This is a genomic window from Enterobacter cloacae complex sp. IR5384 (genome assembly GCF_049237265.1).
GTDB lineage: Bacteria > Pseudomonadota > Gammaproteobacteria > Enterobacterales > Enterobacteriaceae > Enterobacter > Enterobacter cloacae.
Genome location: NZ_JBMKHJ010000011.1, coordinates 1 through 57,671, shown reverse-complemented (window position 1 = coordinate 57,671; position 57,671 = coordinate 1). Strand labels below are relative to the sequence as shown.

50 protein-coding genes (1 of these 50 running past the window's edge) are annotated in these 57,671 nt (G+C 54.6%); 31 read left to right on the top strand and 19 right to left on the bottom strand.

All coding sequences use genetic code 11. The features are described from left to right. The 20 genes from cra to mutT form a co-directional block, all read left to right on the top strand. A protein-coding gene (gene cra, locus ACOTX3_RS11490; RefSeq protein WP_013095565.1) for a catabolite repressor/activator crosses the window boundary here: on the top strand, positions 1–816 show its 3' portion. 189 nt of this gene lie to the left of the window's left edge; the window shows 816 of its 1,005 coding nt (coding positions 190–1,005); the start codon falls outside the window, past its left edge; the stop codon is at positions 814–816. A gap of 603 nt (positions 817–1,419) precedes the next feature. After that, positions 1,420–1,878: a division/cell wall cluster transcriptional repressor MraZ gene (gene mraZ, locus ACOTX3_RS11485; protein ID WP_014830641.1), complete on the top strand. Its 459-nt coding sequence runs from the start codon at positions 1,420–1,422 to the stop codon at positions 1,876–1,878. A gap of 2 nt (positions 1,879–1,880) precedes the next feature. Further along, positions 1,881–2,822, top strand: a complete 942-nt coding sequence (gene rsmH / locus ACOTX3_RS11480) for a 16S rRNA (cytosine(1402)-N(4))-methyltransferase RsmH (protein ID WP_013095568.1) — start codon at positions 1,881–1,883, stop codon at positions 2,820–2,822. After that, positions 2,819–3,184, top strand: coding sequence for a cell division protein FtsL (gene ftsL / locus ACOTX3_RS11475; RefSeq protein WP_008501989.1), 366 nt, complete (start codon positions 2,819–2,821; stop codon positions 3,182–3,184). The genes rsmH and ftsL overlap by 4 nt, the downstream gene beginning before the upstream one ends. A gap of 15 nt (positions 3,185–3,199) precedes the next feature. After that, positions 3,200–4,966, top strand: coding sequence for a peptidoglycan glycosyltransferase FtsI (locus ACOTX3_RS11470; RefSeq protein WP_023620014.1), 1,767 nt, complete (start codon positions 3,200–3,202; stop codon positions 4,964–4,966). After that, on the top strand, positions 4,953–6,440 hold the full coding sequence (gene murE / locus ACOTX3_RS11465) for a UDP-N-acetylmuramoyl-L-alanyl-D-glutamate--2,6-diaminopimelate ligase (RefSeq protein ID WP_013095570.1): 1,488 nt from the start codon (positions 4,953–4,955) through the stop codon (positions 6,438–6,440). The genes ACOTX3_RS11470 and murE overlap by 14 nt, the downstream gene beginning before the upstream one ends. Further along, a complete protein-coding gene (murF, locus tag ACOTX3_RS11460) occupies positions 6,437–7,795 on the top strand; it encodes a UDP-N-acetylmuramoyl-tripeptide--D-alanyl-D-alanine ligase (RefSeq protein WP_421631612.1) in 1,359 nt (452 codons plus the stop codon). Before murE ends, murF begins: the two co-directional genes overlap by 4 nt. Further along, the gene (gene mraY / locus ACOTX3_RS11455) at positions 7,789–8,871 is read left to right on the top strand and encodes a phospho-N-acetylmuramoyl-pentapeptide-transferase (protein ID WP_008501985.1); all 1,083 of its coding nucleotides are present in this window, start codon (positions 7,789–7,791) and stop codon (positions 8,869–8,871) included. The genes murF and mraY overlap by 7 nt, the downstream gene beginning before the upstream one ends. Positions 8,872–8,873: 2 nt before the next feature. Then, a complete protein-coding gene (gene murD, locus ACOTX3_RS11450; protein ID WP_023620010.1) occupies positions 8,874–10,190 on the top strand; it encodes a UDP-N-acetylmuramoyl-L-alanine--D-glutamate ligase in 1,317 nt (438 codons plus the stop codon). Then, a complete protein-coding gene (gene ftsW / locus ACOTX3_RS11445; protein WP_013095573.1) occupies positions 10,190–11,434 on the top strand; it encodes a cell division protein FtsW in 1,245 nt (414 codons plus the stop codon). Before murD ends, ftsW begins: the two co-directional genes overlap by 1 nt. Next, positions 11,431–12,495 carry an undecaprenyldiphospho-muramoylpentapeptide beta-N-acetylglucosaminyltransferase gene (gene murG / locus ACOTX3_RS11440; RefSeq protein ID WP_013095574.1) on the top strand — a complete coding sequence of 355 codons (1,065 nt, stop codon included), beginning with the start codon at positions 11,431–11,433 and terminating at the stop codon, positions 12,493–12,495. The genes ftsW and murG overlap by 4 nt, the downstream gene beginning before the upstream one ends. A 58-nt stretch (positions 12,496–12,553) precedes the next feature. After that, complete coding sequence (gene murC / locus ACOTX3_RS11435) at positions 12,554–14,029, top strand: UDP-N-acetylmuramate--L-alanine ligase (RefSeq protein ID WP_013095575.1); 1,476 nt, start codon at positions 12,554–12,556, stop codon at positions 14,027–14,029. Next, complete coding sequence (locus ACOTX3_RS11430) at positions 14,022–14,942, top strand: D-alanine--D-alanine ligase (protein ID WP_020688498.1); 921 nt, start codon at positions 14,022–14,024, stop codon at positions 14,940–14,942. The genes murC and ACOTX3_RS11430 overlap by 8 nt, the downstream gene beginning before the upstream one ends. Position 14,943: 1 nt before the next feature. Then, a complete protein-coding gene (gene ftsQ / locus ACOTX3_RS11425; protein WP_013095577.1) occupies positions 14,944–15,786 on the top strand; it encodes a cell division protein FtsQ in 843 nt (280 codons plus the stop codon). Further along, positions 15,783–17,039 (top strand): cell division protein FtsA, encoded by a 1,257-nt coding sequence (gene ftsA / locus ACOTX3_RS11420; RefSeq protein ID WP_006173845.1) that lies wholly within the window; start codon positions 15,783–15,785, stop codon positions 17,037–17,039. The genes ftsQ and ftsA overlap by 4 nt, the downstream gene beginning before the upstream one ends. Positions 17,040–17,102: 63 nt before the next feature. Continuing rightward, a complete protein-coding gene (gene ftsZ, locus ACOTX3_RS11415; RefSeq protein ID WP_008501978.1) occupies positions 17,103–18,254 on the top strand; it encodes a cell division protein FtsZ in 1,152 nt (383 codons plus the stop codon). A gap of 101 nt (positions 18,255–18,355) precedes the next feature. Beyond that, complete coding sequence (gene lpxC, locus ACOTX3_RS11410; RefSeq protein WP_013095578.1) at positions 18,356–19,273, top strand: UDP-3-O-acyl-N-acetylglucosamine deacetylase; 918 nt, start codon at positions 18,356–18,358, stop codon at positions 19,271–19,273. Positions 19,274–19,553: 280 nt separating this feature from the next. Further along, positions 19,554–20,057, top strand: a complete 504-nt coding sequence (gene secM / locus ACOTX3_RS11405; RefSeq protein WP_013095579.1) for a secA translation cis-regulator SecM — start codon at positions 19,554–19,556, stop codon at positions 20,055–20,057. A 59-nt stretch (positions 20,058–20,116) separates the two neighbouring features. Next, complete coding sequence (secA, locus tag ACOTX3_RS11400; RefSeq protein ID WP_013095581.1) at positions 20,117–22,822, top strand: preprotein translocase subunit SecA; 2,706 nt, start codon at positions 20,117–20,119, stop codon at positions 22,820–22,822. Between the two features lie 56 nt (positions 22,823–22,878). Then, positions 22,879–23,271 (top strand): 8-oxo-dGTP diphosphatase MutT, encoded by a 393-nt coding sequence (gene mutT / locus ACOTX3_RS11395; protein WP_013095582.1) that lies wholly within the window; start codon positions 22,879–22,881, stop codon positions 23,269–23,271. A gap of 34 nt (positions 23,272–23,305) precedes the next feature. On the opposite strand, the gene yacG is transcribed toward mutT, so the two are convergent. Genes yacG through coaE form a run of 3 tightly spaced genes read right to left on the bottom strand, consistent with a single transcriptional unit; the run spans position 23,306 to position 24,873 of the window. After that, the gene (gene yacG / locus ACOTX3_RS11390; RefSeq protein ID WP_003856332.1) at positions 23,306–23,500 is read right to left on the bottom strand and encodes a DNA gyrase inhibitor YacG; all 195 of its coding nucleotides are present in this window, start codon (positions 23,498–23,500) and stop codon (positions 23,306–23,308) included. A gap of 9 nt (positions 23,501–23,509) precedes the next feature. Then, positions 23,510–24,253, bottom strand: coding sequence for a cell division protein ZapD (gene zapD / locus ACOTX3_RS11385; RefSeq protein WP_013095583.1), 744 nt, complete (start codon positions 24,251–24,253; stop codon positions 23,510–23,512). After that, positions 24,253–24,873, bottom strand: a complete 621-nt coding sequence (coaE, locus tag ACOTX3_RS11380; protein ID WP_014830656.1) for a dephospho-CoA kinase — start codon at positions 24,871–24,873, stop codon at positions 24,253–24,255. The genes zapD and coaE overlap by 1 nt, the downstream gene beginning before the upstream one ends. A gap of 228 nt (positions 24,874–25,101) precedes the next feature. On the opposite strand from coaE, the gene ACOTX3_RS11375 reads away from it, so the two are divergent. Then, positions 25,102–26,145 carry a GMP reductase gene (locus tag ACOTX3_RS11375; protein ID WP_020688503.1) on the top strand — a complete coding sequence of 348 codons (1,044 nt, stop codon included), beginning with the start codon at positions 25,102–25,104 and terminating at the stop codon, positions 26,143–26,145. 32 nt (positions 26,146–26,177) lie between these two features. Here ACOTX3_RS11375 and hofC read toward each other — a convergent pair whose 3' ends face one another. The 4 genes from hofC to nadC all read right to left on the bottom strand — a co-directional run bounded on the left by hofC (position 26,178) and on the right by nadC (position 30,254). Continuing rightward, positions 26,178–27,362, bottom strand: a complete 1,185-nt coding sequence (hofC, locus tag ACOTX3_RS11370; RefSeq protein WP_038981214.1) for a protein transport protein HofC — start codon at positions 27,360–27,362, stop codon at positions 26,178–26,180. After that, positions 27,352–28,734, bottom strand: a complete 1,383-nt coding sequence (gene gspE / locus ACOTX3_RS11365) for a type II secretion system protein GspE (protein WP_038981216.1) — start codon at positions 28,732–28,734, stop codon at positions 27,352–27,354. The genes hofC and gspE overlap by 11 nt, the downstream gene beginning before the upstream one ends. A gap of 12 nt (positions 28,735–28,746) precedes the next feature. Next, positions 28,747–29,184 (bottom strand): prepilin peptidase-dependent pilin, encoded by a 438-nt coding sequence (gene ppdD / locus ACOTX3_RS11360; RefSeq protein WP_023620000.1) that lies wholly within the window; start codon positions 29,182–29,184, stop codon positions 28,747–28,749. A gap of 176 nt (positions 29,185–29,360) precedes the next feature. Then, positions 29,361–30,254 carry a carboxylating nicotinate-nucleotide diphosphorylase gene (gene nadC / locus ACOTX3_RS11355; RefSeq protein WP_013095589.1) on the bottom strand — a complete coding sequence of 298 codons (894 nt, stop codon included), beginning with the start codon at positions 30,252–30,254 and terminating at the stop codon, positions 29,361–29,363. Between the two features lie 87 nt (positions 30,255–30,341). Between nadC and ampD the strand changes: the two genes are divergently transcribed. Together ampD and ampE are read left to right on the top strand one after the other, a co-directional pair. Beyond that, positions 30,342–30,893 (top strand): 1,6-anhydro-N-acetylmuramyl-L-alanine amidase AmpD, encoded by a 552-nt coding sequence (ampD, locus tag ACOTX3_RS11350; RefSeq protein WP_058651097.1) that lies wholly within the window; start codon positions 30,342–30,344, stop codon positions 30,891–30,893. Positions 30,894–30,902: 9 nt separating this feature from the next. Further along, the gene (ampE, locus tag ACOTX3_RS11345) at positions 30,903–31,757 is read left to right on the top strand and encodes a beta-lactamase regulator AmpE (protein WP_020688508.1); all 855 of its coding nucleotides are present in this window, start codon (positions 30,903–30,905) and stop codon (positions 31,755–31,757) included. A gap of 18 nt (positions 31,758–31,775) precedes the next feature. Here ampE and ACOTX3_RS11340 read toward each other — a convergent pair whose 3' ends face one another. The 3 genes from ACOTX3_RS11340 to aroP form a co-directional block, all read right to left on the bottom strand. Continuing rightward, entirely contained in the window at positions 31,776–32,726 is a 951-nt protein-coding gene (locus ACOTX3_RS11340; protein ID WP_038418687.1) for a family 43 glycosylhydrolase, read from the bottom strand. Continuing rightward, on the bottom strand, positions 32,719–34,131 hold the full coding sequence (locus tag ACOTX3_RS11335) for a glycoside-pentoside-hexuronide (GPH):cation symporter (protein ID WP_020688510.1): 1,413 nt from the start codon (positions 34,129–34,131) through the stop codon (positions 32,719–32,721). The genes ACOTX3_RS11340 and ACOTX3_RS11335 overlap by 8 nt, the downstream gene beginning before the upstream one ends. A 166-nt stretch (positions 34,132–34,297) precedes the next feature. After that, entirely contained in the window at positions 34,298–35,668 is a 1,371-nt protein-coding gene (gene aroP / locus ACOTX3_RS11330) for an aromatic amino acid transporter AroP (protein ID WP_013095594.1), read from the bottom strand. Positions 35,669–36,205: 537 nt separating this feature from the next. On the opposite strand from aroP, the gene pdhR reads away from it, so the two are divergent. From pdhR to lpdA, 4 genes are all read left to right on the top strand, one after another. After that, a complete protein-coding gene (pdhR, locus tag ACOTX3_RS11325; protein WP_013095596.1) occupies positions 36,206–36,970 on the top strand; it encodes a pyruvate dehydrogenase complex transcriptional repressor PdhR in 765 nt (254 codons plus the stop codon). A gap of 123 nt (positions 36,971–37,093) precedes the next feature. Further along, on the top strand, positions 37,094–39,757 hold the full coding sequence (gene aceE, locus ACOTX3_RS11320) for a pyruvate dehydrogenase (acetyl-transferring), homodimeric type (protein WP_013095597.1): 2,664 nt from the start codon (positions 37,094–37,096) through the stop codon (positions 39,755–39,757). Positions 39,758–39,771: 14 nt separating this feature from the next. Beyond that, positions 39,772–41,664 carry a pyruvate dehydrogenase complex dihydrolipoyllysine-residue acetyltransferase gene (gene aceF / locus ACOTX3_RS11315; protein WP_023620930.1) on the top strand — a complete coding sequence of 631 codons (1,893 nt, stop codon included), beginning with the start codon at positions 39,772–39,774 and terminating at the stop codon, positions 41,662–41,664. A 197-nt stretch (positions 41,665–41,861) separates the two neighbouring features. Further along, on the top strand, positions 41,862–43,286 hold the full coding sequence (lpdA, locus tag ACOTX3_RS11310; RefSeq protein ID WP_014830669.1) for a dihydrolipoyl dehydrogenase: 1,425 nt from the start codon (positions 41,862–41,864) through the stop codon (positions 43,284–43,286). A 52-nt stretch (positions 43,287–43,338) separates the two neighbouring features. Here lpdA and ACOTX3_RS11305 read toward each other — a convergent pair whose 3' ends face one another. Beyond that, entirely contained in the window at positions 43,339–44,130 is a 792-nt protein-coding gene (locus ACOTX3_RS11305; protein WP_038418689.1) for a DUF2950 family protein, read from the bottom strand. A gap of 10 nt (positions 44,131–44,140) precedes the next feature. Then, positions 44,141–45,685 carry a DUF3300 domain-containing protein gene (locus tag ACOTX3_RS11300; protein ID WP_058678995.1) on the bottom strand — a complete coding sequence of 515 codons (1,545 nt, stop codon included), beginning with the start codon at positions 45,683–45,685 and terminating at the stop codon, positions 44,141–44,143. Between the two features lie 891 nt (positions 45,686–46,576). Here ACOTX3_RS11300 and acnB point away from each other — a divergent pair. Together acnB and yacL are read left to right on the top strand one after the other, a co-directional pair. Continuing rightward, a complete protein-coding gene (gene acnB, locus ACOTX3_RS11295) occupies positions 46,577–49,174 on the top strand; it encodes a bifunctional aconitate hydratase 2/2-methylisocitrate dehydratase (RefSeq protein WP_013095602.1) in 2,598 nt (865 codons plus the stop codon). 189 nt (positions 49,175–49,363) lie between these two features. Beyond that, positions 49,364–49,726, top strand: a complete 363-nt coding sequence (yacL, locus tag ACOTX3_RS11290; protein ID WP_058678996.1) for a protein YacL — start codon at positions 49,364–49,366, stop codon at positions 49,724–49,726. Between the two features lie 47 nt (positions 49,727–49,773). On the opposite strand, the gene ACOTX3_RS11285 is transcribed toward yacL, so the two are convergent. The 4 genes from ACOTX3_RS11285 to ACOTX3_RS11270 all read right to left on the bottom strand — a co-directional run bounded on the left by ACOTX3_RS11285 (position 49,774) and on the right by ACOTX3_RS11270 (position 52,658). Beyond that, positions 49,774–50,745 (bottom strand): hypothetical protein, encoded by a 972-nt coding sequence (locus ACOTX3_RS11285; RefSeq protein WP_058678997.1) that lies wholly within the window; start codon positions 50,743–50,745, stop codon positions 49,774–49,776. 18 nt (positions 50,746–50,763) lie between these two features. Further along, the gene (locus ACOTX3_RS11280) at positions 50,764–51,213 is read right to left on the bottom strand and encodes a lysozyme (RefSeq protein ID WP_023620924.1); all 450 of its coding nucleotides are present in this window, start codon (positions 51,211–51,213) and stop codon (positions 50,764–50,766) included. Next, entirely contained in the window at positions 51,206–51,913 is a 708-nt protein-coding gene (locus ACOTX3_RS11275) for a DUF2589 domain-containing protein (RefSeq protein WP_058678998.1), read from the bottom strand. Before ACOTX3_RS11275 ends, ACOTX3_RS11280 begins: the two co-directional genes overlap by 8 nt. A 79-nt stretch (positions 51,914–51,992) precedes the next feature. Beyond that, a complete protein-coding gene (locus ACOTX3_RS11270; RefSeq protein ID WP_040022115.1) occupies positions 51,993–52,658 on the bottom strand; it encodes a DUF2589 domain-containing protein in 666 nt (221 codons plus the stop codon). 310 nt (positions 52,659–52,968) lie between these two features. Between ACOTX3_RS11270 and ACOTX3_RS11265 the strand changes: the two genes are divergently transcribed. Next, positions 52,969–53,589, top strand: a complete 621-nt coding sequence (locus ACOTX3_RS11265) for a LuxR C-terminal-related transcriptional regulator (protein WP_013095608.1) — start codon at positions 52,969–52,971, stop codon at positions 53,587–53,589. A gap of 67 nt (positions 53,590–53,656) precedes the next feature. On the opposite strand, the gene speD is transcribed toward ACOTX3_RS11265, so the two are convergent. From speD to ACOTX3_RS11250, 3 genes are all read right to left on the bottom strand, one after another. Then, positions 53,657–54,451, bottom strand: a complete 795-nt coding sequence (gene speD, locus ACOTX3_RS11260) for an adenosylmethionine decarboxylase (RefSeq protein ID WP_013095609.1) — start codon at positions 54,449–54,451, stop codon at positions 53,657–53,659. Further along, positions 54,452–55,321, bottom strand: coding sequence for a polyamine aminopropyltransferase (gene speE, locus ACOTX3_RS11255; RefSeq protein WP_020688518.1), 870 nt, complete (start codon positions 55,319–55,321; stop codon positions 54,452–54,454). 114 nt (positions 55,322–55,435) lie between these two features. Then, positions 55,436–55,783, bottom strand: a complete 348-nt coding sequence (locus ACOTX3_RS11250) for a YacC family pilotin-like protein (RefSeq protein WP_014830675.1) — start codon at positions 55,781–55,783, stop codon at positions 55,436–55,438. Positions 55,784–55,928: 145 nt separating this feature from the next. Here ACOTX3_RS11250 and cueO point away from each other — a divergent pair, with 145 nt between their 5' ends. Further along, complete coding sequence (gene cueO, locus ACOTX3_RS11245) at positions 55,929–57,488, top strand: multicopper oxidase CueO (protein ID WP_058678999.1); 1,560 nt, start codon at positions 55,929–55,931, stop codon at positions 57,486–57,488. Positions 57,489–57,671 lie beyond the last annotated feature (183 nt).

Sequence of the window (57,671 nt, the reverse complement as noted above, 5' to 3'; positions counted from 1 at the left end):
ATTGGTCTGGTGATCCCCGATCTGGAAAACACCAGCTACACCCGCATCGCTAACTATCTTGAACGTCAGGCTCGCCAGCGTGGCTATCAGCTCCTGATTGCCTGCTCTGAAGATCAGCCTGATAACGAAATGCGCTGTATTGAGCATCTGCTCCAGCGTCAGGTTGATGCGATCATCGTTTCGACCTCCTTGCCACCCGAGCATCCCTTCTATCAACGCTGGGCGAACGATCCGTTCCCAATCGTTGCACTGGATCGCGCCCTGGACAGAGAGCATTTTACCAGTGTCGTTGGTGCCGATCAGGATGACGCGGAAATGCTGGCCGCAGAGCTGAGAACCTTCCCGGCTGAAACCGTGCTCTATCTTGGGGCGTTGCCTGAGCTCTCTGTGAGTTTCCTGCGTGAGCAAGGCTTCAGAACGGCTTGGAAAGACGACCCGCGCGAGGTTCACTACCTTTATGCCAACAGTTATGAACGCGAAGCCGCTGCGCAGCTGTTCGAGAAATGGCTGGAGACGCACCCGATGCCTCAGGCGCTGTTCACCACTTCATTTGCGTTGCTGCAGGGGGTGATGGATGTCACTTTGCGTCGGGATGGTAAGCTGCCTTCCGATCTCGCTATCGCCACCTTCGGTGATAACGAACTGCTCGACTTCCTGCAATGTCCGGTCCTGGCCGTCGCGCAGCGCCATCGTGATGTGGCGGAGCGCGTGCTGGAGATCGTTCTCGCGAGCCTTGATGAACCACGTAAACCGAAGCCGGGGCTGACGCGCATCAAACGTAATCTCTACCGTCGCGGAATTTTAAGCCGCCATTAATGAAATGAGACGGGGCAGCGAAAACTGTCCCCTCTTTTTACTGGATAATTCGGTCAAATAATTCCCGGAGAAAATTAGGACGATTCCTTAGGAATCAGAACCTGCTATTTTTTTTATTCTTTCAGGCGTTTTAAAATGCCTTTGAAAGAACATTTATACGATTTATAAAGCCTGTCTTTGTATTGTTTTGTTACAAAGCTGCCCGGTCGATGAATATTCAGACGTTTTTCCCCTGCTCCAGCGTGCTTGCCTGCCAGTCGGTTCGTTCATTGCGCATTGTGGTGAATGTGGCGCTGTTATCCCCTGTGAATATGTCTTAAAATGCTGCCCGCGTCGCAAACTGACACTTTATATTTCGATGCGATGATATTGAGTGAGCCTTAACGCTAGTGTGCATATTCGGTTTTTTTCTTACAAATATTCATAACGTTAATTTTGCCTCGCCAGTTGTGCAGTTATTAACCAGGACTGTTTATCTCTGTAAATAGAGCCCTTTCGGGTTCGTATAGAGAGAGTCCTGGCTTGACAAGCTTTTCCCTCGCTCCGTAAACTCCTTTAGGTGGGAATTTGTGGGTTAAAGTGGTGAGGAGGGGTGAGACTGGCATGTTCCGTGGAGCAACGTTAGTCAATCTCGACAGTAAGGGGCGTTTATCGGTACCAACCCGATACCGCGACCAGCTGATCGAGAACGCTTCGGGTCAACTGGTTTGCACCATTGACATCAACTCCCCCTGCCTGCTGCTTTACCCTTTACCTGAATGGGAAATTATTGAGCAAAAGCTGTCGCGACTGTCGAGCATGAACCCACAGGAACGCCGCGTGCAGCGGTTGTTATTGGGGCATGCCAGTGAGTGTCAGATGGATAGTGCTGGGCGATTACTGATTGCGCCTGTGCTGCGGCAGCATGCCGGTCTGACCAAAGAAGTGATGCTGGTCGGTCAGTTCAACAAGTTTGAACTGTGGGACGAAACGACCTGGTATCAACAGGTCAAGGAAGATATCGACGCTGAGCAGTCTGATTCCGCTACCTTGTCGGAACGGCTGCAGGACTTGTCTCTATAAATATGATGGAAAATTATAAACATACAACGGTGTTGCTGGATGAGGCCGTCAACGGCCTGAATATTCGTCCGGACGGCATCTACATTGATGGCACTTTTGGTCGCGGTGGCCACTCGCGTTTGATCCTCTCCCAGCTTGGAGCGGAAGGACGTCTGCTGGCAATTGATCGCGATCCGCAGGCGATTGCTGTTGCGCAAACCATCGATGACCCACGCTTTTCCATCGTGCATGGACCTTTCTCTGCGCTGGCGGATTACGTAGCTGAGCGCGGCCTGACGGGCAAGATCGACGGGATTCTTCTCGATCTTGGCGTCTCTTCACCCCAACTTGATGATGCTGAACGCGGCTTCTCCTTTATGCGCGACGGCCCGCTGGACATGCGCATGGATCCCACGCGCGGTCAGTCTGCCGCCGAGTGGTTACAGACCGCAGATGAAGCAGATATCGCCTGGGTGATTAAAACCTTTGGCGAAGAACGTTTTGGCAAGCGCATCGCGCGCGCCATTGTTGAGCGCAATCGTATTGAGCCGATGACCCGCACGAAAGAGCTGGCTGAGGTGATTGCGGCGGCAACACCGGTGAAGGATAAACACAAACACCCCGCGACCCGTACCTTCCAGGCGGTTCGCATCTGGGTAAACAGTGAACTGGAGGAAATAGAGCTGGCGCTAAAAAGCTCGCTCGACGTGCTGGCCCCGGGAGGGCGGTTGTCCATCATCAGCTTCCATTCGCTGGAGGACCGTATTGTGAAACGCTTTATGCGTGAACAAAGCCGCGGTCCACAGGTGCCAGCAGGGCTGCCGATGACGGAAGAACAACTCAGGAAGCTGGGTGGCCGTCAGTTGCGAGCATTAGGCAAGTTGATGCCGGGCGAAGAAGAGGTGGCAGAGAATCCACGCGCCCGTAGTTCAGTGCTGCGTATTGCAGAGAGGACGAACGCATGATCGGCAGAGTGACAGAGACCCTAAGCAAAGTTAAGGATTCGTTAGGAAGCAACGAGCGCCATGCCTTGCCTGGCGTGATCGGCGACGATCTTTTGCGGTTTGGGAAGCTGCCACTCTGCTTGTTCATTTGCATCATTGTGACGGCAGTAACGGTGGTGACGACAGCCCACCACACACGTTTATTGACTGCGCAACGCGAGCAGATGGTACTGGAACGCGATGCGCTGGATATTGAATGGCGAAACCTGATCCTTGAAGAAAACGCCCTCGGCGATCACAGCCGGGTCGAGCGGATCGCAACAGAAAAGCTGCAATTGCAGCATGTTGATCCTTCCCAGGAAAATATCGTAGTACAAAAATAAGGGAAAACGCGACGCATGAGAGCAGCGGCAAAAACGCTAAAACCAAAACGTCAGGAAGAACAGGCCAACTTTATCAGTTGGCGTTTTGCGTTGCTTTGCGGCTGCATTTTACTCGCGCTGGGCTTCCTGCTGGGACGTGTGGCGTGGCTACAAATCATCGCGCCTGACATGCTGGTGCGCCAGGGCGATATGCGCTCTCTGCGCGTACAGGAAGTCTCCACATCTCGCGGGATGATCACCGATCGTTCCGGTCGTCCGCTGGCGGTGAGCGTACCGGTGAAGGCGATCTGGGCCGATCCGAAAGAGCTGCACGATGCCGGTGGTATCACGCTAGACAACCGCTGGAAAGCGCTGTCTGACGCCCTGAAAATGCCGCTGGATCAGCTTGCCTCCCGCGTTAATGCCAACCCGAAAGGGCGCTTTATCTATCTGGCGCGTCAGGTTAACCCTGACATGGCCGATTACATCAGAAAACTGAAGCTCCCGGGTATCCATCTTCGCGAAGAGTCTCGCCGTTACTACCCTTCCGGCGAAGTAACCGCTCACCTCATTGGCTTTACCAACGTCGACAGCCAGGGGATTGAAGGGGTTGAAAAAAGCTTCGATAAGTGGCTTACCGGTCAGCCGGGTGAGCGAATCGTGCGTAAAGACCGCTATGGTCGCGTGATTGAAGATATCTCTTCCACAGACAGCCAGGCCGCGCATAACCTGGCGTTGAGCATTGATGAACGCCTGCAGGCGCTGGTGTATCGCGAGCTGAACAATGCCGTGGCCTTTAACAAGGCGGAGTCGGGCAGCGCCGTGCTGGTGGATGTCAGCACTGGCGAAGTGCTGGCGATGGCCAACAGCCCGTCCTACAACCCGAACAACTTTACCGGTACCGCCAAAGATGCAATGCGTAACCGGGCCATTACCGACGTGTTCGAACCTGGCTCCACGGTGAAGCCGATGGTGGTGATGACGGCGCTGCAACGCGGCATCGTCAATGAGAACACGGTTCTGAACACGATCCCTTACCGAATCAACGGCCACGAGATTAAAGACGTGGCGCGCTACAGCGAATTGACCCTGACCGGGGTATTACAGAAGTCGAGTAACGTCGGTGTTTCAAAGCTGGCGTTAGCGATGCCGTCCTCAGCGTTAGTAGAGACTTACTCACGTTTTGGGCTAGGAAAGGCGACCAATTTGGGGTTGGTCGGAGAACGCAGTGGCTTATATCCTCAAAAACAACGGTGGTCTGACATAGAGAGGGCCACCTTCTCTTTCGGCTACGGGCTAATGGTAACCCCGTTACAGTTAGCGCGAGTCTACGCAACGATTGGCAGCTATGGCGTCTATCGCCCACTGTCGATTACCAAAGTTGATCCACCGGTTCCGGGCGAGCGTATCTTCCCGGAATCTATCGTTCGTACCGTTGTGCATATGATGGAAAGTGTGGCGCTACCTGGCGGTGGCGGCGTGAAGGCGGCGATCAAAGGCTATCGCATCGCCATTAAAACCGGTACGGCGAAAAAAGTGGGGCCAGATGGCCGCTACATCAACAAATACATTGCCTATACCGCAGGCGTTGCGCCTGCAAGCAATCCGCGTTTTGCGCTGGTGGTCGTCATTAACGATCCACAGGCGGGTAAATACTACGGCGGCGCCGTTTCAGCGCCTGTGTTCGGCGCCATTATGGGCGGCGTATTACGCACCATGAACGTTGAACCGGACGCGCTGGCAACGGGCGAAAAAAGTGAATTTGTAATTAATCAAGGCGAGGGTACAGGTGGCAGATCGTAATTTGCGCGACCTTCTCGCTCCGTGGGTGCCAAACGCACCTGAGCGAGCGCTACGGGAGATGGTACTGGACAGCCGTGTGGCTGCTTCCGGCGATCTTTTTGTGGCTGTAGTTGGTCATCAGGCGGACGGGCGTCGATATATCCCGCAGGCGATTGCGCAAGGTGTAGCTGCCATTATTGCTGAGGCTAAAGATGAGGCAACCGACGGTGAAATCCGTGAAATGCACGGTGTGCCGGTTATCTACCTTAGCCAGTTGAATGAGCGACTCTCCGCACTGGCGGGACGTTTTTATAACGAGCCTTCAGACCAGCTGCGTCTGGTGGGCGTGACGGGCACTAACGGTAAAACGACGACCACCCAATTGATGGCGCAATGGGCGCAACTGCTGGGAGAAACCGGCGCCGTAATGGGCACCGTGGGGAATGGGCTGCTGGGTAAAGTGAGCCCGACGGAAAACACCACCGGCTCCGCGGTTGACGTACAACATGTGATTGCCGGTCTGGCAGGGCAGGGTGCGACCTTTGCCGCGATGGAAGTCTCCTCTCATGGTCTGGTACAGCATCGTGTGGCGGCGTTGAAATTTGCCGCCTCCGTGTTCACGAACCTGAGTCGCGATCATCTTGATTATCATGGTGATATGGAGCATTACGAGGCCGCGAAATGGCTGCTCTTCTCCACGCATCACTATGGACAGGCCATCATCAACGCTGATGACGAAGTGGGGCGCCGCTGGCTTGCGAAGCTGCCGGATGCGGTTGCGGTGTCGATGGAAGACCATATCAATCCGAACTGCCATGGCCGCTGGCTGAAGGCGGTTGAGGTTAATTATCACGACAGCGGCGCGACGATTCGCTTTGCCTCTTCCTGGGGTGAAGGCGAAATTGAAAGCCGCCTGATGGGGGCGTTTAACGTCAGCAACCTCCTGCTGGCGCTGGCAACGCTGCTGGCGTTGGGCTATCCGATGGCCGAACTGCTCAACACCGCAGAGCGTCTGCAGCCCGTCTGTGGCCGTATGGAAGTGTTCAGTGCACCAGGTAAACCGACCGTTGTTGTCGATTATGCCCACACGCCGGATGCGCTGGAAAAAGCGCTTGAAGCGGCACGTCTGCACTGCGCCGGTAAGCTCTGGTGTGTGTTTGGCTGTGGGGGCGATCGCGACAAGGGCAAGCGTCCGTTGATGGGTGCCATCGCCGAACAGTTCGCGGATATTCCGGTTGTGACCGATGACAACCCGCGTACTGAAGAGCCGCGCGCCATTATCAACGATATCCTGGCCGGTATGCTGGACGCAGGACGTGCCCGCGTGGTGGAAGGCCGTGCGGAAGCCGTGACCAACGCCATCATGCAGGCGCAAGAGAACGACGTCGTGCTCCTGGCGGGTAAAGGCCATGAAGATTATCAGATTGTTGGCAATCGTCGACTGGACTATTCGGACCGTGTAACGGCAGCGCGTCTGTTGGGAGTGGTGGCATGATCAGCTTAACGCTCGGCAAGGCGGCAACCCTCCTGCAGGGTACGCTGCATGGTCAGGATCTGACCATCGACGCCGTGACGACAGATACCCGCAAAGTGACCGCCGGGTGCCTGTTTGTGGCGCTGAAGGGCGAACGTTTTGACGCCCACGATTTTGCTGAACAGGCGAAAGAGAATGGTGCGGGTGCGCTGCTGGTGAACCGCAAACTCGATATCGATTTACCGCAGATTGTGGTGAAGGATACGCGCCTTGCCTTCGGTGAGCTGGCAGCATGGGTTCGTCAGCAGGTGCCAGCTCGCGTTGTTGCTCTGACGGGGTCTTCGGGCAAAACGTCACTAAAAGAGATGACGGCGGCGATCCTCAGTCAGTGCGGTAACACGCTTTACACCGCAGGCAATCTAAATAATGACATCGGCGTGCCGATGACATTGCTTCGCCTCACCAAAGAGCATGACTTTGCGGTGATTGAATTAGGGGCAAACCACCAGGGTGAAATTGCCTGGACGGTCAGCCTGACGCGTCCGGAGGCTGCGCTGGTGAACAACCTGGCCGCCGCGCATCTGGAAGGTTTCGGTTCACTTGAAGGCGTGGCGAAAGCCAAAGGTGAGATCTATACCGGCCTGCCGGATAACGGTATCGCCATTATGAATGCCGATAATAACGACTGGTTGAACTGGCAGAGCATCATCGGTTCACGTAAGACGTGGCGCTTCTCGCCTAATGCGGCAGACAGTGATTTTACCGCGACCCATATCCATGTGACCTCGCATGGTACGGAATTCACGCTCAATACCCCAACGGGAGGCATTGAGGTTCTGCTGCCGCTGCCGGGTCGCCATAACATCGCCAATGCGCTTGCTGCCGCGGCGCTGTCGATGGCCGTCGGCGCGACACATGACGCGATCAAAACTGGCCTTGCGAATTTAAAAGCCGTACCGGGACGTCTGTTCCCAGTCCAGCTTGCAGAAAACAAACTGCTGCTGGATGACTCCTACAACGCGAACGTCGGTTCGATGACGGCAGCCGTACAGGTGTTGTCCGAAATGCCAGGCTATCGCGTGATGGTGGTTGGCGATATGGCCGAGCTGGGCGATGAGAGCGAAGCCTGTCATACCCAGGTGGGTGAAGCCGCGAAAGCGGCCGGGCTGGATTGCGTACTGAGCGCAGGAAAACTGAGCCAGGCGATTAGCCATGCCAGCGGTGTTGGCGAACATTTTGCCGATAAAGCCGCACTGATTGAACGTCTGAAGACGTTGATTGCTGAAAAACAAATTGTGACTGTGTTAGTGAAAGGTTCACGTAGTGCCGCCATGGAAGAGGTAGTGCACGCATTACAGGAGAACGGGACATGTTAGTTTGGCTGGCCGAACATTTGGTCAAATATTACTCAGGCTTTAACGTCTTTTCCTATCTGACGTTTCGCGCCATCGTCAGCCTGCTGACTGCGCTGTTCATCTCGTTGTGGATGGGCCCGCGCATGATTGCCCGTCTGCAAAAACTCTCTTTCGGCCAGGTTGTGCGTAACGATGGTCCGGAATCGCACTTCAGCAAGCGCGGTACGCCAACCATGGGCGGGATTATGATCCTGACCGCGATCGTGGTTTCCGTGCTGCTGTGGGCCTATCCATCCAACCCGTACGTCTGGTGTGTGCTGACTGTGCTGGTGGGCTACGGAATCATTGGATTTGTTGATGATTACCGCAAAGTGGTACGTAAAGACACGAAAGGTCTGATCGCCCGCTGGAAATATTTCTGGATGTCGGTAATTGCGCTGGGCGTGGCCTTCGCGCTGTATCTGGCCGGAAAAGATACTCCCGCTACCGAGCTGGTGGTGCCGTTCTTTAAAGACGTCATGCCGCAACTGGGGCTGTTCTACATTCTGCTGGCGTACTTCGTGATTGTGGGCACCGGTAACGCGGTGAACCTGACCGATGGTCTGGATGGCCTGGCCATTATGCCAACGGTCTTCGTGGCCGCAGGTTTCGCGCTGGTGGCGTGGGCGACCGGCAACATGAACTTTGCCAACTATCTGCACATTCCTTATCTGCGTCACGCGGGCGAGCTGGTGATCGTCTGTACGGCCATTGTCGGGGCGGGGCTGGGCTTCCTGTGGTTCAACACCTATCCGGCCCAGGTCTTTATGGGTGACGTCGGTTCACTGGCTCTGGGCGGCGCGCTGGGCATTATTGCCGTGCTGCTGCGCCAGGAGTTCCTGCTGGTGATCATGGGCGGGGTATTTGTGGTTGAGACCCTGTCGGTGATCCTGCAGGTCGGTTCCTTTAAGCTGCGCGGCCAGCGCATCTTCCGTATGGCACCGATTCACCATCACTATGAACTGAAAGGCTGGCCAGAGCCGCGCGTCATCGTGCGCTTCTGGATTATTTCGCTGATGCTGGTGCTGATTGGCCTGGCAACGCTGAAGGTACGTTAATCATGGCAGATTACCAGGGCAAAAAAGTCGTTATCATCGGGTTGGGCCTTACTGGCCTGTCCTGCGTGGACTTTTTCCTTGCGCGCGGCGTGACGCCGCGGGTGATGGATACGCGTGTTTCTCCGCCGGGTCTGGACAAACTGCCGGAACAGGTTGAACGCCACCTTGGTGGTCTGAATGATGACTGGCTGCTGGCAGCCGATCTGATTGTGGCCAGCCCCGGTATGGCGCTGGCGCACCCTTCACTGAGCGCCGCAGCCGATGCGGGCGTTGAGATTGTCGGTGATATCGAGCTGTTCTGCCGCGAAGCGCAGGCGCCTGTTATCGCCATTACCGGCTCTAACGGAAAAAGCACCGTCACTACCCTGGTGGGTGAGATGGCGAAAGCGGCGGGCAAAAATGTCGGCGTTGGCGGCAACATTGGCTTGCCGGCGCTGATGCTGCTGGACAAAGGCTGTGAGCTGTACGTGCTGGAACTCTCCAGCTTCCAGCTGGAAACCACCTCCAGCCTGCATGCGGCCGCGGCCACAATCCTGAACGTGACCGAAGATCATATGGACAGGTATCCATTTGGTCTACAGCAGTATCGCGCAGCCAAACTGCGTATTTATGAAAATGCCAAAGTCTGCGTCGTTAACGCAGATGATGCCCTGACCATGCCGGTACGCGGTGCCGATGACCGCTGCATCAGCTTTGGTATCACCATGGGGGATTATCATCTGAACCGTCAGCTGGGTGAAACCTGGCTGCGGGTGAAAGGTGAGAAAGTGCTGAACGTGAAGGAGATGAAGCTTTCCGGTCAGCATAACTACACCAATGCGCTGGCGGCGCTGGCGCTGGCGGATGCCGTCGGTTTGCCACGCTCCTCCAGCCTGCAGGCGCTAACCACCTTTACCGGACTGGCGCACCGTTTCCAGCTGGCGCTGGAGCATAACGGCGTACGCTGGATCAATGATTCCAAAGCCACCAACGTAGGCAGTACAGAGGCCGCGCTGAATGGTTTGCAGGTGGAAGGTACTCTGCATCTGCTGCTGGGTGGCGACGGTAAGTCCGCCGATTTCACCTCCCTGAAGCAGTATCTTTCCGGCGATAACATCCGTCTCTACTGCTTTGGTCGTGATGGCAGGGAACTGGCGGAATTGCGTCCTGAGATCGCCGAGCAGACCGAAACCATGGAACAGGCAATGCGCCTGATTGCTCCTCGCGTGAAGCCGGGCGATATGGTGCTGCTCTCTCCGGCATGCGCCAGCCTCGATCAATTCAAGAATTTCGAACAGCGTGGTGATCTCTTTACCCGCCTGGCGAAGGAGTTAGGCTGATGCGTTTATCTCTCCCTCGCCTGAAAATGCCGCGCTTCCCAGGATTTGGTGTCCTGGTGTGGTTGTTTGCGGCACTGAAAGGCTGGGTGATGGGCTCTCGTCAGAAAGATAACGACAGCCTGATCATGTACGATCGCACGCTCTTCTGGCTCACCCTGGGGCTGGCGGCGGTCGGCTTTATTATGGTGACGTCAGCATCAATGCCCGTCGGGCAGCGACTGGCGAACGATCCTTTCCTGTTTGCCAAGCGTGATGGTCTGTACATCATCCTGGCGTTCTGTCTTGCGCTGATAACCTTACGTCTGCCAATGGCGTTCTGGCAGCGACACAGTACCGCGATGCTGATCGCCTCGATCATCATGCTGCTGATCGTGCTGGTGGTGGGGAGTTCCGTAAACGGGGCATCGCGCTGGATCGCCTTTGGTCCGCTGCGTATTCAGCCTGCCGAATTTACCAAACTGTCCCTGTTCTGCTACCTGGCGAACTACCTGGTGCGCAAAGTAGATGAAGTGCGTAACAACCTTCGCGGCTTCCTGAAACCGATGGGCGTGATTCTGGTGCTGGCGGTGTTACTGCTGGCGCAGCCTGACCTCGGTACCGTGGTGGTTCTGTTTGTGACGACGCTGGCGATGCTGTTCCTGGCGGGGGCGAAACTGTGGCAGTTCATCGCCATTATCGGGATGGGTATTTCAGCAGTTGTCCTGCTGATCCTTGCTGAACCATACCGTATCCGCCGTGTGACCTCGTTCTGGAACCCGTGGGAAGACCCGTTTGGCAGTGGCTATCAGCTGACGCAGTCACTCATGGCGTTTGGCCGCGGTGAAGTCTGGGGACAAGGCCTGGGCAACTCGGTTCAGAAACTGGAGTATTTACCCGAAGCGCATACTGACTTCATCTTCTCCATTATTGCGGAAGAACTGGGTTATATCGGTGTGGTATTAGCGCTATTAATGGTATTCTTCGTCGCTTTCCGCGCCATGTCGATTGGGCGGAAAGCGCTGGAGATCGATCACCGCTTCTCAGGTTTCTTAGCCTGTTCAATTGGTATCTGGTTTAGCTTCCAGGCATTGGTTAACGTCGGGGCCGCAGCGGGTATGCTGCCGACCAAGGGCCTGACGTTGCCGTTGATCAGTTATGGTGGTTCCAGTCTGTTGATCATGTCGACGGCCATCATGATGTTGTTACGTATAGATTATGAAACGCGTCTGGAAAAAGCCCAGGCGTTTACACGAGGTTCACGATGAATCAACCGAAGCGGTTAATGGTGATGGCAGGCGGTACCGGTGGACATGTGTTCCCGGGGCTGGCGGTTGCGCACCATTTAATGGATCAGGGCTGGCAGGTACGCTGGCTGGGAACCGCAGACCGCATGGAGGCCGACCTGGTACCGAAGCACGGTATTGAGATCGACTTTATTCGTATTTCTGGCCTTCGTGGCAAAGGCATTAAGGCCCAGCTTCTGGCGCCGGTGCGTATTTTCAACGCATGGCGTCAGGCACGCAGCATCATGAAGCGCTTTCAGCCGGATGTGGTGCTGGGCATGGGCGGTTATGTTTCCGGTCCGGGTGGTCTTGCCGCGTGGTCGTTGGGCATTCCCGTTGTACTGCATGAGCAGAATGGTATTGCCGGACTGACCAATAAGTGGCTGGCGAAAATCGCCACCAAAGTGATGCAGGCATTTCCTGGTGCGTTCCCGAAAGCGGACGTCGTCGGGAACCCGGTGCGTGTGGATGTGCTGGCGCTGCCGTTGCCGGATACCCGCATGGCTGGCCGTGAAGGCCCTGTTCGCGTGCTGGTCGTCGGTGGATCGCAGGGCGCACGCATCCTGAACCAGACGATGCCGCAGGTTGCCGCAAAGCTGGGTGATGCCGTGACCATCTGGCATCAAAGCGGAAAAGGCGCTCAGCAGACCGTTGAGCAGGCTTATGCGGCAGAAGGTCAGCCGCAGCACAAAGTGACGGAATTTATCGACGATATGGCGGCAGCGTACGCCTGGGCCGATGTCGTGGTCTGTCGCTCCGGTGCATTAACGGTGAGTGAAATTGCCGCCGCGGGTTTACCGGCTCTGTTTGTGCCGTTCCAGCACAAAGATCGTCAGCAGTACTGGAATGCGCTGCCGCTTGAAAAAGCCGGTGCCGCGAAAATATTCGAGCAGCCACAATTTACCGCCGATGCGGTCGCCACCACCCTGGCGGGCTGGAACCGGGAAACATTAATGGAGATGGCGCAACGTGCACGTGCGGCGGCCATTCCTGATGCAACGGAACGGGTGGCAAAAGAAGTGAGCCTGGCAGCCCAGGCTTAACCCTCGCAGCGCGTGTTGCGCGGCACGAATTTTTTAAGTAGTCGATGGCGTTTAGAGAATGAATACACAACAACTGGCAAAACTGCGTTCAATCGTGCCCGAGATGCGTCGCGTCCGGCACATTCACTTTGTTGGCATCGGTGGTGCTGGCATGGGCGGTATTGCCGAAGTGTTAGCTAACGAAGGCTATCAGATCAGCGGGTCTGACCTGGCGCCAAACCCTGTTACGCAGCAACTGGCGTCGCTTGGGGCGACTATCTATTTCAACCATCGCCCGGAAAACGTGCGCGATGCGAGTGTGGTGGTGGTATCCAGCGCCATCTCCTCTGATAACCCGGAAATCGTGGCCGCGCATGAAGCGCGTATTCCGGTGATCCGCCGCGCGGAAATGCTGGCAGAGCTGATGCGTTTTCGTCACGGGATTGCGATTGCCGGGACGCACGGTAAAACCACGACCACGGCGATGGTTTCCAGTATTTATGCCGAAGCGGGTCTCGACCCGACGTTCGTCAACGGCGGTCTGGTAAAAGCAGCAGGTGTGCATGCGCGTCTGGGCCACAGCCGTTATCTGATTGCGGAAGCGGATGAGAGCGATGCGTCGTTCCTGCATCTGCAGCCGATGGTGGCGATTGTCACTAACATCGAAGCTGACCACATGGATACCTACCAGGGCGACTTCGAGAACTTAAAGCAGACCTTTATCAACTTCCTGCATAACCTGCCGTTCTATGGACGCGCGGTAATGTGTGTGGACGATCCGGTCATTCGCGAGTTGCTGCCGCGGGTTGGTCGTCAGATCACCACCTATGGCTTCAGCGAAGACGCGGATGTTCGTGTGGAAGAGTACAAACAAATTGGTGCGCAGGGGCATTTCACCCTGGCGCGTCAGGACAAAGAGCTGCTGCACGTGACGCTGAACGCACCAGGCCGTCATAACGCCCTGAACGCAGCCGCGGCGGTGGCCGTCGCAACAGAAGAAGGCATTGATGACGATGCGATCCTGCGTGCTCTGGAAAGCTTCCAGGGAACCGGGCGTCGTTTCGACTTCCTTGGCGAATTCCCGCTGGATGCGGTAAACGGTAAACCGGGTACTGCCATGCTGGTAGACGACTATGGCCACCATCCAACCGAAGTAGACGCGACCATCAAGGCCGCACGTGCGGGATGGCCAGAGAAGAACCTGGTGATGATCTTCCAGCCACACCGTTTTACGCGTACGCGCGATCTGTATGACGATTTCGCCAGCGTGCTGTCTCAGGTGGACACATTGCTGATGCTGGATGTTTATTCTGCGGGCGAAACGCCGATCCCGGGTGCGGACAGCCGTTCTCTGTGTCGAACCATTCGCGGACGCGGTAAAGTAGACCCTATTTTGGTTTCGGATCCTGCTCAGGTCGCCGAAATTCTGGCACCGGTACTGACAGGTAACGATTTGATTCTGATTCAGGGCGCGGGAAATATCGGCAAAATCGCCCGTACCTTAGCTGAAATCAAACTGAAGCCGCAAACTCAGGAGGATGAGCATCATGGCTGATAAGATTGCTGTCCTGTCTGGCGGCACCTCCGCCGAGCGCGAGGTTTCCCTGAATTCAGGCGCTGCGGTACTGGCGGGCCTGCGTGAGGCTGGCGTTAATGCACATCTGGTCGATCCGAAAGAGGTCGATGTAACGCAGCTGAAAGCAATGGGCTTCGATAAAGTCTTTATTGCTCTGCACGGTCGTGGGGGAGAAGACGGTACCCTGCAAGGGTTGCTGGATCTCATCGGTATGCCCTACACCGGCAGCGGCGTGATGGCCTCCGCCCTCTCAATGGATAAACTGCGCAGTAAACTGCTGTGGCAGGGGGCGGGTTTGCCGGTTGCGCCGTGGGTTGCGTTGACGCGCCGCGAATTTGAAATGGGCCTTCAGGATAGCGTTAATGCACGCATTGCTGAGCTGGGCTTACCGGTTATTGTAAAGCCCAGCCGTGAAGGGTCGAGCGTTGGGATGTCCAAAGTTGATAAAGCTGACGATTTATCGTCTGCTTTAGCGCTGGCATTTCAACACGATGAAGAAGTTCTGATTGAAAAATGGCTCAGCGGACCGGAATTTACCGTGGCGATGCTTGGTGAAGAAATTTTACCGTCGATTCGCATCCAACCTGCTGGCGTCTTCTATGATTATGAGGCGAAGTATCTCTCTGACGAGACGCAATATTTCTGCCCTGCAGGTCTTGAAGCAGAACGTGAAGCGGATTTACAGTCCCTGGTGCTTAAAGCCTGGCATATTCTTGGTTGCAGTGGCTGGGGACGCATTGATGTGATGCTCGACAGTGATGGGCAATTTTATTTGCTGGAAGCGAATACTTCTCCAGGCATGACCAGCCACAGCCTTGTGCCGATGGCCGCGCGTCAGGCGGGGATGAGCTTCTCGCAGTTAGTCGTACGTATTCTGGACCAGGCGGGCTGATATGTCTCAGGCTGCATTGAACACGCGCAACCGCGATGACGAGGAAGAATATTCTTCTTCACGCCGGAGTAATGGAACGCGTCTTGCAGGGATTATTTTCCTGCTCGGGGTGCTGTGCACCGTGTTTATCAGCGGCTGGATGGTACTGGGCTGGATGGAAGATGCGCAGCGGTTGCCGCTGTCGAAGTTGGTGGTCACCGGTGAACGCCACTACACGCGTAACGATGATATTCGCCAGTCGATTCTGGCACTGGGGTCGCCTGGCACCTTTATGACGCAGGATGTCAACATTATCCAGAGTCAGATTGAACGTCTGCCCTGGATAAAACAGGCGAGTGTAAGAAAGCAATGGCCTGATGAATTGAAGATTCATCTGGTTGAATATGTGCCCATTGCGCGTTGGAATGATCAGCACATGGTTGACGTAGACGGAAATTCCTTCAGCGTCCCGGCCGATCGTGTCAACAAGCAAAATTTACCGATGTTGTATGGTCCTGAAGGCAGCGAAAACGAAGTGTTACAGGGTTTTCGCGAGATGGGGCAAGTGCTGGCGAAGGACAGGTTTACGTTAAAAGAAGCTGCGATGACGGCGCGCCGTTCGTGGCAGCTCACCTTAACGAATGGCATTAAGCTCAACCTTGGCCGCGGCGACACGATGAAGCGTCTGGCGCGTTTTGTAGAACTTTACCCGGTTTTACAGCAGCAGGCACAGACTGACGGCAAACGGATAAGCTACGTTGATTTGCGCTATGACTCAGGCGCAGCAGTCGGTTGGGTACCGGCTCCGGTCGAGGAACCTAATCAGCAACAGAATCAGGCACAGGTACAGGCAGAACAACAATGATCAAGGCGACGGACAGAAAACTGGTAGTTGGACTGGAGATTGGCACCGCGAAGGTTGCCGCTTTAGTAGGGGAAGTTCTGCCCGACGGTATGGTCAATATCATTGGCGTGGGCAGCTGCCCGTCCCGTGGTATGGATAAAGGTGGGGTAAACGATCTTGAGTCGGTGGTGAAATGCGTGCAGCGCGCCATCGATCAGGCTGAATTAATGGCAGATTGCCAGATTTCCTCTGTCTATCTGGCCCTCTCTGGTAAGCATATCAGCTGCCAGAACGAAATCGGCATGGTGCCCATTTCTGAAGAAGAAGTGACGCAGGAAGACGTTGAAAACGTAGTACACACGGCGAAATCTGTGCGTGTCCGCGATGAGCACCGTGTATTGCACGTGATTCCGCAAGAGTACGCGATTGACTACCAGGAAGGGATCAAGAACCCGGTTGGTCTGTCTGGCGTGCGTATGCAGGCAAAAGTGCACCTGATCACATGTCACAACGATATGGCGAAGAACATCGTAAAAGCCGTTGAACGTTGTGGCCTGAAAGTTGACCAACTTATTTTCGCCGGTCTGGCGGCAAGCTATTCCGTGCTGACCGAAGATGAACGTGAACTGGGCGTCTGTGTGGTCGATATTGGTGGTGGTACAATGGATATGGCCGTGTATACCGGCGGTGCCCTGCGCCACACCAAAGTGATCCCTTACGCGGGGAACGTGGTGACCAGCGATATTGCCTACGCGTTTGGTACGCCGCCAAGCGATGCAGAAGCGATTAAAGTGCGCCACGGTTGTGCGCTGGGGTCTATCGTTGGCAAAGATGAGAGCGTTGAAGTGCCAAGTGTGGGCGGCCGTCCGCCGCGTAGCCTGCAGCGCCAGACGTTGGCAGAGGTGATTGAGCCGCGCTATACCGAGCTGCTCAACCTGGTCAACGAAGAGATTTTGCAATTACAGGAACAGCTTCGCCAGCAGGGCGTAAAACATCATCTTGCGGCGGGGATTGTATTAACCGGCGGTGCAGCGCAAATTGAAGGTCTTGCGGCCTGTGCGCAGCGTGTGTTCCATACGCAGGTGCGTATTGGCGCACCGCTGAATATTACCGGTTTAACGGATTATGCCCAGGAGCCTTACTATTCAACGGCTGTGGGCCTGCTCCACTACGGGAAAGAATCCCATCTCAGTGGTGAAGCAGAAGTGGAAAAACGCGTCTCAGTGGGGTCGTGGGTCAAACGACTGAACAACTGGCTGCGAAAAGAGTTTTAATTTTTTTAAGAGACCGGAGAGAATTAACGGTCTCGGGCGACAGGCACAACGGAGAGAGAAATTATGTTTGAACCTATGGAACTGACCAACGACGCGGTGATTAAAGTCATCGGCGTCGGTGGCGGCGGCGGTAACGCCGTAGAGCATATGGTGCGCGAGCGCATTGAAGGTGTTGAATTCTTTGCGGTTAACACCGATGCACAGGCACTGCGTAAGACGGCAGTCGGCCAGACTATCCAGATCGGTGGTGGCATCACCAAAGGTCTGGGCGCAGGAGCTAACCCGGAAGTAGGTCGCAATGCGGCTGAAGAAGATCGTGAAGCGCTGCGTGCTGCACTGGAAGGTGCGGACATGGTCTTCATCGCAGCAGGAATGGGTGGCGGTACAGGTACCGGCGCAGCACCTGTTGTGGCTGAAGTGGCTAAAGATTTAGGTATCCTGACCGTTGCTGTCGTGACCAAGCCTTTCAATTTTGAAGGCAAGAAACGTATGGCCTTCGCGGAGCAGGGTATCACCGAGCTGTCCAAGCATGTGGACTCGCTGATCACCATCCCGAACGACAAACTGCTGAAAGTGCTGGGTCGCGGTATCTCTCTGCTGGATGCCTTTGGCGCAGCAAACGACGTGCTGAAAGGCGCGGTTCAGGGTATCGCTGAATTGATTACCCGTCCTGGCCTGATGAACGTTGACTTTGCTGACGTTCGCACCGTGATGTCCGAAATGGGCTACGCGATGATGGGCTCCGGCGTGGCGAGCGGTGAAGACCGTGCGGAAGAAGCGGCTGAAATGGCTATCTCTTCTCCGCTGCTGGAAGATATCGATCTGTCGGGTGCGCGTGGCGTGCTGGTCAACATCACCGCTGGCTTTGACCTGCGTCTGGATGAGTTCGAAACCGTGGGTAACACCATCCGTGCGTTCGCCTCTGACAACGCGACCGTGGTAATCGGTACCTCCCTTGACCCGGAAATGAACGACGAGCTGCGTGTAACGGTTGTTGCTACCGGTATCGGTATGGACAAGCGCCCTGAAATCACTCTGGTGACGAACAAGCAGACTCAGCAACCGGTAATGGATCGTTACCAGCAGCACGGTATGTCTCCTCTGACTCAGGAGCAAAAACCGGCCGCGAAAGTGGTTAATGACCCAACGCCGCAAACGGCGAAAGAGCCAGATTATCTGGATATCCCGGCGTTCCTGCGTAAGCAAGCTGACTAAGAATTGGCTGGAATTTGGGGATTTCCGCTCTTTGTGCTAAACTGGCCCACCGTTAGTGATATACACTCTCGGTTGGATAGTTAATTTGGCGAGATTATACGATGATCAAACAAAGGACACTTAAACGTATCGTTCAGGCGACGGGTGTCGGTTTACATACCGGCAAGAAAGTCACCCTGACGTTACGCCCTGCGCCGGCCAATACCGGGGTCATCTATCGTCGCACCGACTTGAATCCACCGGTAGATTTTCCGGCCGATGCCAAATCTGTGCGTGATACTATGCTCTGTACTTGTCTGGTGAACGAGCATGACGTGCGGATTTCTACCGTAGAGCACCTGAACGCCGCCCTGGCGGGTCTGGGTATCGACAACATTATTGTTGAAGTCGATGCGCCAGAAATCCCGATCATGGATGGTAGTGCTGCTCCGTTCGTTTATCTGTTGCTGGATGCCGGCATCGAAGAACTGAACTGCGCGAAGAAATTTGTTCGCATCAAAGAGACCGTTCGCGTCGAAGATGGCGACAAGTGGGCTGAATTCAAACCGTACAATGGTTTCTCGTTGGACTTCACCATCGATTTTAACCATCCGGCGATTGATGCCAGTACCCAGCGCTATGCGATGAACTTCTCTGCTGATGCGTTTATGCGCCAGATCAGCCGTGCTCGTACTTTCGGCTTCATGCGTGATATCGAATATCTGCAGTCCCGCGGCCTGTGCCTGGGCGGCAGCTTCGATTGTGCCATCGTTGTTGACGATTATCGCGTACTGAACGAAGACGGTCTGCGTTTCGAAGATGAATTCGTTCGCCACAAAATGCTTGATGCAATCGGCGACCTGTTCATGTGTGGTCACAACATTATTGGTGCATTTACCGCGTTCAAATCCGGTCATGCGCTGAATAACAAACTCTTGCAGGCCGTCCTGGCAAAACAGGAAGCCTGGGAGTATGTGACCTTCGAAGACGAAGCTGAACTGCCGCTGGCCTTCAAAGCCCCTGGCCTGGTTCTGGCGTAACGGTTCAAGCCGTTCCGTAAAAAAATCGACTGGTTAACCTGGTACTCTCTCCGACCAGGGAAACCAGTCGTTTTTATTTTTACCTTTCTTCATTTTGCCCCAGCTTCCCCTTTCGCTTAGCAGGCGTAGAAAATCTGTGCGTTAGCTGCATTCTTGACCGTTTTTCCCCGCTGCAGTACGTCATTCCTGCTGCTGTGTATTGGCTTTAGTGGTAATATCTGGGCGCTTAAAAGAATAACTGAACTCAGCCTGTGTAAGACGGGCTTATGTGGTGGAGCAAGTGAGCGGAATTCTGACGCGCTGGCGACAATTTGGCAGACGTTACTTCTGGCCGCATCTCTTATTAGGGATGGTCGCGGCGAGTTTCGGCTTGCCTGCGCTCAGCAACAGCGCCGAAGCTGCCACACCGGCAAAGACGTCAACCACTAAACACGATCTCACCGCGCGCGTTAACTTCACCAATCTTGCGTGGCTTGAAGCCAGCCGCCGTCCTAACTTTTCGGTAGATTACTGGCAGCAGCACGCCATCCGCACGGTTATCCGCCATCTGTCATTTGCAATGGCGCCGCAGGCCATACCGGTTGCTGAAGAGACGCTGCCGGTTCAGGCGCAACACCTTGCGCTGCTGGATACGCTCAACGCGCTGTTGACGCAGGACAGCCAGCCAGCTGTTAGCGTTCCGCAGACAGCGCAATCCATCGTTGTTTCACCCGCCACATTCTCTGTCTCGACGTGGATAAGCCAGGTTCATGGCATCCGCGCCGGGCCTCAGCGCCTCAGTTAAATTAACCGTTTTCAATACCTTAATTTATCTGCCCGTTATGGGGCGTTTGAGAATTTATTATGCTAATCAAATTATTAACCAAAGTTTTTGGTAGTCGTAACGATCGTACCCTGCGCCGTATGCGCAAAGCTGTCGCTGTCATCAACGGTATGGAACCGGCGATGGAGAAGCTGTCTGATGACGAGCTGAAAGCGAAAACCGCAGAATTCCGCGCACGCCTGGAAAAAGGCGAAACCTTAGAAAGCCTGATCCCGGAAGCCTTCGCGGTTGTGCGTGAAGCGAGTAAACGTGTATTCGGCATGCGTCACTTCGACGTGCAGCTGCTGGGCGGTATGGTGCTTAACGAGCGCTGCATCGCGGAAATGCGTACCGGTGAAGGTAAAACCCTGACCGCGACGCTGCCTGCCTATCTGAACGCACTGACCGGTAAAGGCGTGCACGTCGTGACCGTCAACGACTATCTGGCACAGCGTGACGCCGAAAATAACCGTCCATTGTTCGAATTCCTGGGGATGACCGTCGGCATCAACATGTCCGGTCTCCCTGCGCCAGCCAAGCGCGAAGCGTATAACGCCGATATCACCTACGGTACCAACAACGAATACGGCTTCGACTACCTGCGTGACAACATGGCGTTCAGCCCTGAAGAACGTGTGCAGCGTAAATTGCACTATGCGCTGGTGGATGAGGTGGACTCCATTCTGATCGATGAAGCTCGTACCCCGCTGATCATCTCCGGCCCGGCCGAAGACAGCTCTGATATGTACCGTAAAGTCGACAAAATCATTCCACACCTGCTGCGTCAGGAGAAAGAAGACTCCGATACCTTCCAGGGTGAAGGCCACTTCTCCGTTGATGAAAAAGCGCGCCAGGTGAACCTGACTGAACGTGGTCTGGTTAAAATTGAAGAGCTGTTAGTGGCCGAAGGCATCATGGAAGAGGGCGAGTCTCTTTACTCCCCGAGCAACATCATGCTGATGCACCACGTGACTGCCGCACTGCGCGCCCATGCGCTGTTCACTCGCGACGTCGACTACATCGTCAAAGACGGCGAAGTTATCATCGTTGATGAGCACACCGGCCGTACCATGCAGGGTCGTCGCTGGTCTGACGGTCTGCACCAGGCCGTTGAAGCCAAAGAAGGCGTGGATATTCAAAACGAAAACCAGACGCTGGCGTCTATTACCTTCCAGAACTACTTCCGTCTGTACGAGAAGCTTGCAGGGATGACCGGTACAGCAGATACCGAAGCGTTTGAATTCAGCTCCATCTACAAACTGGATACCGTTGTCGTTCCAACCAACCGTCCAATGATCCGTAAGGACATGCCGGACCTGGTCTACATGACCGAAGCGGAAAAAATTCAGGCAATCATCGAAGATATTCGCGAACGTACTGCTAAAGGCCAGCCGGTTCTGGTGGGGACCATCTCCATCGAGAAATCCGAAGTGGTGTCTAATGAGCTGACCAAAGCGGGTATCAAGCACAACGTACTGAACGCCAAATTCCACGCCAAAGAAGCAGATATCGTTGCGCAGGCGGGTTATCCGGCGGCCGTGACCATCGCCACCAACATGGCGGGTCGTGGTACCGATATTATGCTGGGCGGTAGCTGGCAGGCCGAAGTGGCTGAGCTGGAAAACCCAACGCCGGAACAGATTGCGCAGATCAAAGCCGACTGGCAGGTGCGTCATGACGCGGTTCTGGCATCTGGTGGTCTGCATATCATTGGTACCGAGCGTCACGAATCACGTCGTATCGATAACCAGCTGCGTGGTCGTGCAGGTCGTCAGGGTGATGCCGGTTCTTCCCGCTTCTACCTGTCGATGGAAGATGCGCTGATGCGTATCTTCGCCTCTGACCGTGTTTCCGGCATGATGCGTAAGCTGGGGATGAAACCAGGTGAAGCCATTGAGCACCCATGGGTGACCAAAGCGATTGCCAACGCGCAGCGTAAAGTGGAAAGCCGCAACTTCGATATTCGTAAGCAGCTGCTGGAATATGACGACGTCGCCAACGATCAGCGTCGTGCTATCTATACCCAGCGTAACGAACTGCTGGACGTATCCGACGTGAGCGAAACCATCAACAGCATTCGTGAAGATGTGTTCAAAGCGACTATCGATGCGCACATTCCGCCTCAGTCTCTGGAAGAGATGTGGGATATCGAAGGCCTTCAGGAGCGCCTGAAAAACGACTTCGACCTCGACCTGCCAATCAAAGAGTGGCTGGATAAAGAGCCTGAGCTGCACGAAGAGACCCTGCGCGAGCGTATCTACGAAACCGCGCTGGAGGTATACAAGCGTAAGGAAGAGGTTGTTGGCGCTGAGATGATGCGTCACTTCGAAAAAGGGGTGATGCTGCAGACGCTGGACTCACTGTGGAAAGAGCACCTGGCGGCGATGGACTACCTGCGTCAGGGGATCCACCTGCGTGGCTATGCGCAGAAAGATCCTAAGCAGGAGTACAAGCGCGAATCCTTCTCGATGTTTGCCTCCATGCTGGAGTCGCTGAAATATGAAGTTATCAGCACCCTGAGCAAAGTGCAGGTGCGTATGCCGGAAGAAGTGGAAGCGATGGAGCAACAGCGTCGTGAGGAAGCCGAGCGTCTGGCACAGATGCAGCAGCTCAGCCACCAGACTGACGATAGCGAAGCCGCTGCGGCGATCGCCGCGCAAACTGGCGATCGCAAAGTGGGGCGTAACGATCCGTGCCCATGTGGTTCCGGTAAAAAATATAAGGCGTGCCACGGCCGTCTGAGCTAAGTTCATAAAAAACGAAAAGGCGCAGAAATCTGCGCCTTTTTTATGGAAGTGACAATATGAAAATACTGCAAATTGCTGTCGGGATTATTCGCAACCCGCAAAACCAAATCTTCATTACGCAACGTGCCGCTGATGCCCACATGGCAAACAAGTGGGAGTTTCCCGGCGGGAAAATCGAGTCCGGTGAGACGCCGGAGCAGGCGCTGGTGCGTGAGCTTCAGGAAGAGGTCGGCATTACTCCGATTGGCGCAACGCTGTTTGATAAGCTGGAATACCAGTTTCCGGATCGTCACATCACGCTGTGGTTCTGGCTTGTGGAAAGCTGGGAGGGGGAACCCTGGGGGAAAGAGGGGCAACCGGGTGGCTGGGTTTCGCTTCACGCGAGTGATGCCGAAAAATTTCCTCCGGCAAATGCACCCGTCATATCCCGGCTAACGGGCAACCTGTAGGCCTGCTAAGCGAAGCGCCAGCAGGCTTTGAACTCTACTGCTGGTTCTCGCTCCAGTCATCGCTGTCTGAGAGGTCGCCTTCACTTGGAATGCGTTTCTCTTCCGCCGCCCATTCGCCCAGGTCAATTAACTGACAGCGCTTACAGCAGAATGGGCGAAACGGACTCACCTCTCCCCAGACAACAGTTTTGCCACAGGTTGGGCAGTTTACGGTGGTTACATCAGACATAGGCACTCCTTAACAACAGGCCAGTTCAAAATCGAGGCGTTCCGGCACGGTGCCATTTTCACTATCCAGCGGCATAAAGCGAATCGCAAAACGACTCTTATGCCCGGAGATTTGCGGGTAAAGCTGTTCACCTAAAGAGAGGTTAAGACGCAGCAGATCCGCATCATCACCGTTGTCCTGGTAGAAACCGTTCAGGCTGGTTTGCTTGCGGAATGGCGCCGAGTTACGGATGAGATCGAGGATCAGGGATAACGTCTGATGCATCGGCTCCAGGCTGTCCAGCCAGCTTTTCACCTGTGCATCACGCTGGACCTGCGGCATATGCAACCACATATGCAGTGTCGGCAGGTCAAAGCTGCAGCAGCCGCCCGGGATACTCAGGCGCTGGCGCACCAGCCCGATTAAGCGGTCTTCACGCAAAAACTGCCCAACGCGGGGAGCGGCCATCAGCGTACTGCTGCTGTTTTTAAGCTGTTGACGGAGTGAATCAATGCGGCTCTGGTCAACGCCCGGTACTTCGGCCCAGGCCTGTAATTTACGCTGCTGGCGCTCCAGCTCTTTCAGTAGCTCGGTGCGAACGTCGCCTCGTTCAATTACATCCAGAAGATCGCCCACATTGCGGAAGAAGTGCAGCGCCGTCGCATGATCGTTGATGGGCAAATGTTGTGAGAGTTGTTGAATCAGAAATTCGATACGCAGCCAGGTACGCATTTTTTCGTTGAGCGGATGCTCAAAAAGGATGTGGGTCGACATTATGGTTTTTCCTGTGCAACGGCCTGCGCGGCATACGTCAGATACTGCGCGTGCAGGCGGGCAACATCCGATGCAATGGCATCTGGTGCGCCGTTATTATCAATAACATCATCCGCAACGGCAAGGCGCTGAGCGCGCGTGGCCTGAGCGGCAAGAATTTGTTCAGCCTGTTCGCGCGAGACATGGTCGCGCGCCACGGTGCGCTGGATTTGCGTTTCGGGTGAGACATCAATGACCAGTACCCGGTCCGCTTTATTGTGCAGTTGATTCTCTACCAGCAGCGGAACCACCCACAGAACATACGGCGAGCGGGCTGCGGCAATCTGACGCTGGGTTTCCTGGTGGATAATGGGGTGGAGCAGAGCATTAAGCCAGGCCTTTTCTGAAGAATCAGAAAAAATGCACTCACGAAGCTTGCGGCGATTTAGCGTGCCATCCGCGTTGATAATTGCCTGACCAAAATGTGCCTTAATGGCGTTTAGTGCGGGTGTATCTGGCTCTACCACCTGACGGGCAATGATATCGGCATCGATTATGGTGATACCCAGACGAGAAAATGCGTCCGCAACGGTACTTTTCCCGCTGCCGATGCCGCCGGTTAATGCGACGATATACCCCATTAAATCAAATCCTGGGAATTATTCATTATTAAAATCAGTTGGTTAAAATTCAAACGTGCGCCAGCCACTGTTTGGCTCTCTTTACCGGCTTTTTACCAGGTAAATTTATAGGATTGTAGCGTAAAAAAAGAGAATTTCGCAGTCTTGCGGAGCAGGTATTAGTGCGTATGATAACGTCACTGGAGTTGTGCTTTTAACATATTTGCCTCTAACCCCAGGAATCCGCACATGCGTATCGAAGAAGATCTGAAGTTAGGTTTCAAAGACGTTCTTATCCGCCCTAAACGCTCTACACTGAAAAGTCGCTCAGACGTTGAACTCGAACGTCAATTCACCTTTAAACATTCCGGTCAGACCTGGTCTGGCGTGCCGATCATCGCAGCCAATATGGATACGGTGGGAACCTTCGAGATGGCAACCGCGCTGGCGAAATTCGATATCCTTACCGCTGTGCATAAGCACTACAGCCCGGAAGAGTGGAATGCCTTTATCGCCTCTGCATCGGACGATGTGGTGAAGCATGTCATGGTTTCCACCGGTACCTCCGATGCCGATTTCGAGAAGACCAAACAGATTCTTAACGCTAACCCGGCGCTCAATTTTGTCTGTATTGATGTGGCAAATGGTTACTCCGAGCACTTCGTGCAGTTTGTCAGCAAGGCGCGTGAGGCCTGGCCCACCAAAACCATTATCGCGGGCAACGTGGTAACCGGTGAAATGTGTGAAGAGCTGATCCTTTCAGGTGCAGACATCGTAAAAGTGGGCATTGGCCCGGGTTCCGTGTGTACCACGCGTGTGAAGACCGGTGTGGGTTACCCGCAACTTTCTGCGGTGATTGAGTGTGCTGATGCCGCGCACGGTCTGGGCGGCCAGATCATCAGCGACGGCGGTTGCACCATGCCGGGTGATGTCGCGAAAGCCTTTGGCGGCGGCGCGGATTTCGTGATGCTCGGCGGCATGCTGGCGGGTCATGAAGAGAGCGGCGGTACCGTGGTTGAAGAGAACGGCGAGAAGTTCATGCTGTTCTACGGCATGAGCTCAGAATCAGCAATGACCCGTCACGTAGGTGGCGTGGCAAAATACCGTGCTGCGGAAGGCAAAACCGTGAAGCTGCCCCTGCGTGGCCCGGTCGAAAACACGGCTCGTGACATTCTGGGCGGCCTGCGTTCCGCATGTACCTACGTTGGGGCATCCCGTCTGAAAGAGCTGACAAAACGTACGACGTTTATCCGCGTTCAGGAGCAGGAAAACCGCGTTTTCAATAGCCTGTAATGTTTTCGCTGGCGTATGTCCGTACGCCAGCGTTATCCCGCGCTCATTGCATCCCCGAGATGGAAAATGGGCAGATACATCGCCACCACCAGCGTACCGATAATCACCCCTGTCACAATCAGCAGCACTGGCTCCAGAAGCGCGGCCAGATTATCTGCCAGTTGAAAGGTTTGCTCCGTATGATGGCGGGCAAGGTTTTCCAGCATAATGTCGAGTGACCCAGAGACTTCCCCGGTGCGTATGAGTTGAATGCACAGCGGGGTAAAGACGGCCGCTTTCTGAAATGAAGACCAGACGGTAAAGCCTTGTTCAATGTCCCCACGAACGCTGCGCAATATGCCTTGCCAGTACCGGCTATCAACAGTTTCTTCTGCGCTCTGTAATCCCTGTAAAAAGGGGATGCCCGCCTGCTGGGTGAGTGACAGTACGGTAAAGATCTGCCCCAGTTTTTGCCCTCTTGCCAGCCTTCCCGTCACGGGAATATGCATCAGGATACGTTGCCAGCGCGGATCCCGTCGCAGCGCCCAGGCGATGGCCACGGGAATAAGCAACAGCACGAACAGGGCGATGGCGTATGTCTGGATAAACGCCGACAGGCCCATGACCATCTGTGTCAGCAGCGGCAGGGGAGTATTAAACGTTTTGTAGATGGCCGCGAACTCCGGCAAGACCAGAGTGACCATGGCCAGAACGACAAGAATGGCCAGCGCCAGGATGATCGTCGGATAGCGCAACGCCTTCTTCACTTTAGCCGTGAGTTGCTGCTGGGATTGTTGCTGCTGAGCGAGCTGGTGGCAGCACGTTTCCAGCTTCCCCGTTAGCTCCCCTGTTTTTACCATCGAGACATACAGCGGGCTAAATACCGCAGGCCATCGCTTCAGCGCCTCGGAAAAGGCGCATCCCTCGCTCAGATCATCATTCATGTTTTCCAGCAGCGCCTGCCAGTGTTTGACAGGATGCTGCTCGGCCAGCATTTGCAGACTTTGCGATAACGTCAGGCCAGCCTGCAACAGCGTGGCAAGCTGGCGAAACATCTCATAGCAATGCTGGGGTCGCCAGCGGTGCGTCAGCGAGCATCGGGTGAGCGAAAGTGGATGTAACTCTTTACGCATCAGCCTGACGAAGGCCGTTTCGCGATCTGCCGCCCACAGCACCCCACACAGAGATTCGCCTTCACTGGATAGCGCCCGCCAGCGCCAGAGATGATTAATACTCATTGGGCATTCCCAGCACGCGCAGCAACTCTTCGAGCGTGGTCAGACCTTGCTCTACGGCCAGACAACCCTGCTCAAATAACGATGTCATTCCCGCCTGACGGGCGCTGGCTTCGATGACCTCTATCGAGGCACCACTGGCGATGGCCTGCCGGAGCGTGGTGTCGATGGCGAGGACTTCAAAAATGGCGACGCGGCCATAAAAGCCGTGATAGCAGCGATCGCAGCCGCCAGGTTGCCAGCGAGGAAGCGGCCGGGGCCATACGGTGCGCGGTAATTCTGCGCGGCTGTTGGCTTCCTGCCGACAGTGAGGACACAGACGACGCACCAGTCGCTGGGCAATCACCAGCGAAAGCGCAGAGGAGATCATCCAGCGTGCAACCCCCATCTGCTGCAGGCGAATGACGGTTTCCGTCGTGGAGTTGGTGTGAAGCGTCGACAGCACCAGATGCCCGGTCTGTGCGGCGTTAATGGCAATCTCTGCCGTTTCACTATCGCGGATTTCGCCTACCATAATGATGTCCGGATCCTGGCGCAGGAGCGCCCGCAGAACGCTCTGAAAGGTTAAGCCCGCACGGGGATTAATCTGCGTTTGGTTCAGCCCCGCAAGCGGGATCTCGATCGGATCTTCCACGCTGCAGATGTTAACGTCAGGGGTATTACGCGCCTGCAATGCGCTATAGAGCGTGACCGTTTTTCCGCTGCCAGTGGGGCCCGTGACCAAAATCAGCCCCTGCGGTTGATGGAGGATCTCGTTAAAGCGGGCCAGCTGTTTCGCACTCATTCCCAGTTTTTCGGGTTCCAGCGCCTGATGAACCTGATGCAGCAGGCGCAGCACAATTTTCTCTCCGCCGCTGCAGGGAAGCGTGGCGATGCGAAAAGAGACCGGCTCGCTTGCCAGTTCAATCGTAAATTGACCATCCTGCGGTAAACGGCGCTCCGCAATATCCAGTTGGCCCAGCACTTTTAAGCGAGCGGTGAGGGTATTTGCCACCGCTGCAGAAAGCGGTGGCAGCGGACAAAGCACACCGTCAATACGCAAGCGGACCTGACAGATATCCCCCATCGGTTCGATATGAATGTCAGATGCGCGCTGGTTGATCGCCTGCTGCAGGGTGTGGTTGAGAATATCCACCGTGTTATGCGGCGTTAAAACAACCGGGAGGTGTGATTGCGCGGTTAACTGCCGGTGTTTTTCCATGCGCTCCGCTGTCCAGCATTCAATATCAATACGTTTTTGCGTGGCGAAACGCAGCGCTTCCATCATTTCAGCGGCGGGATTGCCCACGACGGCGATGCTAATCATGTCGGCGTCGCTGGTCAGCAGCAAAGCATGGTGGCGCTGGCACAGGGTGACGAGTTGATCTGAATTCATTGTCCGCTCCTGTCAGTTACTGTCGAAACGGAAAACATCTTCGCAGGCCTCTTTGAGCGCACCGTCGTTGCTGATATTGCAGCTACGTTTCCAGCCCGTCATACCGTTGCCACTGCTCCATTGCGGCGTCACCACCACCTCAAGTCCGTTAAGGCTCTCCTGCCCGGTTAACGACACGACGCCCTGCGTCACGCTCATTCCCGAGACATAGCGTGTTGTCGTTGGAGAAGGGATACCGTTACTGCCGCCGTCGCAGCTCGTCACGCCGCCATGTTCCAGGGCACAAAGTTCAATCGCCGTGCGATAGGGCACGAACGTTTGCAGCATGTCGGTCAGGGCCGCTTTTCGCAGGTAGTTCTGGTAGGCGGGAATACCAATGGCGCTCAGGATGGCAATAATGCCGATTACCACCATCAGCTCAATGAGCGTGAAGCCTTGTTGTCTGTTCATATCTGCTCCTCAGGGTTAAGTGGCGCTACTCTGACAGCGGGGAAAAAAGCAGACGAGGGGCAAAAAATGGAACGTGAAGCGGCGTTCAGGGAATTTGTACTTACTTGCAGAGAAGAACAGAGAGATTGCGAGGAGGGCTGAAATTTCCCCTCTCCAGGCAGAGAGGGGAGACGACGTTATTTGAAGCGCATGGAGAGATCGAGGGCGCGAACGTGCTTGGTCAGCGCCCCGACAGAAATGTAGTCCACGCCGGTTTCGGCGAATTCACGGATCGTTTCGAAGGTGACGTTCCCTGAAACTTCGAGCTGTGCCTGGCCGTTGGTGAGCTTCACCGCCTCGCGCATCTGTGCTGTTTCAAAGTTATCGAGCATGATGATATCGGCACCGGCCTTGATGGCCTGCTCCAGCTCTTCGAGGTTTTCAACTTCCACTTCAACCGGCACATCCGGGTGCAGCCAGAAGGCTTTCTCCACCGCCTGACGCACGGAGCCAGAGGCAATAATGTGGTTCTCTTTAATCAGGAAGGCGTCGGACAACCCCAGACGGTGGTTGGCTCCCCCGCCACAAAGCACCGCGTACTTTAATGCCGTGCGCAGACCTGGCAGCGTTTTACGGGTGTCCAGCAGTTGCGTATGGGTACCGGCCAGCAGGTCAACGTAACGACGCACTTCACTTGCCACCCCTGAAAGGGTCTGCACAAAGTTAAGCGCGGTACGTTCACCGGTCAGCAGCACGCGGGACGGGCCTTCAAGCTCAAACAGCGGCTGGTTTGCGGTAATGGCGTCACCGTCTTCGACATGCCAGGTGATTTGCACCTCATCGCCAGCCAGTTGAGTAAAGACCTCTTCAACCCAGCGCTTGCCGCAAAACACGCCATCTTCGCGGGTGATGATCACGGCGTGTGAGCGTGTCTCTTTCGGCAATAATTGTGCGGTAATATCGTTGTCCGCGCTGACGTCACCGCCCAGATCTTCTTTCAAAGCATGGGCAACGCTTGCCGGAATATCCATATTAATACGTTCCAGAAGCGCTTCACGTCGGTGGTCGGGGTTGTAGCGGCGAGGCGGCATGATAAAACTCCAAATTGGTAACGAATCATAATATTGAAACATGCTACTCTGAACCGAGTAACAGCACCATACATAAGGAGTTCCAGCATGTTGTTAGAAGACGGATGGCTGGTGGATGCGCGGCGTGTACCCTCACCGCACCACGATGGCCGCCCGGAGGATGAAAAGCCCACACTGCTGGTGGTTCATAACATTAGTCTCCCGCCAGGTGAGTTTGGCGGTCCGTGGATCGATGCGTTATTCACGGGAACGATAGATCCCGATGCCCATCCTTTCTTTGCTGAGATTGCGCATCTGCGCGTATCGGCGCACTGCCTGATCCGTCGCGATGGCGAAGTGGTTCAGTATGTTCCTTTTGATAAGCGCGCCTGGCATGCGGGTGTCTCGATGTATAAGGGGCGCGAGCGTTGCAATGACTTCTCTATTGGGATTGAGCTGGAAGGCACGGACACCACCCCTTATACCGATGCACAGTACCAGCGGTTGGTGGATATCACCCAAACGCTCATCAGGCTTTACCCTGCGATTGCAGAGAACATTACGGGACACTGTGATATCGCCCCGGCGCGAAAAACCGATCCTGGCCCTGCATTTGACTGGCCCCGGTTTCGCGCCATGCTTACCGCGTCGTCAGAATAAGGAGATAACATGACGTTGTTTACCATGCTGCTGGTTATCATCGCTGAACGCTTGTTCAAACTCGGTGAGCACTGGCATCTGGATCACCGGCTGGAGGTGCTTTTCCGCCGGATTAACCATTTTTCCATGCTGCGTACGCTGCTGATGACCGCGGGCGTGATGGTGATTACGTTCTTGCTGCTGCGCTCGTTATACGGCCTCTTTTTCAACGTGCCGCTACTGGTGGTGTGGATCCTGCTCGGCGTGCTGTGTATTGGCGCAGGCAAGGTGCGTATGCACTATCACGCTTATCTGAAAGCCGCTTCCCGTGATGATGCGCATGCACGTAGCGCCATGGCCAGCGAGCTGACGATGATCCACGGCGTGCCGCCGGATTGCGATGAACGCGAGTTCCTGCGTGAACTGCAGAATGCGCTGCTGTGGATTAACTTCCGCTACTACCTGGCGCCGCTGTTCTGGTTTGTGGTGGGGGGCCCGTGGGGGCCGGTACTGCTGATGGGATATGCGTTCCTGCGCGCCTGGCAGACCTGGCTTGCCCGCTATCTCACCCCGCATGAACGTTTGCTCTCCGGCATTGATGCGATCCTGCACGTGCTCGACTGGCTTCCGGTTCGTCTGGTGGGTGTGGTCTACGCGCTTATTGGCCACGGCGAAAAAGCGCTCCCGGCGTGGTTCGCCTCGCTTGGCGACCGTCATACCTCGCAGTACCAGGTGCTGACACGCCTGGCGCAGTTCTCTCTGGCGCGTGAGCCACATACCGACAAGATAGAAACGCCGAAAGCGGCGGTCTCGATGGCGAAGAAAACGTCGTTTGTGGTGGTCGTTATCGTAGCGTTGCTGACCATTTACGGCACGCTGGTCTGAACCCGCGTGCCGTAGCGGTTACGGCGTATCGGCAGGCGGGATGCCAAAATCAGGCATCCCGTTTTCGTGCCAACGGACGAGCTTCAGACGGGTATGACGATTGGGGTCATAAAGCGGATCGCCTTCAATTTCGGTGTAATTTCGCGCGTGATACACCAGCACATCTTCTCCTTCCGGCGTTTGTGTAAAGCTGTTATGGCCTGGCCCATACTGGCGGTTTTCGTAGCTGGTGACGAAGACCGGGCGCGAGGCCTTGTGCCAGTTGGCAGGATTTTGCGGATCGGCATTGATCTCTGTCCACAGCAGCCCCATGCAGTAGTTCTCGTCGGTCGCGCTGGCGGAATAGCTGATAAACAACTTGTCGCCGTGGAACAGCACCGCCGGGCCTTCGTTGACCCAGAAGCCGCGGCACTCCCAGTCATATTCCGGTTTACTGAGCATCACCGGCTCGCCTTTCAGCGTCCACGGGTTCTCCATTTCACATAAATAGAGATTGGAGTTGCCGGAGATATCCGGGGCTTTTTGCGCCCACAGATACCAGCGTTTCCCCTGATGCACGAACGTGGTCGCGTCCAGCGCAAAGGTGTCGAATGGCGTTTTTACCTGGCCTTTTTCAGTCCACGTGCCGGTTAGCGGGTCGCGGTCGGCACACTCCAGCACAAACATGCGGTGCTGGAACATGCCCAGACCATCCAGCGCCTGGGTGTGCGCGGCGGCAAAATAGATGTACCACTTACCGTCGATATGATGCAGTTCCGGTGCCCAGATAAGCTGGCTCATTGGGCCGGTCTCCGGTTTGCGCCATACGACCACCTCGTCGGCACTGCGCAAACCTTCCAGCGACGCTGCCCGGCGGATCGCCAGCCTGTCGTATTGCGGCACGGAGGCGATAAAATAATATTGCCCTTCATGACGCAGAATGTACGGGTCAGCGCGTTGTTCTATAAACGGGTTAGGCCAGTTATGCATGCGGCGTTCCTTCTTTTGTTTCGGCTCTCGTTTCCTGCCAGGCGTTCAGTTCGCTGTAGTTGGTGCGGCGTTTCTCCAGGTCGAGCTGGATCTGTTTCATGGTTTCCCGATCCACTTTCAGCAGTCGTACTACGCCCGCAGTGATCAAATACCCCACACCCGGGATCACGGTAAACAGCAGAACGATCCCGTTAATGGCCTCTGCGCTTTGCGCTTTCGCACCGGCGTCGTAGCCATACCATGAGAGCAGGAAGCCCACCATCGCGCCAGCAATCGCCAGCCCCAGCTTGAGGAAGAAGATATTGCCCGAGAAGCTGATCCCGGTGATGCGTTTACCGGTTTTCCACTCGCCATAGTCGTCCACATCGGCCATTAGCGACCAGTGCAGCGGAGATGGGATCTGGTGAAGAATGTTAAGCAGGAAGTAGAGCACCACGATGGTGACGGTCGCTTTCGGGTCGAAGAAATAGAACGCGCAGGAGAAAAGCGCCAGCACGATGTTGGTCCAGAAGAACACTTTCAGTTTACACCAGCGGTCGGTCAGCACTTTCGCCAGCATACTGCCGAGCATCATCCCCACCACGCCCAGGCTGATAAACAGGGTGGCAAAGTGAGTGCTCTGGCCCATTACCCAGGTGACGTAATACATGGTGGCCGCCATGCGGATAAAGCCCGGGCAGACGTTGCAGAGGGTCAGCAGCAGAATGCGTACCCACTGGTCGTTTTTCCACACGTCCTTCAGATCGTTTTTCAGCTCATCATGGGTCTGCACCGCCGGACGTACGCGCTCGCGCACGGTGGCGAAGCAGAACAGGAACATACAGGTACCAATCAGCGCCAGCACGGTCATCGCCATCTGGTAGCCTTTGGCTTTGTTATCGCCACCAAACCAGTCCGCCATCGGCAGGAGCGTGAGCGACAGTAAAAGCGTGGCAATACCCACCATCACAAAGCGATAGGACTGGCAGGCCACGCGCTCTTTTGGGTCATTGGTGATCACGCCGCCCAACGAGCAGTAGGGAATGTTGATGGCCGTATAGGTTAACGAGAGCAGGAAGTAGGTCACAAAGGCATAGATAACTTTGCTGTTATAGCTCCAGTCAGGCGTGGTGAACATCAGGATACTGAACAGCGCATAGGGGAACGCAATCCACAAAAGCCATGGACGAAACCGCCCATATTTACTGCGGGTACGGTCCGCGATGGCCCCCATAATCGGGTCCGTAACGGCATCAATGACGCGCACGGACAGCAGCAACACGCCGACCAGCGCAGGTGCCAGCCCAAAAATATCGGTATAAAAATAATTAACAAACAACATGATGGCGCCGAAGATGATATTGCATCCTGCATCGCCCATCCCATAGCCGATCTTCTCTTTTACTGACAGTTTATTGTTATCCATTGACTGCTCTCCGGGTGACGGTATGGAGAGAATTATTTGCTGGCTAATCGATATATGCGTTGCAGTATCAGGGCGGTGATATGGATAAAGCGGCTGACGAGGTGAATTTGTGAGGAAGGTAACAAACGCTCAGCACCCGCGAAACGAGTGCTGAGCTGAGGGGCTATTAATGTGCTTTTACGGTTTTACCGTTTTTCTGTTTTACCAGATACCCCACGCCGAGGATCGCAATCCAGACCGGGATCAGGTAAACGGAAATCGCCATGCCTGGGGTGAGTAGCATAATTACCAGCACGCCCGCCATAAACAGCAGGCAAACCCAGTTACCCAGCGGATAGAGCAGGGCAGGGAAGCGTGTGGTTACGCCCTGCTGCTGTTTAGCGCGGCGGAACTTGATGTGCGCCAGGCTGATCATCGCCCAGTTAATCACCAGAGCCGAGACCACCAGGGCCATCAGCAGGCCAAACGCCGATTCAGGTGCCATGTAGTTAATCAGCACGCAAAGCGCCGTCACGATAGCCGAAACAATGATGGTATTGACCGGCACGCCGCGCTTATCGACGTTCAACAGGGCTTTCGGTGCGTTACCCTGCTGCGCAAGGCCGAACAGCATGCGGCTGTTGCAGTACACGCAGCTGTTGTAAACGGAAAGCGCCGCCGTCAGCACGACGATATTGAGTGCATTCGCCACGAAGGTATCGCCCAGTTCGTGGAAGATAAGGACGAACGGGCTGGTGTCGGCCGTGACGCGTGTCCACGGCAGCAGCGAGAGCAGAACGGCCAGTGAACCCACATAGAAGATCAGAATTCGGTAGATAACCTGATTTGTCGCTTTCGGGATGCTTTGCTCCGGGTTGTCGGCTTCAGCGGCGGTGATCCCCACCAGCTCCAGCCCCCCGAAGGAAAACATAATAATGGCCATCATCATCACCAGACCGGTCATCCCGTGAGGCAGGAATCCACCTTGCTCCCAGAGGTTACGCACTGTGGCCTGTGGGCCACCGTTGCCGCTAAACAGCAGCCAGCCGCCAAAGATAATCATCGCCACCACGGCAATGACTTTGATGATGGCAAACCAGAACTCCATCTCACCGAACACTTTTACGTTGGTCAGGTTGATGGCGTTGATAATGACGAAGAACGCTGCCGCAGAAACCCAGGTTGGGATCTCGGGATACCAGAACTGAATGTATTTCCCCACGGCGGTCAGTTCTGCCATGGCCACCAGAACGTAAAGCACCCAGTAGTTCCAGCCGGAAGCGAAACCGGCAAAACTGCCCCAGTATTTGTAGGCAAAGTGGCTGAACGAGCCTGCAACCGGCTCTTCAACGACCATCTCACCTAACTGGCGCATAATCAGAAACGCAATAAAACCTGCGATAGCGTAACCCAAAATAATGCCTGGACCGGCCGACTGGATGACGGATGCGCTTCCCAGAAACAGGCCTGTGCCGATAGCACCACCCAATGCGATGAGCTGTATATGGCGGTTTTTAAGGCCGCGCTTTAGCTGATCGCCGTGCTGTTGAGCTTCCATTTGAAACCTCGTGTGTGGTTGTTATGTTCACGCTGTGCGTGTGTAATTATGAATATCCGTTTTCTGTATTTATTTCTTTACGGTTAATAAGACCGAAAAAAGCGGAGATGTCTTCCGTAAGCGCAAGAATAGTGGTAAGCGCATGTGAATGCACCTGCTTTATGAAGGGCTGATGACGAGTTGAATAAAAAGAAAGCATTTGTAAATCGCACCGTTAATTCTTACTACCCCAACCTATAGAATAGAAATGCCTTAAAAGTGGGCGAATTTTCATTTTTTGCGTTGTTGAATCGCTTCAGATTGCAAAAACCCTCGTTTCATTATGGTTAAAACTCCCTCTTTGGTAGTAATCAGCTCATTTGTGCAAAGTTACATTTCTGAAACGTTATTTCTGTAAGGTTGTTAAAATGTGCAGGGTTTACTGATTTCAATCAAAACCAATATGGACAGAAGGTGAATACTTTGTTACTTTAGCGATACGAACTTGAAATTGGTAAGACCAATTGACTCCGGGCAAAAAGGCGTAAGACAGGGAATATGGCCTACAGCAAAATTCGCCAACCAAAACTATCCGATGTGATTGAGCAGCAGCTGGAGTTTTTAATCCTCGAGGGGACACTGCGCCCGGGTGAGAAACTTCCGCCAGAACGCGAGCTGGCTAAACAGTTCGACGTATCCCGCCCCTCTCTGCGTGAGGCGATTCAACGCCTCGAAGCAAAGGGCTTGCTGCTTCGTCGCCAGGGCGGCGGAACCTTTGTTCAAAACAGCCTGTGGCAGAGCTTCAGCGATCCGCTGGTAGAACTTCTCTCTGACCACCCAGAATCCCAGTTTGATCTGCTTGAGACCCGTCACGCGCTTGAAGGTATCGCGGCCTATTACGCCGCCCTTCGCAGCACTGATGAAGATCGCGTGCGTATCCGCGAACTGCATCAGGCCATTGAACGGGCACAGCAGTCCGGCGATTTAGACGCCGAGTCCAATGCCGTCGTCCAGTATCAGATTGCCGTCACCGAAGCGGCACACAACGTAGTGCTCCTCCATCTGCTACGCTGCATGGAGCCGATGCTGGCCCAGAACGTTCGTCAAAATTTTGAATTGTTGTATGCCCGTCGGGACATGCTCCCGCTGGTAAGCAACCATCGCACCCGAGTATTCGAGGCGATAATGGCCGGGGAACCGGAGCAGGCGCGCGAAGCGTCGCACCGACATCTGGCTTTCATTGAGGAAATCTTGCTGGACCGCAGCCGAGAACAATCGCGTCGCGAACGTTCATTACGCCGCATACAGCAACGAAAGGATTAAGCGCCAGGTACTTTTAGAGCGCGGCAACTAAACGCAGAACCTGTCTTATTGTGTTTTCTGACGAAAATACAATGGGACAGGTTCCAGACAAATCAACGTATTAGATAGATAAGGAATACCCCCATGTCAGAACGTCTCCAAAATGACGTGGATCCGATCGAAACTCGCGACTGGCTACAGGCGATCGAATCGGTCATCCGTGAAGAAGGTGTTGAGCGCGCTCAGTATCTGATTGATCAGCTGCTTTCTGAAGCCCGCAAAGGCGGCGTGAAGGTTGCTTCAGGTGCAGGGGCTAGCAACTACGTAAACACGATTGCCGTTGAAGACGAACCGGAATACCCGGGCAATCTGGATCTGGAACGCCGTATCCGTTCTGCTATCCGCTGGAACGCCATCATGACCGTTCTGCGTGCGTCCAAGAAAGATCTGGAGCTGGGTGGCCACATGGCGTCCTTCCAGTCCTCTGCGACCGTTTACGAAGTGTGCTTCAACCACTTCTTCCGTGCTGCTAACGAGAAAGACGGCGGCGACCTGGTGTACTTCCAGGGCCACATCTCTCCGGGCATCTATGCACGTGCATTCCTGGAAGGTCGTCTGACTGAAGAGCAGATGAATAACTTCCGTCAGGAAGTTCACGGTAAAGGTCTGTCTTCTTACCCGCACCCTAAACTGATGCCTGAATTCTGGCAGTTCCCGACCGTATCCATGGGTCTGGGCCCAATCGGTGCAATCTATCAGGCGAAATTCCTGAAGTACTTGGAACACCGTGGTCTGAAAGATACCTCTGAGCAAACCGTTTACGCCTTCCTGGGTGACGGTGAGATGGATGAGCCAGAATCTAAAGGTGCGATCACCATCGCTACCCGTGAGAAGCTGGACAACCTGTGCTTCATCATCAACTGTAACCTGCAACGTCTGGATGGTCCGGTAACCGGTAACGGTAAGATCATCAACGAACTGGAAGGCATCTTCGCAGGTGCTGGCTGGAACGTTATCAAAGTAATGTGGGGTTCCCGTTGGGACGAACTGCTGCGTAAAGACACCAGCGGTAAACTGATCCAGCTGATGAACGAAACCGTTGACGGTGACTACCAGACCTTCAAATCTAAAGACGGTGCCTACGTTCGTGAGCACTTCTTCGGCAAATATCCTGAAACCGCCGCACTGGTTGCAGACTGGACTGACGAGCAGATCTGGGCGCTGAACCGTGGTGGTCACGATCCGAAGAAAATCTACGCAGCACTGAAAAAAGCGCGCGAAACCAAAGGTAAAGCGACTGTAATCCTGGCCCACACCATCAAAGGTTACGGCATGGGTGATACCGCAGAAGGTAAAAACATCGCTCACCAGGTTAAGAAAATGAACATGGACGGCGTGCGCTATATTCGCGACCGTTTCAACGTGCCAGTGACCGATGAGCAGGTAGAAAACCTGTCTTACATCACCTTCCCGGAAGGTTCTGAAGAGTACAAATACCTGCACGAACGTCGTCAGGCGCTGAAAGGCTACCTGCCAGCTCGTCAGCCTAACTTCACCGAGAAACTGGAACTGCCAGCGCTGGAAGACTTCTCTCAGCTGCTGGAAGAGCAGAACAAAGAGATCTCCACCACTATCGCTTTCGTTCGTGCCCTGAACGTGATGCTGAAGAACAAGTCGATCAAAGATCGTCTGGTGCCAATCATCGCTGACGAAGCGCGTACTTTCGGTATGGAAGGTCTGTTCCGTCAGATCGGTATCTACAGCCCGAACGGCCAGCAGTACACCCCGCAGGACCGTGAGCAGGTTGCTTACTACAAAGAAGACGAGAAAGGTCAGATCCTGCAGGAAGGTATCAACGAGCTGGGCGCAGGCGCATCCTGGCTGGCTGCTGCGACCTCCTACAGCACCAACAACCTGCCGATGATCCCGTTCTACATCTACTACTCCATGTTCGGGTTCCAGCGTATCGGTGACCTGTGCTGGCAGGCAGGCGACCAGCAGGCTCGCGGCTTCCTGATTGGTGGTACTTCCGGTCGTACGACCCTGAACGGTGAAGGTCTGCAGCACGAAGATGGCCACAGCCACATTCAGTCTCTGACTATCCCTAACTGTATCTCTTACGACCCGTCTTACGCGTACGAAGTGGCAGTCATCATGCATGACGGTCTGCAGCGCATGTACGGCGAAGCGCAAGAGAACATTTACTACTACATCACCACCCTGAACGAAAACTACCACATGCCGGCAATGCCAGCAGGTGCCGAGGAAGGTATCCGTAAAGGTATCTATAAACTCGAAACCATTGAAGGTAGCAAAGGTAAAGTTCAGCTGCTGGGCTCCGGTTCTATTCTGCGTCACGTTCGTGAAGCAGCGCAGATCCTGGCGAAAGACTACGGTGTGGGTTCCGACGTGTACAGCGTGACCTCCTTCACTGAACTGGCGCGTGATGGCCAGGATTGTGAGCGCTGGAACATGCTGCACCCAATGGAAACCCCACGCGTTCCGTACATCGCTCAGGTGATGAACGACGCGCCAGCGGTGGCGTCTACTGACTATATGAAACTGTTCGCTGAGCAGGTTCGTACTTACGTTCCAGCTGATGATTATCGCGTACTGGGTACTGACGGCTTCGGTCGTTCTGACAGCCGCGAAAACCTGCGTCACCACTTCGAAGTTGATGCTTCTTACGTGGTTGTAGCAGCACTGGGCGAACTGGCTAAACGTGGCGAAATCGATAAGAAAGTGGTTGCGGACGCAATTACCAAATTCAACATCGATGCAGAAAAAGTTAACCCGCGTCTGGCGTAAGAGGTAAAAGAATAATGGCTATCGAAATCAATGTACCGGACATCGGGGCTGATGAAGTTGAAATCACCGAGATCCTGGTCAAAGTAGGCGACAAAGTTGAAGCTGAACAGTCGCTGATCACCGTAGAAGGCGACAAAGCCTCTATGGAAGTCCCGTCTCCTCAGGCTGGCATCGTTAAAGAGATCAAAGTCTCTGTTGGCGATAAAACCGAGACTGGCAAACTGATCATGATTTTCGATTCCGCCGACGGTGCAGCAGCTGCTGCACCTGCGCAGGAAGAGAAGAAAGAAGCTCCGGCCGCCGCTGCTCCAGCAGCTGCCGCGGCAGCGAAAGAAGTTAACGTGCCTGACATCGGTGGTGACGAAGTTGAAGTCACTGAAATCCTGGTGAAAGTGGGCGATACCGTTGCAGCTGAGCAGTCTCTGATCACCGTAGAAGGCGATAAAGCGTCTATGGAAGTGCCGGCGCCGTTCGCGGGCACCGTTAAAGAGATCAAGATCAACACCGGTGACAAAGTGTCTACCGGCTCTCTGATCATGATCTTCGAAGTGGCGGGTGCTGCACCTGCCGCTGCGCCAGCTCAGGCTGCTGCTCCGGCTCCAGCGGCTGCACCAGCAGCAGGCGGCGTGAAAGACGTTAACGTTCCTGACATCGGCGGTGACGAAGTCGAAGTGACCGAAGTGATGGTGAAAGTGGGCGACAAAGTTGCCGCTGAACAGTCACTGATCACCGTTGAAGGCGACAAAGCCTCTATGGAAGTGCCTGCGCCGTTCGCGGGTACCGTTAAAGAGATCAAAATCAGCACCGGCGACAAAGTCTCTACCGGCTCTCTGATCATGGTCTTCGAAGTGGAAGGCGCTGCGCCTGCTGCCGCTCCGGCTGCCGCGGCTGCTCCAGCACCGGCTGCTGCTCCGGCTCAGGCTGCTAAACCAGCGGCACCTGCTGCAAAAGCGGAAAGCAAATCTGAGTTCGCTGAAAACGACGCTTACGTCCACGCGACCCCGCTGATTCGTCGCCTGGCGCGCGAATTCGGCGTGAACCTGGCGAAAGTGAAAGGGACTGGCCGTAAAGGTCGTATCCTGCGCGAAGACGTTCAGGCTTATGTGAAAGACGCGGTGAAACGCGCTGAAGCTGCACCAGCTGCAGCCGCAGGCGGCGGTATCCCGGGCATGCTGCCATGGCCGAAGGTGGACTTCAGCAAGTTCGGTGAAATTGAAGAAGTGGAACTGGGCCGCATCCAGAAAATCTCTGGTGCTAACCTGAGCCGTAACTGGGTCATGATCCCGCACGTTACGCACTTCGACAAAACCGATATCACCGATCTGGAAGCGTTCCGTAAACAGCAGAACGCCGAAGCTGAGAAGCGTAAACTGGACGTGAAATTCACCCCAGTGGTCTTCATCATGAAAGCCGTTGCCGCTGCCCTGGAGCAGATGCCTCGCTTCAACAGCTCCCTGTCCGAAGATGGCCAGAAGCTGACGCTGAAGAAATACATCAACATCGGTGTTGCGGTTGATACGCCAAATGGTCTGGTTGTTCCGGTCTTCAAGGACGTGAATAAGAAGAGCATCACTGAGCTGTCCCGTGAACTGACCACCATCTCCAAAAAAGCGCGTGATGGTAAGCTGACTGCCGGCGAAATGCAGGGCGGTTGCTTCACTATCTCCAGCATCGGCGGCCTGGGTACTACCCACTTCGCACCGATTGTTAACGCGCCGGAAGTGGCTATCCTCGGTGTGTCCAAGTCCGCGATGGAGCCGGTGTGGAATGGCAAAGAGTTCGTGCCGCGTCTGATGATGCCAATCTCTCTGTCCTTCGACCACCGCGTGATCGACGGTGCTGATGGTGCGCGTTTCATCACCATCATCAACAACATGCTGAGCGACATTCGCCGCCTGGTGATGTAAGTGAAAAGCCGGCCAGTCGGCCGGCTTTTTTCTGTTAATCTCATGTGGTTTGTGAGGTTATTGGCGAAAGCGACAATTCGTGAGCCGTTTGTTGTTTCAAAATTGTTAACAATTTTGTAAACTGCGAGCGGATAGAACGTCCCGGTGGATGAAGGGCGACAAGTACCTGGACCGCCGGAAATCAATAAGAGGTCATGATGAGTACTGAAATCAAAACTCAGGTCGTGGTACTTGGGGCAGGTCCCGCAGGTTACTCTGCAGCCTTCCGTTGCGCTGATTTAGGTCTGGAAACCGTCATCGTAGAACGTTACAACACCCTTGGTGGTGTTTGTCTGAACGTAGGTTGTATCCCTTCTAAAGCGCTGCTGCACGTAGCGAAAGTTATCGAAGAAGCCAAAGCGCTGGCTGAACACGGTATCGTCTTCGGCGAGCCGAAAACCGATATCGATAAAATCCGTACCTGGAAAGAGAAAGTTATCACTCAGCTGACCGGTGGTCTGGCTGGCATGGCGAAAGGCCGTAAAGTGAAAGTGGTTAACGGTCTGGGTAAATTCACCGGCGCGAACACCCTTGAAGTGGAAGGCGAAAACGGCAAAACCGTAATCAACTTCGACAATGCGATCATCGCGGCGGGCTCTCGTCCAATCGAACTGCCATTCATTCCACATGAAGATCCACGCGTGTGGGATTCCACCGATGCCCTGGAACTGAAAACCGTTCCAAAACGTCTGCTGGTTATGGGCGGCGGTATCATCGGTCTGGAAATGGGTACCGTGTACCATGCGCTGGGTTCAGACATTGACGTGGTTGAAATGTTCGACCAGGTTATCCCGGCTGCGGATAAAGACATCGTTAAAGTCTTCACCAAGCGTATCAGCAAGAAATTCAACCTGATGCTGGAAACCAAAGTGACTGCCGTTGAAGCGAAAGAAGACGGTATTTACGTTTCCATGGAAGGTAAAAAAGCGCCATCCGAACCACAGCGTTACGACGCCGTGCTGGTGGCGATCGGCCGTGTGCCGAACGGTAAGAACCTCGACGCGGGCAAAGCTGGCGTGGAAGTGGACGACCGTGGCTTCATCCGCGTTGACAAACAGCTGCGCACTAACGTGCCGCACATCTTTGCTATCGGCGATATCGTCGGTCAGCCAATGCTGGCGCACAAAGGTGTTCACGAAGGTCACGTTGCCGCTGAAGTTATCGCCGGCATGAAACACTACTTCGATCCGAAAGTGATCCCATCTATCGCGTACACCGAGCCAGAAGTGGCATGGGTAGGTCTGACCGAGAAAGAAGCGAAAGAGAAAGGCATCAGCTACGAAACCGCCACCTTCCCGTGGGCTGCTTCTGGCCGTGCTATCGCTTCCGACTGCGCAGACGGTATGACCAAACTGATCTTCGACAAAGAGACTCACCGCGTTATCGGTGGTGCGATTGTCGGTACCAACGGCGGCGAGCTGCTGGGTGAAATCGGTCTGGCGATCGAAATGGGTTGCGACGCGGAAGACATCGCGCTGACCATCCACGCTCACCCAACTCTGCACGAGTCCGTGGGCCTGGCGGCAGAAGTGTTTGAAGGTAGCATCACCGACCTGCCAAACGCGAAAGCGAAGAAGAAATAAGTTTCTTCAGACAAAAAAAGCGGCCTGTGGCCGCTTTTTTTATGTGCTGGATTCAGGGAGCCACAGGCTGCCAGGTTTTATCCGGATTATAGGTAGTTAACGCCCGGGCTTTCTGCTCAGAGTCATTGCCGAGATCGGCCTGGTACACTTTGTCATCCTGGTTTATCACAAAACTCATGACGCCTGTCTGGCCATAACTGACGGGCCATGCCACCATCGCAAAGCCTTTCTCATCAGGCAGGATACGGAACCGATAGCCGTGATAGCCTGCACCGGGCTCTTTGGGGCTGAAGGCTGGTCCCAGCGGGCTGGGGGCTTCACCCGGCGAAACGGGCCAGTAGAGACCATCTTTTTTCCCTTCAGAGCTGACAATTTTCTGCGCGTATTTTTGATTCATGGCGAAATAGCTCTGCTGGGCATCCACATAGGCATGTAATGCTTCGATGGCGGCAAGCTCGTTACGCCCGATCTCGCGGGTCAGGATCTCCTCGGCGCCCTCCTTGATATCGAATTGCCATCCGGCAGCGGTTTTGACAACCGGGATGGGCAACTGCCAGTCGTTATTGCCGACGACCAGATGCGCCGTATTACCATCGATAACCGTGTTGTGCCGCACCTTCCAGTCGCGGAGGAAACGATCGACGGCATCAGGATCGACCCCTTCAGGCGGCAGAAAATCGCGCCAGTTCTCTCCAAGCAGATTGTTCATCGCCGTTTCATTCTGTTCACTGATGGCATGCGCCAGCGCATCGGTCGCCTGAGCGGGCGTGCTGAAGGATTGCTGTGCCATCGCAGCGGCGGACATCATGAACAACACCATTCCACAGACAAGATTCTTTTTCATGTTGGCTCCCTTAACGATGACGGAATTCACGGTGTTCAGCACGTCCGGCAGGGGCCTGACGCGGCTGCTGATGACGGGCAGCCAATTGTCTGCTTTGCGCCCCCCGTTGCTGCTGGGCTTGCCAGTTGGCAGAGCGGCTGTCGTTGCCGCTCAAGGCATTTGCGCGAGGTTGGCTGGTTCGCTGCGGGATATGGCGTTGCTGAGCAGGCTGCGCGATCCGTTTCTCCTGCCGCTGGGTTACGGCAGGGTGATTATCACGCTGCTGCGAGGTGGTTCGCTTTGCCGTTTGCGGTCTGGTGTCGTAGCCACGGTAGTTGTTGCGCTGGGATATCTGCTTCAACTGTTCGCCTGAAGCCTGGCGCTGTGCATCTCTGGTTCCCGGACGCGCGGTTTGCGGGAAGGTTTTACCCGTCGATTTCTCCATCTGGCTCAGGGCCGCCTGACGCTGGCTGTCGCGGTTAACCGGTTTTTGCTGCGTAGAACTGAGCCCCGTTACCGTGTTAGTGGAATGGAAGCGGTTATTGAGCTGGCTGGTGGGGTAGGGCACACCTTCCCGATACGCCGGGTTATGCTGCCAGGTGCGGTTGGCATCCGTCAGGCGTTGACCACTGATTTTGTTGAAGTTCTCAACGTTGATATTGATATTGTTATCACCGTTGCGGTTATAGCCGCCGTGATTCCAGTCATCGTCATGATGGTGGTTCCAGTCGTCGTCATCATCCCAGTCGATGTTGCTGAAGATGGCGTAGGTTGTCGCCACACCCAGGCTGAAGCCTAAGCCTTTGACCAGACTGTCCGTAAACTGCTCTCCCGGTGAAGGAGGAAGATAGGTTGGCGGATAGGCAGTGTTTGGCCAGGTACCGTAGACGGTATTGGGGTTATAGGTGGGGACGTAAACGACCTGCGGATCCGCGGATTCAATTTTGATCACCGTCGGGGCAGGCGTGGTGGAAGTCGTCGATTCGCTGGTGGCCGATTTGGCCGGGGCAGGTTTCGTCACGGTGGTGACCGTCTGCTGAGGCGTCGATTGTAAGGCGCCGGTCTTTTGAGCCAGCGCGCGCAGGCGTTGGACGGAATCCATGACATCCTTCGGTTGCGCGAGAAACGCATCCCCCAGATTTTGTACCCACGGCGGGTTTTCACCCATCAGCGACATCAGTTGAGGAAACGCGACCAGCGATTTTACGCTGGGATCCCAGGGCTGGCTGGCAACGGCCTGGATAGCGGCGTCTCCTTCCATTTTAGGGTTGTCTTTGGACCACTGCGCCGCCTGGATGACGTTGGCCGGGTAGGTCGAGGCCATTAAAATTTGGGACAGCAGGGCATCCGGATAGAGCGCGATGGGAGCAACCCACTGATCGATTTGCGCGGCCGTATAGGCTGGGGCGACGACAGGGGCGGGTTGCTCTGCTGCGGGGGTTACCGGTTGCTGTGCGACGGGAGCGGGGACGACAGGCTCTGTCGCCCGACTTTTGACAAACATGACGCCTGAGGCGGCAAACAGCCCGGCACTGCACAGAAGAACAAGCAGATGTGGTTTAAAGGGCAACTTCATAAAATGACTCCAACGAGACAGGCGCTGTGCCGTGAGGCGTTACGGTTGGCGTGAGTATTATTCACTCGCCTTTTACTGTTTTGACTTTTGTTGGGGAACTGCCGGTACGTCCGGATAAAGAGTGTGAGTATTTATTACACAATTATATGTGATAGCTGAAAAGCCGCTGGGATTTCAGAAGGCCGCTCTTGCGAGCGGCCAGCAGCTAGTTGCCGAGGTTGACAACAAACAGCACTGTGATGTCGGATATGTTCCAGCCACCGTGCAGTGCCGTAAGCAGTAAACCGAGCGCAACGATCAGCGCAGTGATTCGCATCTCCATTGCGTGCGTTCCTGTACAGGCTACGCGGGTTCATTCTTCACCGGGAAAGGCAGAACCTGGCAAGTTGATGTTGCCGCGTAGATGAAGGAACTGCTCCCGGGCCCGGTGACTGGTTGCTACACCAGCGGAGCAGGCCGCGGAGAAGAATAGTCAATTCAATGGATCTGAAAAAGGCAAAAAATGCAATTACATGGGCTTTCATACGAAATGGGAAGGCGCTACGCAAAATCGTGATAGCAGCTTGCAAGCCCACAGGGAGTGATGCACAATATTTCACGTTGGTGTTGCCGCAAATCTGCCAACCCGGTGTGCTACCACCGCAAGGCAACAAATAAACCGCTTTCAGGCGGTTTTTTTGTTGCCAAAATTCCACCCGTCAGCCCTCTACACCATGCTTAACGATTCAGCAAATTTTTTAATGTTGCTTTTTTGTAAACGGATTAACACTGTGCAGAAATCCTGCTATGCTGCCCGACGCGGTATCGGGCATTTACCCTACAAACTGCTGTCTCACAGGAGCGTGAAGAGAACGCCCGCCGCATATGACAATGAGAGCGAGGAGAACCGTCGTGCTAGAAGAATACCGTAAGCACGTAGCAGAACGTGCCGCCGAGGGAATTGTACCCAAACCGTTAGATGCAACCCAAATGGCCGCGCTCGTCGAGCTGCTGAAGAACCCGCCTAAGGGCGAAGAAGAATTCCTGTTAGATCTGCTGATCAACCGCGTACCGCCTGGCGTAGATGAAGCTGCCTACGTAAAAGCCGGATTCCTTGCTGCTATCGCCAAAGGCGAAGCCACCTCCCCACTGGTTACTCCTGAAAAAGCCATTGAACTGCTCGGCACCATGCAGGGTGGTTATAACATTCATCCGCTGATTGACGCGCTGGATAACGACAAGCTGGCACCGATTGCCGCTAAAGCGCTCTCTTCAACGCTGCTGATGTTCGATAACTTCTACGATGTGGAAGAAAAAGCCAAAGCAGGCAACGTCTATGCGAAGCAGGTGATGCAGTCCTGGGCCGATGCCGAATGGTTCCTGAACCGTCCTGCGCTGGCTGAAAAAATTACCGTTACCGTATTCAAAGTGACCGGTGAAACCAACACCGATGACCTCTCTCCGGCACCGGATGCATGGTCTCGCCCGGATATCCCGCTGCACGCACTGGCGATGCTGAAAAACGCCCGTGAAGGCATTGAGCCGGATCAGCCAGGCGTTGTCGGCCCGATCAAACAGATCGAAGCGTTGCAGAAAAAAGGATTCCCGCTGGCTTACGTCGGTGACGTTGTCGGTACCGGTTCTTCCCGTAAATCCGCCACTAACTCCGTCCTGTGGTTTATGGGTGACGATATTCCGCATGTGCCGAACAAACGCGGTGGCGGCCTGTGCCTGGGCGGTAAGATTGCCCCAATCTTCTTCAACACCATGGAAGATGCTGGCGCACTGCCAATCGAAGTGGATGTCTCTAACCTGAACATGGGCGACGTGATTGACGTTTACCCGTATAAAGGTGAAGTCCGTAACCACGACACCAACGAGCTGCTGGCGAGCTTCGAGCTGAAAACCGATGTGCTGATCGACGAAGTGCGTGCCGGTGGCCGTATCCCGCTGATCATCGGTCGTGGCCTGACCACCAAAGCGCGTGAAGCGCTGGGTCTGCCGCACTCAGACGTGTTCCGTCATGCGAAAGACGTAGCAGAAAGCAATCGTGGCTTCTCGCTGGCGCAGAAAATGGTTGGCCGCGCGTGCGGCGTGGCCGGTATCCGTCCTGGCGCTTACTGCGAGCCGAAGATGACCTCTGTGGGCTCTCAGGACACCACTGGCCCAATGACCCGTGACGAGCTGAAAGACCTGGCGTGCCTGGGCTTCTCGTCCGATCTGGTCATGCAGTCCTTCTGTCACACGGCGGCGTATCCGAAGCCGGTTGACGTAACCACGCACCACACGCTGCCAGACTTCATCATGAACCGTGGCGGCGTCTCCTTGCGTCCGGGCGACGGCGTTATCCACTCCTGGCTGAACCGTATGCTGCTGCCGGATACTGTAGGTACCGGCGGTGACTCCCATACCCGTTTCCCGATTGGTATCTCCTTCCCGGCGGGCTCCGGTCTGGTGGCGTTTGCCGCAGCGACCGGCGTGATGCCACTGGATATGCCGGAATCGGTACTGGTGCGCTTCAAAGGTAAAATGCAGCCGGGTATCACCCTGCGCGACCTGGTTCACGCTATCCCGCTGTATGCCATCAAACAGGGCCTGCTGACCGTTGAGAAGAAGGGTAAGAAAAACATCTTCTCTGGCCGCATCCTGGAAATTGAAGGGCTGCCGGATCTCAAAGTTGAGCAGGCATTCGAGCTGACCGATGCGTCTGCAGAGCGTTCCGCTGCGGGTTGTACCATCAAGCTGAACAAAGAGCCGATCATTGAGTATCTGAACTCTAATATCGTCCTGCTGAAGTGGATGATTGCGGAAGGCTACGGCGACCGTCGTACGCTGGAGCGTCGTATTCAGGGGATGGAGAAATGGCTGGCGGATCCGCAGCTGCTGGAAGCCGATGCTGACGCAGAATATGCGGCGGTGATCGACATCGATCTGGCAGACATTAAAGAGCCAATTCTCTGTGCGCCGAACGATCCTGACGATGCGCGTCTGCTGTCTGACGTGCAGGGCGATAAGATCGACGAAGTGTTCATCGGTTCCTGTATGACCAACATCGGTCACTTCCGTGCTGCCGGTAAACTGCTGGATACTCATAAAGGCCAGCTGCCAACCCGCCTGTGGGTTGCGCCACCAACCCGTATGGATGCGGCGCAGCTGACTGAAGAGGGTTACTACAGCGTGTTTGGTAAGAGCGGTGCGCGCATCGAAATCCCAGGTTGTTCCCTGTGTATGGGTAACCAGGCGCGCGTGGCAGACGGTGCGACGGTGGTCTCCACCTCTACCCGTAACTTCCCGAACCGTTTAGGTACCGGTGCGAACGTCTACCTGGCGTCTGCTGAGCTGGCGGCGGTTGCGGCGCTGATTGGCAAACTGCCAACGCCGGAAGAGTACCAGACCTTCGTTGCTCAGGTTGATAAGACGGCGGTGGATACCTATCGCTATCTGAACTTCGACCAGCTCTCTCAGTACACCGAGAAAGCTGACGGGGTGATCTTCCAGACGGCGGTATAAAAGCAAAACCGTCTCCACGAGACGGTTTTTAGTGTTTGCACCCTCTCCCATGGGAGAGGGCCGGGGTGAGGGCATCAGGCCGCAGGGCCTTGCTCTCACCTTTTTATTTTCATTCCTCCCACCTCACACGCTTTTTTTCTTCCTCTCTGCTGCGATAATTACCGTAATGGCTTTGCAGAGGAAAACACTATGGATTACGAATTTCTGCGCGACATCACCGGGGTGGTGAAAGTGCGTATGTCGATGGGCCACGAAGCCGTTGGACACTGGTTTAACGAAGAAGTGAAAGAAAATCTAGCGCTTCTTGATGAAGTTGAACAGGCGGCGAATACGATAAATGGCAGTGAACGTTCCTGGCAACGTGCGGGTCATGAATACACGCTGTGGATGGATGGCGAAGAGGTGATGGTGCGGGCCAACCAGCTGGAATTCTCGGGCGACGAGATGGAAGAGGGGATGAGCTACTACGACGAAGAGAGCCTGTCGCTGTGCGGCGTGGAGGACTTTCTGCAGGTCGTGGCGGCGTACCGGGAGTTTATGAAACAGAAATAAATGAAATTCCCTCCGAAGCGTGTCGGAGGGAATTCGCTGGTATCGCTCTACAGCAAAAATCTCACAAAATTAGCGGTCGGGTTGGTCGCCGCAACGGGTGACGCCCCCCTGGCGCTGAACGACCACGCCTGACATTGGGAAACGCCTGGCATACCATCGTTGCGTACAAGGAATTGCACGCCGCCAGGGTTTTGCGGCGGATCGCCAGCCGGCATTCCGCAGGCTATCAGGAAATCAATGTCACTTTGTTTACTCCGCAGCTCCGCTACCCGCTGTTCCCAGCCCGCCGGGCGAACACCTTTCTGGGTAAAATAATCCAGGCAGATATCAATGCTAAATGGCTTATCGTCAGCATAAGTATTGGTGAAGTAATCGGTGATGACGATCCCATGCACTGATTCTGCCGACACTTCACTGCTGCTGCCAATATGAATGATTTGACCATTCGGCAATTGGGCTGAAATATGACCTGGGATCGCGTGACCGTTCACCTGAGGAAAGAAATCAATTGTGGAAACGTAGCGTTTTGGCCACATCGTCAGAGATTTATCGCTACGGGTATTCTGCCCGCACAGCAGCCAATTCACAGCGTGAAAAACGGGATCTTGGCAGGGCGTCTTCTCACTCTCTTTATCGTCGCGGTAGAGGATGGCACATGTTCCCGCCAGAAACGTGATGGCAGAAGAGGGATCCCCGGAACGGGCCGGGAAGGCATCAATCAGCCTGTTAACGTAGTCGCTGACATGGTCCATGTAGAAGTCACCGAGTTGCATGAGTTCATCTTCACTGAGCACATTACTCCAGCGGGTATTCCAGAAAAATTCCGGAAGTGTGACAAAGGTATGGTCCCAGCTACCGGTGTCAGTTTCCAGCACCGCTTTGAGCTCAGCAATAACCTGGCTCAGACGAAACTCCATCCGCTCTTTGGCGTGAGTCAGAAGATCGTTATCCGCACTTCGCAGGTCGTCTGCCTCGTGCGTAAAGGAGTCAGCACGCCAGGAAAGAATTCGAATTGTCATTTTACACCTCGTGATTGATCAGGATAAAAAAAGAGTTTTTTCAGCGTTACGACGTGCTGTCAGGCCCGCCAGGACCTGACCACCCGCATGGTTCCATTTCAGAAATTCGTCGGCGGCGCCGTTAACGTCTCCGCTGTTCACTTTGCGTAACAGGGTTGAACTCTTCAGATTGGCCGGGCCCAGATTGAAGGCGAAGCTCACCAGAGCATCGAACTGGTTCTGAGTCACCTCCACAGTCAGCATGTTGTTAACCTCGTGCTCAAAACGCTGCAGGTCATCACGAAGGAGCTGTTCTGCGGCTTCTGCGGTGATGGTCCGCGTGCCGCCTGGCGGGACCGGGTTTTCGACGTGACCATAACCGATAGTCGGAATACCGACTGCGTCTTTGTAGGTGGTTAAACGCAGGCCTTCGTACTGTTTGATAAGGGCAATGCCGCCATTGCCGGTTGTTTTCAAGGCATTACTCATGGCTATTCTCCTTTACGGGGACGGGGGTCATACGGTGGATAAATTCATCAAGCAGCCGCAGCACCGCTTCCGGCGGTTCCTGAGCGACAAAATCAATTTCAATATCAATGTTCTGGCTGTCCGTTTTGCCCTCATGGGGCTGGGGCGCCATCGTGACGTGGAAGTGACCCCGCTCTCCCTGTCCTGTCAGCGTGCTGATGGCTTCTGTGGCATCACCGCGAACGGTCAGGCGCATCTTCATTCTCTCCATTGACAGATTGCGCGGTGGAGCAAGTGTCACCAGCGGTACGTTCAATCGATGCCCGTCATCCAGCTGAAGCTCGGCATAGTCGGGTTTGTAGCTGCCGTCCGGGGCCTGCTCAAATAGCTGCGAGAGCACGGCAACGTACTGATGGGCCATATACTGGTTGGCGCTAAAGGCGGCGTGCTGGAGCCCTTGTACGAGGGCATCTAATCCCATCGCGTGGTTGCCCTTGTTGCCGGCAGGGGGGGGCGGCGTTCCGTCATCGCCCCCGCCGTCACCTCCGTCATTGCTTCCGGCGTTCTCCTCCTCCCCGGCAGGAGAAGGAGACGGAGTTGCGGCAGAGGGGGGATCTGACGATACCGTCGTCGGTTTATCTGCCGGGGGTTCGGTACTGGCTTCAGGCTTTACATCGCCGGGCGTTTTACGGCTGAACCAGAATCGACGTGAATCAGGCATATTTTTTCTCCATCAGGCAGGTGCCCGTTAACCGGACACCTGTAAGGGGTAATAAATGCGTTTAAATGCGTTGTACGGGTTAGCCGTTACCCCCCTGAGCAGGCGCGGCTGGTGCTGGTGCTGGTGTAATCAGACCTGAACTGTTGGTTGCAGGCAGCTCAGCGGGTTGATCTCCAGCGCGTTGTGCCGGTTTGGTAGCTGCATTGGTCAGATAATCGACCACGCGGCTAAGTGCTTCCGGCATCGGCTGACGTTTAACGGAGGTGTGGATGGAGTATTTGGCACGGGTATCGGTCGAACGGGTCTGTTCTGACTTATGGCTCACGCTGCCCTTGACGCTAACGGAGAATGGACCCCAGCCGATTTTGCCCTCCAGGGAGCCTTCCTGGCTGCTGCTTTCATTGCTGGCTGCGCTCTGATGGATCTCAAGCTCGAAGTCGATGGTCCCTTCTTCGATACAGATGATGGGGTGCACCACTGCCGCCAGCAGAGGAATACGCATGACTTTGGTTTGCGTACCGGTCGTCACGCCTTTCTCATCGACGAGGGTCTCCTCATAATCAAACTGTACCGAAACGGCTTTGCCATCTTTAATACAGACGCTTAATAAGAAATCGGTATAACTTTTGGCTGCCTGGGTTTGGGCTTTAATCATTGCCTGTAATGGCGCGGAAATCATACTGTCTAGCGGCAATGAACTAATAACTGAACCAATAAATCCGGCATCAACATTTGCATCTGGCATAATTCATTCCTCGATGTTTGGGGGGAGCAGAATATGTCTGCCCATTAATCATGGATATCGATTAAAAAAGCATCCATGCGCTTAAAGTTATGTTTTCGGAAATCATTGTGTCTGTATGGAATGGTCTGTATCGAAAGTTACATGGCGAAATGAGACGGGCTGTGCTTAATAAATTAAACCGGCATTACTCCTGCAATTGAAAGTTTCTCCTGGTGTTATTACTTTTCATCCCGCAGCAACCGTTGTTTAAGGTTTGTTTGAAGGGTTTAAGTGCCGCTAACAAGATAACGATTATTTAAGTGGGACCACAATGAATATACTTATTTATGATGAATTGCCGCTGTTCATTCATGGCATCCGATGCCGTTGGGCGGAACTTGCGCCCGCATTACACATCACAGCAGCACATACCGAAGATGAGGTCTGGAAAGGCTTAATAAAAGTCAGGACGGATGTTGTTATTCTGGATGCGGATTATGAAATAGAGAAAAAAAGAGCGTTATTAACCCAGTTAAAATCGCAGGCGGACACTATTTTAGTGTTGATGAATTTTTCACGGCTGGATAATGTCAACCCGATTTATTTTCTGGAATGTGGTGCGGCAGGGATTTTAACCAAGAAAATGGAGTCGGAAGAGTTATTGCAGGCAATTGAATGGGTGCGGCAAGGGAGAATATATTTACCGGATAGTTGCCTGCGCGAACATAAATTAATACGCATGCAGAATTATCCATCCCCGCTGTGCACACTATCACCCCGACAACGTGAGATTCTGCATCTTGTTGTTCAGGGAAATAGCAATAAGCAAATTTGTCGTGTACTCGGGATTGCGGAAGGGACGGTTAAAAATCACCTTCACGCCCTGTTTCGTCAACTGGGAGTCAGAAACCGCACGGAAGCGGCGATGATACTGGCCCAAACGACTGTTTAGGAAAATAACCAGCATGATAAAGAAGGAAAAATCATCACTTTTCCTTCTTTGTCTGCTTACCTGCGTCTTACACGGCCGGAATATTGCGGCCGTAGTAGATTTCGCGCATCTCTTTCCAGAGCAGGTCGGTAATGACCTTACGCTCTTCTTCGCTTAAATCTTCTGGCTTTGTGTGGAACATGTAGTGCTTAAGGTCAAACTCCTTAAGCAGCATCTTGGTGTGGAAGATGTTCTCCTGATACACGTTCACGTCCATCATGTCGTACAGCGATTTCATGTCCTCGGACATAAAGTTCTGAATGGAGTTGATCTCGTGATCGATAAAGTGCTTCATACCGTTGATATCGCGCGTAAAACCACGCACACGATAATCAATGGTGACGATATCGGATTCCAGCTGGTGAATTAAATAGTTCAGCGCGTTTAGCGGGGAGATCACGCCGCAGGTGGATACTTCGATATCGGCGCGGAACGTACACAGGCCGCCTTCCGGGTGGCTCTCCGGGTAGGTGTGTACGCAGATATGGCTTTTATCTAGGTGGGCGACAACCACTTCAGGCAGCGGGCCCGGGTGTTCGGTTTTGTCGATAAGCTTAGGATCGACCGGCTCTTCGCTGACCAGAATGGTCACGCTGGCGCCCTGAGGTTCATAATCCTGGCGGGCGATGTTCAGAATATTTGCGCCGATAATAGAGCAGGTTTCCGACAGGATCTCGGTCAGTCGGTTGGCATTGTAGAGTTCATCGATATAGGCGATGTAGCCATCGCGCTCTTCCGCTGTTTTGGCATAGCAGATATCGTAAATACAAAAACTCAGGCTTTTGGTCAGGTTGTTAAAGCCATGCAGTTTAAGCTTTTTCAATTAGTTCACCCCCTGGGAGGACAGTGCATCTTGCAGGTACTGCGGCAAGGCGAAGGCTGCGGTATGGACCGCCGGATTGTAGTAACGGCACTGGAGACCTGCCTGATGGAAGCGCGCCTGGATAATCTCCGTGGAGAGATGACGCAGGACGTCGTTATCCGTCGCCCAGGCAAAGGTCATGATCCCGCCGTAGTAGGTCGGAATGGCAGCCTGATAGAAGCTAACATCGCCAAAATAGGTGCTCAGTTTGCGGTGGCTGTCTAGCGCTTCATCCTGCTGCAGGAAGCAGACGCCATTTTGCGCCACGAAGATACCGCCAGGGTTCAGACAACGCTTGCAACCCTCGTAGAACGATGAGGTAAACAGCGAGGCGCCTGGGCCGATAGGGTCGGTACAGTCGGAGATAATGACGTCAAACGTCTGATTCGTCTGGTTGACGAAGTTCACGCCATCGTCAATCACCAGCTTAAAGCGCGGATCGTCGTAGCTACCCGCGTTATGGTTAGGCAGGTACTGACGACAGAATGAGACCACGCCCGCGTCGATCTCTACCATGGTGATGGTTTCAATGGACTGGTGGCGGGAGACTTCGCGCAGCATCGCCCCGTCGCCGCCGCCGATAATCAGCACGTGCTTCGCGTGGCCATGGGCCAGCAGCGGGACGTGGGTCATCATCTCATGATAGATAAACTCATCTCGCTCGGTGGTTTGCACCACGCCGTCCAGCGCCATTACGCGGCCAAAAGCGGCATTCTCGAAGATGATCAGATCCTGATGATCGGTTTTCTCATGATAAAGCACGTTATCAACGGCAAAGTACTGACCAAACTGGTCATGCAGTGTTTCATGCCACAACGTGTGGTCGGCCATACGCGGACTCCTCTTCGTTAACATCCGTTACACTCACGAAAAATGAGCGAAACATGATAGCTAACTATAACCGTGGTTGCACGGTTCCAGGCGAAACAAGAGGCGTCGGGAAGGTTATTTCACGTAGGCGAGCAGGCTAAGCGAATCGCGGGCCAGCGCTTTGCATTTTTTTGCCGTTGGGATGCCAATACCGCTTAAATCACGGTAACTGTCTTCACCGAGCGCTTTCATGTCGAAGCTGTCGTAGTTGCTGAGGTCCCATTGGTTCTGCTGGGCAAAAAAGACCAGTGCGCGACGAATTTGCCCGTTGGGTAAATTCTGGTAGCCACAATCATTTTTCAGGAACACAAAAACCGCCGTCAGATCGGCCATATCTTCCGCTTCATTTTCACTGAGCGCATAGCTGTTCGCACACATTGCCATCAGGCTGGTGAACAAAATTGTCCTGAAAAACGTCTTCATTGCTTCTACCACTGCATCACGGAAAATCAACGTTAGCATATTTGGTGCCAGTGCGACGATCTTTATTATTGCCGCGTTACTTGACCTTCCGGTAAGGGGAGGGTTTATGCTCAAAAGATCGTCTGCACGAAATAAGGAAATGAATATGCAACGTCGTGAATTTCTAAAATATTCCGTTGCGTTGGGGGTTGCCAGCGCATTACCACTGTGGAGTCGCGCGGTTCTGGCGGCTGACAGACCTGCCTTACCCATTCCTGATTTATTGACCGCCGATGCCCGTGGCCGTATCCAGCTGGTGGTTCAGTCCGGTAAAACGGCGTTTGGCAAATATAACGCCACCACCTGGGGCTATAACGGCAATGTGCTTGGCCCGGCGCTGCAGTTGCGCAGAGGAAAAGCCGTCACCGTTGATATTCACAACACGCTGGCAGAAGAGACGACGCTGCACTGGCACGGGCTGGAAGTGCCGGGCGAGGTCGACGGCGGCCCGCAAGGGATTATAAAAGCGGGCGGGAAGCGCACCGTGACCTTTACCCCCGAGCAGCAGGCGGCGACCTGCTGGTTCCATCCGCATCAGCATGGCAAAACGGGCCATCAGGTGGCCATGGGGCTGGCAGGCCTGGTGCTGATTGAAGATGACGAAAGTCGCTTGCTGCGTCTGCCCAAACAGTGGGGTATCGACGATGTGCCGGTCATTGTGCAGGACAAAAAATTCTCCTCAGACGGTCAGATTGATTATCAGCTGGATGTGATGACCGCGGCGGTAGGCTGGTTTGGCGATACGCTGCTGACTAATGGCGCGATCTACCCCCAGCACGCTGCACCAAAAGGCTGGCTGCGGTTACGTCTGCTCAACGGATGCAACGCACGCTCGCTGAACTTTGCCACCAGCGATAATCGTCCGCTGTACGTCGTGGCGAGCGACGGAGGACTGCTGCCTGAGCCGGTCAAAGTGAATGAACTCCCTGTGCTGATGGGCGAGCGCTTTGAGGTGCTGGTGGACATCAGCGACGGTAAATCATTTGACCTGGTGACGCTCCCGGTCAGCCAGATGGGGATGGCCGTTGCGCCATTCGATAAGCCGCACCCGGTTTTACGTATTCAGCCGCTGCAGATCACCGCCTCCGGTACGCTGCCGGACACCTTAACCACGCTGCCGGCACTTCCGTCGCTGGATGGGCTTACGCAACGTAAGCTTCAGCTCTCCATGGATCCGATGCTCGACATGATGGGCATGCAGGCGCTGATGAAAAAGTATGGCGATCAGGCGATGGCGGGGATGCACCACGGGCAGATGATGGGCCATATGAACATGGATCACGGCAAGATGGGCGGTATGAATCACGGCGGTCACGGGTTTGATTTCCACAATGCCAATATGATCAACGGCAAAGCGTTCGATATGAACACGCCAATGTTTGCTGCTACAAAAGGGCAGTTTGAGCGCTGGGTGATTTCAGGCGAAGGCGACATGATGCTGCATCCGTTCCATATTCACGGCACCCAGTTCCGTATTCTTTCAGAGAACGGCAAAACGCCAGATGCGCATCGCGCGGGCTGGAAAGATACAGTGAGAGTGGAAGGCGGCGTCAGCGAGGTGCTGGTGAAGTTTGACCACGAGGCGCCAAAGGAGTTTGCCTATATGGCGCACTGTCATCTGCTGGAGCATGAAGATACGGGGATGATGCTGGGTTTTACCGTATAAAAAAGCCGGGTGGCGGCTTCGCCTTACCCGGCCTACATTTCGCAGGTGCGGCCTGATGCCCTCACCCTGGCCCTCTCCCATGTACGGTCCGGGGACATAGTGAACACTTGTTCGGGGACATGGTAGACACTTACAACTAAGGCATAAGAACCCGTTTATGGAGTCGCTTATGCCCTGGGATGC

Excerpts from the sequence above, each read along its gene's own strand:
- ACOTX3_RS11340 (WP_038418687.1), bottom strand. The coding sequence starts at position 32,726 with ATGCATAACTGGCCTAACCCGTTTATAGAACAACGCGCTGACCCGTAC.
- murD (WP_023620010.1), top strand. The coding sequence starts at position 8,874 with ATGGCAGATTACCAGGGCAAAAAAGTCGTTATCATCGGGTTGGGCCTT.
- mraY (WP_008501985.1), top strand. The coding sequence starts at position 7,789 with ATGTTAGTTTGGCTGGCCGAACATTTGGTCAAATATTACTCAGGCTTT.
- ftsQ (WP_013095577.1), top strand. The coding sequence starts at position 14,944 with ATGTCTCAGGCTGCATTGAACACGCGCAACCGCGATGACGAGGAAGAA.
- ftsW (WP_013095573.1), top strand. The coding sequence starts at position 10,190 with ATGCGTTTATCTCTCCCTCGCCTGAAAATGCCGCGCTTCCCAGGATTT.
- ACOTX3_RS11300 (WP_058678995.1), bottom strand. The coding sequence starts at position 45,685 with ATGAAGTTGCCCTTTAAACCACATCTGCTTGTTCTTCTGTGCAGTGCC.
- mutT (WP_013095582.1), top strand. The coding sequence starts at position 22,879 with ATGAAAATACTGCAAATTGCTGTCGGGATTATTCGCAACCCGCAAAAC.
- ACOTX3_RS11285 (WP_058678997.1), bottom strand. The coding sequence starts at position 50,745 with ATGACAATTCGAATTCTTTCCTGGCGTGCTGACTCCTTTACGCACGAG.
- ftsA (WP_006173845.1), top strand. The coding sequence starts at position 15,783 with ATGATCAAGGCGACGGACAGAAAACTGGTAGTTGGACTGGAGATTGGC.
- secA (WP_013095581.1), top strand. The coding sequence starts at position 20,117 with ATGCTAATCAAATTATTAACCAAAGTTTTTGGTAGTCGTAACGATCGT.
- aroP (WP_013095594.1), bottom strand. The coding sequence starts at position 35,668 with ATGGAAGCTCAACAGCACGGCGATCAGCTAAAGCGCGGCCTTAAAAAC.
- lpdA (WP_014830669.1), top strand. The coding sequence starts at position 41,862 with ATGAGTACTGAAATCAAAACTCAGGTCGTGGTACTTGGGGCAGGTCCC.
- coaE (WP_014830656.1), bottom strand. The coding sequence starts at position 24,873 with ATGGGGTATATCGTCGCATTAACCGGCGGCATCGGCAGCGGGAAAAGT.
- ppdD (WP_023620000.1), bottom strand. The coding sequence starts at position 29,184 with ATGAACAGACAACAAGGCTTCACGCTCATTGAGCTGATGGTGGTAATC.
- ACOTX3_RS11305 (WP_038418689.1), bottom strand. The coding sequence starts at position 44,130 with ATGAAAAAGAATCTTGTCTGTGGAATGGTGTTGTTCATGATGTCCGCC.
- ampD (WP_058651097.1), top strand. The coding sequence starts at position 30,342 with ATGTTGTTAGAAGACGGATGGCTGGTGGATGCGCGGCGTGTACCCTCA.
- ACOTX3_RS11250 (WP_014830675.1), bottom strand. The coding sequence starts at position 55,783 with ATGAAGACGTTTTTCAGGACAATTTTGTTCACCAGCCTGATGGCAATG.
- cueO (WP_058678999.1), top strand. The coding sequence starts at position 55,929 with ATGCAACGTCGTGAATTTCTAAAATATTCCGTTGCGTTGGGGGTTGCC.
- ftsL (WP_008501989.1), top strand. The coding sequence starts at position 2,819 with ATGATCGGCAGAGTGACAGAGACCCTAAGCAAAGTTAAGGATTCGTTA.
- murC (WP_013095575.1), top strand. The coding sequence starts at position 12,554 with ATGAATACACAACAACTGGCAAAACTGCGTTCAATCGTGCCCGAGATG.
- ACOTX3_RS11335 (WP_020688510.1), bottom strand. The coding sequence starts at position 34,131 with ATGGATAACAATAAACTGTCAGTAAAAGAGAAGATCGGCTATGGGATG.
- zapD (WP_013095583.1), bottom strand. The coding sequence starts at position 24,253 with ATGTCGACCCACATCCTTTTTGAGCATCCGCTCAACGAAAAAATGCGT.
- ampE (WP_020688508.1), top strand. The coding sequence starts at position 30,903 with ATGACGTTGTTTACCATGCTGCTGGTTATCATCGCTGAACGCTTGTTC.
- pdhR (WP_013095596.1), top strand. The coding sequence starts at position 36,206 with ATGGCCTACAGCAAAATTCGCCAACCAAAACTATCCGATGTGATTGAG.
- murG (WP_013095574.1), top strand. The coding sequence starts at position 11,431 with ATGAATCAACCGAAGCGGTTAATGGTGATGGCAGGCGGTACCGGTGGA.
- ACOTX3_RS11280 (WP_023620924.1), bottom strand. The coding sequence starts at position 51,213 with ATGAGTAATGCCTTGAAAACAACCGGCAATGGCGGCATTGCCCTTATC.
- nadC (WP_013095589.1), bottom strand. The coding sequence starts at position 30,254 with ATGCCGCCTCGCCGCTACAACCCCGACCACCGACGTGAAGCGCTTCTG.
- ftsZ (WP_008501978.1), top strand. The coding sequence starts at position 17,103 with ATGTTTGAACCTATGGAACTGACCAACGACGCGGTGATTAAAGTCATC.
- ACOTX3_RS11270 (WP_040022115.1), bottom strand. The coding sequence starts at position 52,658 with ATGCCAGATGCAAATGTTGATGCCGGATTTATTGGTTCAGTTATTAGT.
- aceE (WP_013095597.1), top strand. The coding sequence starts at position 37,094 with ATGTCAGAACGTCTCCAAAATGACGTGGATCCGATCGAAACTCGCGAC.
- ACOTX3_RS11430 (WP_020688498.1), top strand. The coding sequence starts at position 14,022 with ATGGCTGATAAGATTGCTGTCCTGTCTGGCGGCACCTCCGCCGAGCGC.
- gspE (WP_038981216.1), bottom strand. The coding sequence starts at position 28,734 with ATGAATTCAGATCAACTCGTCACCCTGTGCCAGCGCCACCATGCTTTG.
- yacL (WP_058678996.1), top strand. The coding sequence starts at position 49,364 with ATGGATTACGAATTTCTGCGCGACATCACCGGGGTGGTGAAAGTGCGT.
- ACOTX3_RS11375 (WP_020688503.1), top strand. The coding sequence starts at position 25,102 with ATGCGTATCGAAGAAGATCTGAAGTTAGGTTTCAAAGACGTTCTTATC.
- yacG (WP_003856332.1), bottom strand. The coding sequence starts at position 23,500 with ATGTCTGATGTAACCACCGTAAACTGCCCAACCTGTGGCAAAACTGTT.
- murF (WP_421631612.1), top strand. The coding sequence starts at position 6,437 with ATGATCAGCTTAACGCTCGGCAAGGCGGCAACCCTCCTGCAGGGTACG.
- lpxC (WP_013095578.1), top strand. The coding sequence starts at position 18,356 with ATGATCAAACAAAGGACACTTAAACGTATCGTTCAGGCGACGGGTGTC.
- ACOTX3_RS11470 (WP_023620014.1), top strand. The coding sequence starts at position 3,200 with ATGAGAGCAGCGGCAAAAACGCTAAAACCAAAACGTCAGGAAGAACAG.
- ACOTX3_RS11275 (WP_058678998.1), bottom strand. The coding sequence starts at position 51,913 with ATGCCTGATTCACGTCGATTCTGGTTCAGCCGTAAAACGCCCGGCGAT.
- mraZ (WP_014830641.1), top strand. The coding sequence starts at position 1,420 with ATGTTCCGTGGAGCAACGTTAGTCAATCTCGACAGTAAGGGGCGTTTA.
- aceF (WP_023620930.1), top strand. The coding sequence starts at position 39,772 with ATGGCTATCGAAATCAATGTACCGGACATCGGGGCTGATGAAGTTGAA.
- rsmH (WP_013095568.1), top strand. The coding sequence starts at position 1,881 with ATGATGGAAAATTATAAACATACAACGGTGTTGCTGGATGAGGCCGTC.
- ACOTX3_RS11265 (WP_013095608.1), top strand. The coding sequence starts at position 52,969 with ATGAATATACTTATTTATGATGAATTGCCGCTGTTCATTCATGGCATC.
- hofC (WP_038981214.1), bottom strand. The coding sequence starts at position 27,362 with ATGAGTATTAATCATCTCTGGCGCTGGCGGGCGCTATCCAGTGAAGGC.
- speE (WP_020688518.1), bottom strand. The coding sequence starts at position 55,321 with ATGGCCGACCACACGTTGTGGCATGAAACACTGCATGACCAGTTTGGT.